The organism is Arthrobacter bambusae (genome assembly GCF_022606295.1).
Taxonomy (GTDB): domain Bacteria; phylum Actinomycetota; class Actinomycetes; order Actinomycetales; family Micrococcaceae; genus Arthrobacter; species Arthrobacter bambusae_A.
In genome coordinates, this window is record NZ_JAHHZS010000009.1 from 56504 (window position 1) to 114021 (window position 57518).

Here is a 57518-nt window from a genome sequence, read left to right on the forward strand (position 1 = left end):
AGGCGCAGAACTTCCACCAATGGTGTTTGAGGACGTCCGGGTTGGCCCGCTGGGGACGCACTTCGGTCTCGCCGATAGCCACCGCGAGGAGAACCGGGTTTTCACCGTATTTCCACGGCTCCCACTCCCCTGCCACTGGATCCACAAGGCTCTCCTCGGCTTTCATTCCCGCGACAAGCTGCATCACCACCTTGTCATCGAGGGGTTTCACCGTTCCATCGCGGGTGGTGCCTTTGGTCTTGTAGTCGATCAGGCAGACCCTGCCATTGATTTTGGCCACGAGGTCCAGGGTTCCGGCGTAGCCCACGCTGGCGTTCCACACGGTGATCTCGGGCGCGATGGGTTCCACCCGGTACAACTCCCACCATTCATCGAAGCGGGCCGCGAACGCTTCCTCTCCTTGTGAAACGAGCTCATCGAGTGTTTCCTTCACGCGGTGCGGGCGTCCGAGGGCGCGGAGCGCCACTTGCTCGCAGTAGTTGTGCACGCGGTCTCCGCGGCGCGCAGCGTCGTCCCGGTACACCTCCGCTGCCTTGGCGGCTTTGTTGACCGCCTGCCTCAACTTGGCAGGACTGGAAAGGTGCTGCGGGAGTTCGGGGTCTTTCGCCAAGCTGCTGGCACCCATGTAGCCGAACCAGCCGTCCAGGGAATGGGCCTGCTGGCCGATCACCGTGGTGATGGAAGGAACCGAGAAGGCCTCGGACGTGGACCGGGCATACATCCGGCCGTATTCGGTGGCATGGGCAAGCAGTGGATCTGTCATGGGAAAACTCTTTCACACACCGCTGACAAGAAGACGCGGAGCCTTTGTGGCCGAGCACGGGACGTCCCGGGCGCGCTATTTAGCGCGCTAGTTAACAAGACCGTACGCATGGTGCACTTGGTTCTGTGACTCACGGTGCCATAATTGGTCACGTCCTCGGCTACGGGAGCAAATCTTGGTCCTCGATATAACAACCCTGCGAGTCGCCCTTGGCGTTGTCGCCCTGACGCTGCTCCTTTTGTTCTATGCATCCTTCAGGCGCACGCGATCGTCCTACAACGGGTGGTGGTGCATCGCACTCCTGTGCTTCCTGGCTGGAAACCTGGCCTTCCTCCTCAACGGGACGCCACATCAAGTCTGGGCGAATCCCTCGGGGAACGTCCTGTTGGTGGCCGGCGCGCTGAGCGTGTGGACCGGCGCCCGGTCCTTGAGGATGCTGCCGCCCCCCAAATGGCAGTTTGCTACTGCGTGTGGAGTCACGGCCCTTGCCTCCGTGTTGGAGAGCCCCGGTTACAACACCTGGTCCGGAGGCTTGGTATATCTGGGGTTCATGACGCTGGGCATCGCTTTGGCGTCCCGCGATCTGTGGCGCCTGGATTCCAGCTACTCCCATGTGCACAAGTCGATGGCCCTGGCCGCCGGTTTCCTTGCCGCCTACTATTTTTGCCGCCTTGCCGTTTACCTCGTCGAAGGTCCCACCGGCCCGACCTTCCGGATGTATTTTGGCCCGTCGATTGCCAGCCTCGTCACGCTGGTACTCCTGGTTGCCGTGTCCTTCAGCATGACCGCCCTCAGCAACGATCAGCTGATCAACCGGCTCAGTGAGCGCGCTGCCCGCGACAACCTGACCGGACTTCTCAACCGTGGCACTTTCATGGACCTGGCCACCCAGGAACTCGAGCGCCTCCACGCTTCAAGCTCGGTCGCTTCCTTGATCCTGGCCGACCTGGACCACTTCAAGGCGATCAACGATGAGTACGGCCATGCCGCCGGCGACGCCGCACTGCAGGCATTCGCGGCTGCGTGCAACGAGTCGGTACGATCCACCGACCTGGTCGGACGATACGGGGGCGAAGAGTTCATCCTGCTTTTGCCGGGAGCCAGCCAGGAACGGGCCGAAAGCATCGCGGCCGACATCAATCGTGCCTTGGCGGCACGCAAAGACTTCGAGGACATCCACATTCCTACCGTGAGTTACGGAGTCACCTCCACCGGGTTCGACGCCGTCGACCTCACCGCGATGATTGCCGCTGCAGACGCGGCCCTCTACGAAGCCAAGTCACTCGGAAGGAACAGGGTGGTCAGGGCAGCGCCCCGCGGATAACAGCGAAGCTCCCAAGTGTGACTTACATCACAAGATACTGTGATTTGAACCACACGGGGTTTCGATTGTGACTTGCATACTCAGGTGTAACCTGATATGCGACACCAGTGATGGTGCTGGTGCTGACCAAGGAGTCGTGCCATGAGTATCGAATCAAGTTCTGCCGCGGGAACCACCCCGGCCGATAGTGGTCACCGGGCTGGAAACCCCCTCTCAGCCCAGAGTGTTGCGGCATCCCCGCAGGCGAGCGCCAGTCCCCCGTTTGCCGATCCTGCAGCCTTGGGTTTGGGCGCATTCGCGTTGACCACTTTTGTCTTGAGCGTCGTCAATGCCGGCCTGATCGCCAAGGGCGACGAACCCGTGGTCCTTGGGTTGGCTCTCTTCTACGGCGGCCTCGCGCAGTTCGGCGCCGGGATCTGGGAATTTGCCAACCGCAACGTCTTCGGCGCGACGGCCTTCTGCTCGTACGGGGCGTTCTGGCTGTCCTTCTGGTTCCTGGCCCAGTTCAGCGCGGCCGGCCTTCCACCGGCGGACGCCGGCAAGGGCGTCGGTCTCTACCTGCTGGCGTGGGCCATCTTCACCGCCTACATGACCATTGCCGCGTGGCGTGTCAGCATGGGCGTCTTCGCGGTTTTCGTTGCCCTGACGCTGACCTTCATCGCCCTGTTCATCGGCGCCTTCGCCGCGTCCGCCACCATGACGATGCTCGGCGGCTGGCTGGGCATTGTGACTGCGCTCATCGCCTGGTACTGCTCCCTCGCGGTGGTCGCGAACTTTACGTTCAAACGAGTCCTGCTTCCCGTGGGACCACGGTGACCGGTGATGGCCGACTACCCGACAGAACCGGATGAAACCCTCGCAAACCTGCTGCACGAACAACGGCGATTCCCCCCGGAAGCCGGCTTTACCGCCAAAGCCAACGCCACGGCGTCGGACTATGAAGAGGCCGACGCCGACAGGCTGGCTTTCTGGGCGAGGCAGGCGGAGCGGCTGGACTGGTCGCAAAAATGGTCAGAGGTCCTGGACTGGTCCAAGCCGCCATTCGCCAAATGGTTCGTCGGGGGCAAGCTGAACGCAGCCTACAACTGCCTGGACCGGCATGTCGTCGCCGGCCGCGGAGACAAAATCGCCTACTACTTCGAAGGGGAAGGCGGAGATACCCGCACCATCACCTATGCCCAGCTCACGGACATGGTCTGCCAGGCAGCGAATACGTTGACTGATTTGGGCGTCACGGCAGGAGACCGGGTGGCCATCTACATGCCGATGATCCCGGAGACCATCGTGGCGATGCTGGCTTGCGCCCGGATCGGGGCTCCGCACACCGTCGTCTTCGGCGGGTTCTCCGCGGACGCCCTGCGGACGCGGATCCACGACTGCGACGCCCGGATCGTCATCACCTCCGACGGCGCCTACCGCCGCGGCAAGGCAACCGGGCTGAAGCCCGCCGTCGACGAGGCCCTGCTGGACTGCCCGGACGTCCGCAACGTCCTCGTGGTCCGACGCACAGGCCAGGAGATCGACTGGATCCAGGGGAGGGATATCTGGTGGCATGAGTCGGTTGAGTTGGCGTCCACTGACCACCAGGCCGAAGCTTTCGATGCCGAGCATCCGTTGTACGTGATGTACACCTCGGGGACAACCGGCAAGCCCAAGGGCATTCTGCACACCACCGGCGGCTACCTCACGACATGCGCCTACACGCATTGGGCTGTGTTCGACCTGAAAGCTGCCTCCGACATTTTCTGGACAGCAGCGGACATCGGATGGGTCACCGGGCACAGCTACATCGTGTACGGTCCCCTGGCCAATGGCGCCACCTCGGTGCTGTACGAAGGGACTCCCGATACCCCGCACCAAGGCCGCTGGTGGGAAATCATCGACAAGTACAAAGTTTCGATTCTCTATTGCGCCCCCACCGCGATCCGCACGTTCATGAAGTGGGGCGCCCAGATACCGGCAAAGTACAGCCTCGGGAGCCTGCGTGTGATCGGGACGGTGGGCGAGCCGATCAACCCGGCAGCGTACATCTGGTACCGGGAAAACATCGGGCACAACCGCACTCCCGTTGTGGACACCTGGTGGCAGACCGAGACCGGGTCCATCATGATCAGTCCGCTCCCTGGAGTTACGGCGGGCAAACCGGGTGCCGCCATGAAAGCGCTGCCCGGGATCGTGGCCGACGTCGTGGATGACGCGGGGGCGCCGGTTGCCAACGGTTCCGGCGGCTATCTGGTGTTGAAGGCGCCGTGGCCCTCCATGCTGCGCACCATCTGGGGCGACGACGAGCGGTACGTGGAGACCTACTGGTCACGGTTCCCGGGTCTCTACTTCACAGGAGACGGCTCGAAGAAGGACGAGGACGGAGATATCTGGCTTCTGGGCCGGGTCGACGATGTGATGAACGTGGCTGGGCACCGGCTCTCGACGACGGAAATCGAATCGGCACTGGTTTCGCATGCGAAAGTCGCGGAAGCCGCCGTCGTCGGCGCCACCGACGAAACCACGGGGCAAGCGATCGTCGCCTTCGTCATCCTCCGCAGCGAGGCGGGCGACGGCGGCCCGGAAGTGGTGCAGGAGCTGCGTGAGCATGTTGCCAGGGAAATCGGCAAAATCGCCCGGCCCCGCCAGATCATGGTGGTGGCTGAACTGCCCAAGACCCGGTCCGGGAAGATCATGAGGCGGCTGCTCAAGGACGTCGCACAGGACCGGCCGATCGGGGATGTCACGACCTTGGCGGACTCGTCGGTCATGGACCTGATCAAGGCCGGGATGCCGGGAGGAGCTGGAGGGAAGCGCTAGCCTGTGGCATCCGGACAACAAAAGGGAGCTCCTCCGACCTGCGTTTCCGCGGCCGGAGGAGCTCCCTTTCCTGGTGGGCGATACTGGGTTCGAACCAGTGACCTCTTCGGTGTGAACGAAGCGCGCTACCACTGCGCCAATCGCCCGTGCACAAGAAGACTAACCGACCCCGGCCGGAATTCAAAAATCGGGGCAACCACCGCGAAAATGCGTGTGAATCACATTGGTGTAACTCGCAAAATCCGCGCCAATCCAAGGAACTATCGCTCATTGCGTACGATTCGGGCAGATCGATTTGGAGTTTCCCGGAACCTCCTATAGAGTTTTTACTCGTCGGAAAGCGACGGAATGCCCGCTGCGGACAGGCCGTCCAAGAAGACATGCGGACGTAGCTCAGCTGGTAGAGCACCACCTTGCCAAGGTGGATGTCGCGAGTTCGAATCTCGTCGTCCGCTCGCAGGACACTGTCACGGCATTGAGTTCTTGGAACCTCAGGAATCGTGCTTACACGGTGGGTTGGCCGAGAGGCGAGGCAGCGGCCTGCAAAGCCGTATACACGGGTTCGAATCCCGTACCCACCTCGGTGAAAACCTTGGTTTCCGGTCCAGGCCGGATTGCATTTGGGCGATTGGCGCAGCGGTAGCGCGCTTCCCTGACACGGAAGAGGTCACTGGTTCGATCCCAGTATCGCCCACCAAGGCAAGGCAACTTGCTTGTTGATGAAGGTCCGGCCCGCCGGAACGCATCATGTGCGGACGTAGCTCAGCTGGTAGAGCACCACCTTGCCAAGGTGGATGTCGCGAGTTCGAATCTCGTCGTCCGCTCTCGTATTTTAAGGTCCCGGAAACGGGCCGGCCGGCTTATGCCGATCCGGGCGATTGGCGCAGCGGTAGCGCGCTTCCCTGACACGGAAGAGGTCACTGGTTCGATCCCAGTATCGCCCACCAAGGCAAGGCAACTTGCTTGTTGATGAAGGTCCGGCCCGCCGGAACGCATCATGTGCGGACGTAGCTCAGCTGGTAGAGCACCACCTTGCCAAGGTGGATGTCGCGAGTTCGAATCTCGTCGTCCGCTCCACTCCCCTATCCCGGCCCGGTTCCGCTGGCCTAAAGCAGGGACATCTATCCAAGCAGCTCCGCCGGAGCTGCTTTTTTTGTGCCCTGGACGCTCGCCTACGGGGTCCGCATGTCGGAAGGATCGGCAAAACTGATCGATACTACTCAGCAAAAATCACTTTATCCAATGTGATTCGGATCGCATACTTTTCTTCGGGCAGTCATTCGCCAACGCCGCAAGGCAGGAGCACACAGTGAATCAACAAACACTCGTCCGTTCGATCATGAGGAAGAAACCCATTGATGACATCGAGGAGGAAAGTAAGCACAGCGGACTCTTCAAAAGCCTGGGCCTCTGGCAACTGACTGCAATCGGCGTCGGCGGCATCATCGGCGTCGGGATCTTCTCCCTGGCTGGTCTCGTGGCGCACGGAAGCGCGGACACGCCGGGCGTCGGCCCCGCTGTGCTGATTTCGTTCCTCGTCGCGGGGCTTGCCTCAGCGGCCGCAGCACTTTCCTACGCCGAATTCGCCGGGATGATTCCCCGCGCGGGATCCGCCTACACCTACGGCTACGTTGCCCTCGGCGAGGTCATCGGATGGTTCATCGGCTGGGACCTCCTGCTGGAGTACATCGCAATCGTCGCCGTCGTCGCGATCGGCATTTCCGGATACTTCGACGCGTTCCTTTCCGGGATCGGCGTCCACATGCCGGCGTGGATGACCTCGACGGCGGACGAGGGGCACGGCGGCATCATCAACCTACCTGCCATCCTGGTCTGTTTGCTGGTCACCTGGATCCTGTCCCGTGGAACCAAGGCCTTCGGCCGCTTCGAGCTGGTGGCGGTGGCCATCAAGGTGGTCCTGATCCTGTTCATCATCGGCCTCGGCATCTTCTACATCAACACCAACAACTACAACCCGTTCATGCCCAGCGGTTTCGGCCCGGTGGTGGCCGGTTCGGCCACCGTGTTCTTCGCCGTGTTCGGCTACGACGCCATGAGCACCGCGGCCGAGGAAGCCAAGGACGGCAAGAAGCACATGCCCAAGGCGATCGTGCTCTCGCTTGTCATCGCAATGCTCCTTTACGTTGCGGCGACGCTGGTGCTCACCGGCATGCAGAATTACAAGGACATCAACCCGACGGCCGGTTTCGCCTCCGCCTTCAGCGGTGTTGGCCTGCCTGTCATCGCGACCATCATCTCGGTGTTCGCCGTCCTGTCCATCCTCACCGTCATGTTGACCTTCCTCCTCGGCGTTACCCGTGTTTGGTTCTCCATGAGCCGTGACGGCCTGCTCCCGGGCTGGTTTGCGAAGACGGACCGCCATGGCACCCCGCAGCGTGTCACGTGGATTGCAGGCCTTGCGTCGGCATTCTTGGCGGGAGTGTTCCCCATCAAGGCAGTTGCGGACCTGACCAACATCGGTATCCTGGCCGCGTTCGTCGTCGTTTGCCTCTCGGTCATCATCTTTCGGTACAAGAAGCCCGACGCGCCGCGTACCTTCCGGCTGCCGTTCATGCCCGTGGTTCCGGCATTCGGCATGCTTGCGTCAGCCTTCCTCATGACTCAGTTGCATTGGGAAACCTGGTTGCGCTTTGTCGTGTGGCTGGCCATCGGACTCGTGATCTATTTCAGCTACGGCCGCAAGCATTCCCTGATGAACCCGGACAGTCCCCGCCATCAGGAGCTTTCTGCCCACGAGGCCCAGCTGTGACCCCCTCCAAGAGGCATTTGACATCCCAGTCAAATTTTCCCTTGGCACCTCCAAGGTCTCGGGTTAGGATCGAAAACGGAGGAGCGAACTGGCTCCGGGATGGAAAGGAGGTGCCCGTGGGATTATTTGACGATCTGAAGGGCAAAGTTCAGGACCTCGTTGGTGGCAATGAAGAAGCCATCAAGGATGGCATCGAATAGGCCGCCGATTTTATCGACGACTAGATGCGGTTCAGAGAGCCGCTTCCAGGTTCGTGGGCAACCTCGACGGTTTGCTGTAAGGGCTTCGGCCCGGGCAGCTCCCTCCGCCAATGAGGCTCCGTAGCCGGTTCAACCGGCCAGAGCTCCCGAATACAGTTACGTCAACGGGGCACCGGTCCCGCCGCGAGGCGCCGCCGGTGCCCTTGGCGTTTAACCGCCGCGTCCTCGGCAGACGGGCAGCGGCTCCGGTAACGTGAGGGACTATGCCAGCGTCACCTCTCCACACCGGACAGACACGTCCAGCGCCCGCTTCGCGGCAGCTCTCCCGTCCGCTTGTGGCCGGAATCGTGACCGCGCTGGTCGGCTTCACTTCATCCTTCGCAGTGGTGCTCGCAGGCCTCAGGGCGATGGGGGCCACTCAGGAACAGGCCGCCAGCGGGCTGCTTGCCCTCACTCTCACCTTCGGGGTCGGAGTGCTCTGGCTGTCCTGGCGCTCGCGCCTGCCGGTTACGCTCGCGTGGTCGACGCCCGGCGCCGCTTTGCTGGCAGGAGCCGGAGTGCCCGACGGCGGGTGGCCGGCCGCCGTCGGCGCCTTCCTTGTCGCCGGGGTGCTGATCGCCCTGACGGGGCTCATTCCGGCTCTCGGCAAGCTGATGGCGAAGATTCCCACGGCCCTCGCCCAGGCGATGCTGGCCGGAGTGCTCCTGTCCCTCTGCCTTGCCCCGTTCAAGGCCTTGGGCACCGCTCCCCTGCTGGTGGCTCCCGTGATCCTCTGCTGGCTCGTCATGATGAAGCTGGCGCCCCGCTGGTCGGTCCCTGCCGCATTGTTGGTGGCGTTGGCCGTCATTGGACTCTATATCGTGGCCAACGGTGCGGGCATTCCCACGAGCCGGTTGTTGCCCGGGTTGCAGTGGACCACCCCCGCTTTCACGCTGAGCTCGGTGGCCGGCGTCGCGCTGCCCTTGTTCATTGTCACCATGGCATCCCAGAACATTCCCGGGGTGGCTGTGCTGAAGTCCTTCGGCTACACCGTCCCGTGGCGCCAGACAATGTTGGTGACCGGGGCAGGGACTGCGCTCGGGGCTCCCTTCGGTGGACATGCGATCAACCTTGCCGCACTGAGCGCCGCGTTGGCAGCCGGGGAAGAAGCGGGTGAGGACCGGGGCCGGCGCTGGATCGCGGCCTTCACGTCCGGCCTTGCCTACCTCGTGCTGGCAGCGTTCTCCGCCGCACTGGTGACCGTCGTGGCGGCGGCACCACCAGGGCTCCTGGAGGCCGTCGCAGGATTGGCCCTGCTGGGCACCTTGGCCTCCGCCATCGCTTCTGCGCTGGCTGTCGCCGAAGAACGCATCGGAGCCTCCGTGACGTTCCTGATCGCAGCCTCGGGCCTCAGTTTCGCAGGAATCGGCGCCGCGTTCTGGGCACTCGCCGCCGGAATCCTGGTTCGTTGGGTCCTGAAAGACAGGGAACCCCAAAACTAGAGTGGGGCAGCAGGGTCCCTACGAAGGCTCGTGGTTTTGGCCCTCACGCGCCAGGGCGGTCAGGCGGGACACGGCGCGGAAGTACTTCTTCATGTACCCGCCGGTCATCATTTCCTCGGTGAAGAGCTTGTCGAAGGGGACGCCGCTGGCAAGGATCGGGACGTCCTTGTCGTACAGGCGGTCGGCCAGCACCACAAAGCGCAGGGCAACGGCCTGCTCCGTAATGGTTGCAACATCGCGCCAGACGACCGCATCGATTCCTGCGATCAGCTTCCGGTAACGGCTGGGGTGGACACCCGCGAGGTGGTCGATCAGGCCACGGAAATCGTCCACGGCCACTGTCTGGCCATCGAACTCGGCGTGCATCTGCCGCTTTAGGTCTTCGGTCTTCAAGGGTGCCGGGGCTGCGGGCAAGCCGCGGTGCCTGAAGTCTTCCCCGTCGATCCTGACAACATCGAACTGGTCCGCAAGGACCTGGATCTCCCGCTGGAAGTCGACGGCGGCAAAGCGGCCGTCCCCTAGTGAACCAGGCAAAGTGTTGGAGGTGGCAGCGAGCTTCACACCGGCGTCGGACAATTCACGCATGAGGCGCGACATCAGCACCGTGTCGCCCGGATCGTCGAGCTCGAATTCGTCAATGCAGACAAGCTTGTAGCTGCTCAAAGCCTCCACGGTCTTCCGGAAGGACAGGGCGCCTACCAGGTTGGTGTACTCCACGAAGGTCCCGAAGGCTTTCGGCCCGGGAGCGGAGTGCCACAGGGAAGCCAGCAGGTGGGTCTTTCCGACGCCGAATCCGCCGTCGAGGTAGATCCCGGCCCTGGTGTTGACCTTCTTGCTGAAAAGGCGCTTGAAAAGACCGTCTCCGTCGCCGGCTCCCACCGTCGCCCCGAAAGCTTCCAGGGCCTTGACCGCCGCGGCTTGGCTGGGCTGGTTCGGATCCGGCCGGTAGCTCTTGAAGGACACCGCTCCGAACCGTGGCGAAGGGTAGAAACCCTTGAGAATCTCATCCGCTGAGGCCGCCGGCGTGCGCGCGACGAGCTGTTCGATCTGTACCAATGCGGTCCGTTCTTCGTGTCGTAAGTCCCCAGCAAGAATACCGGCAATGACACGCCCCGGGCGGACACGTGATGAAGGCCATATTTCACCATATGAACGGGGAGGAGCTTTAGTCCCTGGCCCTCGATACTGTGGGATTAATGCCCGGGCACGTCCTATCGCCCGGCGCCGCCCGGTGTCAGTGAAAGTGTCAGTGAAAGGCCATACCAATGTCCTACCCCGTTGAACAGAACGAGAAGTTCGCCGCGTACGCCCATCCGGAACGGCTGGTGTCCACCGAGTGGCTCGCCGCAGCCCTTGAAGGCGGTGCGCTCGGCGACGGCAAGCTGGTTGTTGTCGAATCCGACGAAGACGTCCTCCTGTACGAGACCGGCCACATCCCGGGGGCAGTCAAGATCGACTGGCACACCGACCTGAACGATGAAGTCACGCGGGACTACGTCGACGGTGAAGCGTTCGCAGCCTTGGCGGCCGCCAAGGGAATCTCGCGTGACACCACCGTGGTGATCTACGGCGACAAGTCCAATTGGTGGGCCGCTTACGCCCTCTGGGTATTCACCCTCTTCGGCCACGAAGACGTCCGGCTCCTGGACGGCGGCCGCGACAAGTGGATCGCCGAAGGCCGCGAAGTCACCACCGACGTCCCCCAGCCCGCCGCGGGCGAATACCCTGTGATCGAACGCAACGACGCCCCGATCCGCGCCTTCAAGGACGATGTCCTGGCTCACTTCGGCAAGCCGCTGATCGACGTCCGCTCCCCCGAGGAATACACCGGCCAGCGCACCCACATGCCGGCCTACCCCGAAGAAGGCGCCCTGCGTGGAGGCCACATTCCCACCGCAGCCTCGATCCCGTGGGCACGCGCCGCTGCCGAAGATGGCACCTACCGCAACCGGACCGAACTTGAGGACCTCTATCTCGGAGAAGCAGGCCTCACGGAAGGCGACGACGTCGTGGCCTACTGCCGCATCGGCGAGCGTTCCAGCCACACCTGGTTCGCGCTGAAGTACCTGCTTGGCTTCGAAACGGTCCGCAACTACGACGGTTCCTGGACAGAGTGGGGCAATGCAGTGCGCGTCCCGATCGTCAAGGGCGCCGAGCGGGGCTCCGTCCCCGCACTCGCCGGAAAGTAGTCCGGACCTCCGTGCCTTGCCGTCCTGGCGCGGCCATATTGACGCAACAGGGAGCCAGACCGGCCCGGACCTGCGTAAGCTGGAAGTGATGAGTACCAATACCTTGCCCGCCGCACTGGCGGAAATTGTCGATGACTTCCAGGCACTGACCGAGCCCGATCGCCTTCAGCTGTTGCTTGATTTCTCGCGCGGGCTCCCGGCCTTGCCGGAACGGCTGCTGGACCACCCCGAGCTCCTGGAGCAAGTGGTGGAGTGCCAGTCGCCCCTGTTCCTGACCATTGAGCAGGAAAAGACCCCCGACGGCGTCGCGTACCGTTTGTACTTCAAGGCACCGCCCGAGGCGCCCACCACGCGCGGCTTCGCGGGGGTTTTGCACGAGGGCCTGGACGGGCTGACTGCCGCAGAGATCCTGGCTGTTCCCGACGACATGCCCGAATTGCTGGGCCTCACCCGGGCCATCACACCGCTGCGCATGCGCGGGATGACGGCCATGCTGGGGCGGATCAAGCGCAAAGTCGCCGCGGCAGACCGCTTGCTGTCCTGATCCGGGATACTCCGGGAATGGCCAGGAAACAGGCTGCACAGGGAACGCCGGCCACAGCCGTACTGGCTGCGGCCGGCGTTCCTTTCACGCTGCACCCCTATGCGCATGATCCTTCGGCGCCCAGCTATGGCCTCGAGGCAGCCGAGGTCCTCGGCATCGATCCCGGGCGGGTCTTCAAGACCTTGATGGTGGACATTGAAGGCAAGCTGGCGGTCGGCATCGTTCCGGTCAGTGGCACGCTGGATCTCAAGGCAATTGCCGCGGCTCTCGGATCCAAGAAGGCCACCATGGCCGATCCCAAGATGGCCGAGCGACGCACCGGCTATGTCCTGGGTGGAATTTCCCCGCTGGGCCAACGCCAGGCATCGCCCACGGTGCTCGACGAATCGGCGCTGGCCTTCGGCACGATCCTCGTCTCGGGTGGACACCGTGGCCTGGACATTGAGCTGGATCCCGCAGACCTTATTCGGCTGACCGGCGCCCGGACTGCGCCGATCGGCAGCCCCTAGCAAGCGCAGGGAGCACGGGCGCCAAGGCTCTCAATCCGACGCCGGCCCGCCACGGGGCGTGAGCCGTGGAGCCAACCACGAGCTCACCAGCCGTTCCCACTTCTGCGGATCCACGTTCCACTCTTTCGTGTGGCGGGCGCCGTCGAAGGGCTCAAAGGTGACCATGTCCGGATTCTTTTCGGCGAGGCTGGCCGAGGGCTCGTAGGGAACGTATTCGTCATCCACGCTATGGATCACGAGCGTCGGAGTCCGCAGTTCGACGGCACGGGTGTCCCAGTCCATCGCCTTCAAGTCGACGGGCGCGGCGAGGCCGGTGAGGCGCCGGCCCAAAGGGTGCCCCAACATCAGCTGTCCGTAGCGGCCGACGGCGTAGGGAATCCTGTTGATCTGTGCGTGGTGTGCCAGGACGTTGACCCAGTCGATGACCGGCGCGTCCAGGACCATGGCCCTGATCACGTGGCGGTTGCGCGAAAGATCGGCCGTCTGCAGGCAGATCGCCCCGCCCATCGACCAACCGAACAGGACCACCTCGTGGGCGCCTTGGGCGAGGGCGTAGTCAATGGCGGCGTCGACGTCGTGCCATTCCGTGGACCCCAGGCCGTAACGCCCGTCGGGGGCCGACGGTGCCAGTCCGTCGTTCCGGTACGAAACCAGGAGGCTGTCGAGCCCGAGTTCGCGAGCGGTGCGCACGGCGCGCAAGCCTTCGAGCCGGGTAGCACCACGGCCATGGACCATGATCGCCCACACCTTCGCCGGCTCCCCCGCGCCCGACGGAATCAGCCACGCAGGGGCGTGGCCACCCTCGACGTCGATCTGTATGTCTTCCGAATCCAGGCCAAGCGCCGCCGGGGAGTCATAGACTGCACCGCTCCACCATGCGCGCCGGGCTGCCGCCAGATCCCCGCTGTAGACTTCCTCGACTTCGCGCTGCACCGTCCGCTCAGCGGGTGAATAGGACACGATCCGTCCGATCCGCGCGAACCCCGTCCCGCCCGCGAAGTAGAGGCTGAAGACGCCGTCGACGGTGGTGTCGGGGGTCGCTGCGAGGATGACCTGAAGCCCTTTGTCGCCGCGCACCACCGCCAACACTTCCTGGTCGGCTTCCCGCGTTGAAGGGGTGATGACCCGCCGGGCGAAATAGGCTGCGAGCGCGGAAGAACCTGCGCCGAGCAAGCCGGCGATGCCGCTTCCGGCAACGATCCCGGCAACGGCCCATTTGGCGCGCACGGACATTTTCGCGCCGTTCTCAACGGTCGGAGCAGCTCGGGTCATGGATGCCATATGACCATTCTCCCGGTTGCGGGGCAGTGTTCCGAACAGCGCCCCCTGTGGCGTTTCGTCCCGGGACACGACGCCATAGGAACAACAGAATTGCCGCACCAAACCATGCCTCCCGGCGCAGCTCAGGTCTACGCTGTAGCCATGAGTGAACCAATCGTGATCCTTACCGAAGAGCCTCTCGGCCCGGACGACCGCGTCAATATTGCCAAGCTGATCGACGGCGGAGACTCGCCCCTGGTGGTGTTGGTGCCGTCGAACACGGAACGGCACTTGTTGGTCGACTTCCTCGAGAACCTCTCACTGCTTGACGTAGCCAAGGCATTCCGGGACCTGATCGCGGAGGCACCGGATCCCCAGTCGGAGCGGGCACAGGCTGCGGAGACCTTGTCGGCTTCCCTCGTCGCCTTGGATGGGCTGGGTGGCGGCGTCACGGGTGAAATCGTCGACGGCGGTGCCGTGGCGGGCTTGGTGTCCAAGGTCAAGGCACTCAACGCGGCACAGGCCGTCGTGGTCACCCGCCCGCACGCGATTGCCGATACCTTCCACACGGACTGGGCGAACAAAGCCCAGGACCAGTTGGGGCTGCCCGTGCTTCATCTCTATGCCGGCTCGGGATTTATCGGCGACTCGTGAACGTTGGAGAGAGCATGAGCACTGCAGACAACAGGAAATATTTCCAAGCAGCGGACCCCTTGGCCGGGGTTCCCCACCAGGACGTCCCGAAGGACGGGCAATGCGTGGAGAAAACGGACGCGGAGTGGCGCGAGGAACTTACCCCTGAGGAGTTCAGGGTCCTCCGCCAGGCCGGAACGGAACGCCCTTACACCGGTGAGTACTGGGACACCCATACAGCGGGCGTGTACCAATGCAGGGCGTGCGGCGCAGAGCTATTCACCAGCAATGAGAAATTCGATTCCCATTGCGGCTGGCCGTCCTTCTGGGCCCCGCTCGCGGAAGGCACTGTCCGGTACATCCATGACCGCACTTTGGGAATGGAACGGGTGGAGGTCCGTTGCGCCACGTGCGATTCGCACCTGGGACACGTTTTCGAGGGCGAGGGCTACGGCACGCCGACTGACCAGCGGTATTGCATCAACTCCGTTTCGCTCAAGCTCGTCGAATCCCCGGCAGGGCAGTAAATCCGGACCCCGGCTCCGGACACAAACGACAAGCTACCGGCGGTCCCCCGCGGCCAGCCCTCCCCGGGCTGGATCTTCCGGGGCCGCCGGAACCACTTGCACAAGAGTTTCTTATGCTCGCGCCGCTTTTGAATTAGCTACTCTGACTGCTTGCTACGCTCACCTCAGAACAATGATTCTTGAGGAAAGGCACCGTCGACGATGACCACCACCGTTACCACCACCCGTCCGCGCATCACGTCGGACAACCGGGACTGGATCTCCCTGAAGGCCGCAGCCACCGCGCTGCAGACATTCCAAAGCCAGGACGGTTCAATCCAGGATTCCCTCCACCATGAGGCTGCCCGGGCCTACACAGCCACCATCATGGAGGCCATCACGGCCCTGGCTCCTGCGTTCCCGCACGACGCTGCCTATCTTGACCTCCTGCTGGAAGATTTCGGCCGCTGGGCCCACGCCGGCTTCGGAGTCCCGGACTTCCTCGACTCGCTCCTGGCGTTCCAGCCGCAGGAACACCGTGAAGACGGGCTCCAGCACCTCGTGGTATTCCCCATGTACACCCAGAACGGCAGCACGAGCCGGCTCGTGGAAGCCGTCCTGCTCGAAGTGATCTGGCCCGAGTTCATCGGCGCGTTGGAGGCCGGAGACTACTCCAACAAGCTGTTCGTCCCCATCCGCTTCCTGGACTTCACTCCCGGCTACGACACCAATTCGGCCGTGCTCTTTCCCGAGACCGTCGCAGTGCGCGAAACGCCCGCCTTCACGTGGGGCGCCATCTTCGCCGACCGCGAGGCCGCACGCTTCCGCCGTGTCCTCAAAGCGGCCGCCGCAACCACCTCCCTTGAGCTGCCGGCGGATGCCGCCGAGCTCCTGGATGACCAGGAACTCACGCAGCGGACGTTCGTCATGTGGGACCTGATCCACGACCGCACCCACATGCGCGGCGACCTTCCCTTCGATCCGTTCATGATCAAGCAGCGGATGCCGTTCTTCCTCTACTCGCTCGAAGAGCTCCGCTGCGACCTGACAGCCTTCCGAGAATCCGTCCGGATCGAAAAGGACGAGGACGCTTCCCCCGACGCCCGGCGCCACGCGAAGCTCGTGCAGTACGCGGTCATCTTCGACCGCATCTTCCGGTTCGCCATCACCGGCAACCGGGTCCGCAATTACGACGGCCTGGGCGGCCAGCTCCTCTTCGCCTGGATGCACCAGCACCACGTCCTGCACTGGACCGACAGCAAGCTCAGCATCGACTGGGACGAGGCGGCCGACGTCGTCGTCGAACTCGGCGCCCGGATCGAAGAACTGTACTGGCGCTCCATCGACCGCCCCAAGGCCGCCCACTGGCTCGCAGCGTATAAGCTCATTTCCGGTACGGTCACTCCCCACCCGGCTTCGGTCTGGGCGAAGGGCCCAGAGGCACTGCCGCTCGACGGGCCGCCCCGCGGCCTCACCGACCAGGTCCTCGACGACGAATTCCCCCTGTCCATGTTCTACGAAGCACTGGAGAAGAAAATGCGTCCGATCATCGAATCAACCACCGGTATCACCGGGCAGACCGCAGCCTCATGACGGGCGAACCGCTGACTGTCGTCGTCACGGGCGGCAGCAACTCCTCCGGCATCGCCGTGGCCCGCGCCTTCGCCCAGGCCGGGCACCGGGTCTTCACGATCGGCTCCAACGAGGCCCGCATCAAGGCCGCCGCGGCCGAGGCGGGCAACGACGTCACTCCCCTCGTGTGCGATCTTTCCCGGCTGGAGTCTGTGCGCGAACTCGCCGCGGAGATCCACCAGAGCACGGAAAGGGTCGACGGCGTCGTCCACCTGGTCGGTGGGTGGCGCGGCGCCAAGGGAATCGAAGACCAGCCGGACGAAGACTGGGCCGCGCTTGAGCAAAGCGCCATCACGACCCTGAGGAACGTCTCCAGGGTTTTCTACAAGGATCTCGCGTCCTCCCCCACGGGTCGTTTCGCCATGGTGAGTTCGACGGCGGTCGCCGCACCCACCGCGGGAGCCGCCACCTACGCGGCGGCCAAGGCTGCGGCGGAGACCTGGACCCTGGCCCTGGCCGACGGGTTCCGCCGCGATCAATCAGGCAACAAGGACGAACCTACGGAACAGCACAGTGCGGCCGTCGTCTTCGTGGTCAAGTCGCTCCTGGACGCGGCGATGCGGCGGGAACACCCGGAACGGAAATTCCCCGGATACACGGACGTCGACGACTTGGCGGCGGCCGCCGTCGGGCTCTTCGACAAGCCGGCAGCGGAACTGAACGGACAGCGCCTCCTCCTGGCCAAATAGACTGAAAGCGTGAACGAACAAGTGACGAGCACTACAGAAGAATTCCCGGCTGCCTTCGATACGGAAGCCGGCGGGCGCCTCCACGATCCCTCCATCCGCGGATTCGCCTCGGACAACTACTCAGGAGTCCACCCCGAAATCCTGGCGGCCCTCGCCGCAGCCAATGGCGGCCACCAGGTCTCTTACGGGGAGGACCAATACACGGAACGGCTCCAGGAAGTCATGGAGCAACACTTCGGCGAGGGCATCGAATGCTTCCCCGTCTTCAACGGGACCGGCGCGAACGTGTTGTCCCTGCAATCACTGTTGCCGCGCTGGGGTGCCGTCATCTGCGCCTCTACCGCCCACATCAATATGGACGAGAACGGCGCGCCGGAGCGGATCGGCGGCATCAAGCTGCTCCAGGTCCCCACTGTGGATGGCAAGCTGACCCCCGGGTTGATCGACCGCGAAGCCTGGGGCTGGGGCGACGAGCACCGTGCGCAGCCGCTGGCGGTCTCCATCACGCAGACCACGGAGCTCGGCACGTGCTACACGCCGGAAGAGATCCGGGCGATCGCCGACCACATCCATGCCAAGGGCATGAAGCTGCACATGGACGGCGCCCGGCTCGCCAATGCCGCCGCACACCTTGGGGTGCCCTTGCGGGCCTTCACCCGCGACGCCGGAGTGGACATTTTGTCTTTCGGCGGTACCAAGAACGGGCTGCTGTTCGGCGAGGTTGTCGTTGCCCTGAATCCGGAGGCCGCCCACGGACTGAAGTTCCTGCGCAAGATGAACATGCAGCTTGCCTCCAAGATGCGCTTCATTTCGGTCCAGTTCATCGCGCTTCTTGAGTCCGGGCTGTGGCTTCGCTCTGCCGAACACGCCAATGCCATGGCCTCGCGGCTGCGTACGGCCGTCGACTCCATCGAGGGTGTGGAGCCGACCCAGGCCACAGAGTCCAACGGCGTCTTCGCGGTCCTGCCCGCCGGCGTCGCTGATCGCCTCCGATCCTCCTTCAAGTTCTACGACTGGAACGAAGCGAACCGCGAGGTGCGCTGGATGTGCTCCTTCGACACCACGGAAGAGGACATCGATTCCTTCGTTGCCGCGATCAAGCGCGAACTGGCGTCCGCATAGGGCATGGGACGGGGCGGCGTGGCTTCAAGGTTTCGCCGCCCCTGACACATAATCTGCGAAGGTGAACGCACTCGCACAGGTTCCCGCGGATTTCTTGCATGCGTTGGGAACGCTACGAAAAGCAAAGTGCCGGAGCGAGCTGCGCCTCGCGGAAATCCCGGCGCCGTCCCGCCTGGCGCCCTTTGCCGTGGCCTTGGGCGCCGAGGTCTTCAGCCGGTCGGCGCGTCCCGGCCAGACTCCTGTCCATGGCCCCGCGGCCATGGCATTTTCCCGTGAGAACAACGCGGGATCCCCCGGCGCGGCCGATGACGAAGACGATGAGCTCGCAACAGGCAGGTTCATCCTGCTCCACGATCCCGACGGCTCGGCTGTGTGGGACGGGGAATTCAGGATCGTCACCTATATCCGGGCCCAGCTCGAAGCCGACATGGGCAACGATGCCATGCTCGGTTCCGTGGCCTGGACGTGGCTCGTGGACGCCCTGGAGAACCACTCAGCCCGGTACCGGGCCGCGGGAGGAACGGCCACGCGCATCCTGTCCGAGAGTTTCGGCACTTTGGCCGAAAGACCGGAAACCATCGACATCGAACTCCGTGCCTCATGGACACCTGCGTCTTCCGATGTCCAGGCCCATCTGGAGGCCTGGTGTGACATGGTCTGCACGTTCGCAGGGCTTCCTCCCCTGCCTCCCGGCGTCACGCCCCTGCCGAACCGGAGGCTCACATGAAGCCTGTGACAGTCTCTGGAAGCTGCGGCCGGACCGGCCAGGCACAGAGTCGGTAAACTGAAGGCACCATGACCCCTGAAAACCTGGAACCCACCACGGCCGGCGCTCCGGCTGCTGATCCCACACCACACATCACGGTAGACGGCTTTGAAGGCCGGATACCCGAGATCATCGATCTGGATGCCCCGCGCGAGGGCGTGCCCCTTGTCATCGACACCCTCGCCGGCCTGGAGCGGTGCGCGGCCGCCATCGCCGCAGGATCCGGCCCCGCCGGGGTCGACGCCGAGCGGGCCTCCGGCTTCCGATACGGGCAGCGCGCCTTCCTGGTGCAGATCAGGCGCGACGGCGCAGGAACCTGGCTGATCGACCCCGAACCCTTCGATGACTTGAAAATCATCAACGAGGCGCTGCGCGGCGTCGAGTGGATCCTGCACGCCGCCACGCAGGATCTTCCGTGCCTGGCCGAGCTTGGCATGTGGCCCGACAAGCTCTTCGACACGGAACTCGCCGCGCGCCTCGCCGGACTGCCCCGCGTGGGCCTCGCAGCCGTCATCGAGCAGCTCCTCGGCTTCGGCCTCGCGAAGGAGCACTCGGCCGCCGACTGGTCCACCCGGCCCCTCCCCGAACCGTGGCTGCGGTACGCGGCCCTCGACGTCGAGGTGCTCGCCGAACTGCGTGAAGAACTCATCGAACTCCTGGAAACAGACGGCAAGCTCGAATTCGCCGAACAGGAATTCGCGGGCATCCTTGGAGCAGGCCTTCCGGTCCCGCGGGTGGACCCGTGGCGCAAGACTTCCGGGTTGCACCAGATCCGCGACCGCCGTCAATTGGCTGCCGTGCGTGAGCTTTGGTACGAACGGGATCAGCTCGCGCGCAAACGGGATGTTGCACCCAGCCGCCTCATTCCCGATTCCGCCCTGGTCGCCGCGGCCAAGGCCCTGCCGGCAACCGTTCCGCAACTCCTGGCCACCAAAGGCTTCCACGGGCGGGCCGCACAGCGCGAAGCACCACGCTGGCTGCGCTGCATCGCCGGCGCACGGAACACCGAGGACCTTCCGCCGCTGCACCTTCCAACCAACGCTCCCCCGCCGCCGCGTGTCTGGACAGACCGCGATCCCGACGCCGCGGCGCGCCTGGGCACTGCACGGCCCCGGCTTCAGGAAGCGGCCGATGGGCTCAAGCTCCCCGTGGAGAACCTGCTCACCCCGGATTACATGAGGCGCGTGCTGTGGCGGCCGCCGTCGGACATCACCGCGGAGTCCGTGTCGGAAGAGCTGCGCGCCCTCGGCGCCCGCGAGTGGCAAATCGCCATCACGGCGCCGATCCTCACCGAGGCGTCATTGAATCCGCAACCGTTGCCGCCCAAGGAACCCAAAGAGCCGCGGAACCCGGCTTCCAAGGAACGAACCCCGGCCCCTTAGCGGAAGGTTCCGGCACCCCCCGGCGTCGCCCGCTCACAAACAAACCCTTCCGGCGCTCCCCCCGCTCACATACAAGCCTGTTTCCACGTCCATTCATGAGTGATGTGAGCGAGGGTCCGTCGGAAACCCTTCATACGTGAGCGGGCGTCCGGCGGAAAGCCCCCATATGTGAGCGGGGGTCTCCTTGCGCGCTAAGTTACCGGCGAGTAACATGGCCGTGAATGAGACCGGCTTCCCCTCTGCGGGGTGTCCGGCATCCATGTCTCAACGAGGAGCCACAATGAGCCAAACCGGAAACAGCGCCACGCCGCGTACAGTCCGCGACGTCGTCTTCGTGGACGGTGTCCGGACGCCGTTCGGCAAGGCCGGCGACAAGGGAATCTATGCGGGCACCCGTGCCGACGACCTCGTGGTCAAGTGCATCCGCGAACTGATGCGCCGCAACCCGAGCCTGCCCGCCGAGCGCGTCGACGAAGTGGCCATCGCCGCCACGACGCAGACCGGCGACCAGGGCTTGACCATCGGCCGCACCGCCGCCCTCCTGGCGGGCCTTCCCCGCAGCGTGCCCGGCTTTGCCATCGACCGCATGTGCGCAGGTGCAATGACCGCGGTCACGACGACGGCGAGCGGCATCGGTTTCGGCGCGTACGACGTCGTGATTGCGGGCGGTGTGGAGCACATGGGCAACCACCCGATGGGCGCCGGCGCGGATCCCAACCCCAGGTTCATGTCCGAGCGGATCGTGGACCCGGCCGCCCTGAACATGGGCAACACCGCCGAGAACCTGCACGACCGTTTCCCGTCGATCACCAAAGAGCGGACGGACACGTACGCAGCGGCGTCGCAGGCAAAGCTTGCCACGGCTTACGGCAAGGGCCGGATCCAGCCCGATTTGGTCCCGGTCGCCACGATGAAGCCCGGACAGGGGTGGACAGTGAACACTGTCGACGAGCCGCCGCGCCCCGGCACCACGGTGGACGACCTCTCGGAGCTGCGCACCCCGTTCAGGGCCCACGGCCGGGTCACCGCAGGCAACGCCGCCGGCTTGAACGACGGCGCGACGGCGGCAGTCCTGGCCTCCGCAGAGGCCGCTGAGGAGCTTGGCCTGTCCGTGAAGATGCGCCTGGTCTCCTATGCCTTCGCCGGCGTCGAACCCGAAGTCATGGGCATCGGACCGGTCCCGGCCACCGAGAAGGCCCTCAAGAATGCCGGACTCGGGATCGAAGACATCGGCCTCTTCGAGATCAACGAGGCCTTCGCCGTTCAGGTCCTGAGCTTCCTGGACCACTTCGGAATCGCCGACGACGACCCGCGCGTCAACCGCTATGGCGGGGCGATCGCCGTCGGGCATCCCCTCGCGTCCTCCGGAGTGCGGCTCATGAACCAACTTGCCCGCCAGTTCGAGGAAGACCCGTCCGTCCGGTACGGCATCACCACCATGTGCATCGGCCTGGGAATGGGCGCCACAGTAATCTGGGAGAACCCTCACCACCCGAGCTACAACAGCCACACCATCGACCACAGCGAGACCCGGAGCGCCGTCGACACCGAGAGCAAGGGAGCCGCAGCATGAGCGCCGCAGAATTCCAGAAACTGGCCGGACTGTTCCCGGATGAGACAGTGACCCACTCCTACGTCGAGGACATCGAACTCCCCGGCAACGCAGGAACGTTCGCCCTGATCACCCTGGACAACGGCCTGGACCACACCAAGCCCACCACCCTCGGACCCAACACCCTCGTCGAGCTCGGGACGGTCCTTGAAGGACTCAAGGACCGGGCTGCACGCGGCGAGATCGTCGGCGTCGGCGTCACGGGCAAGCCGTACTTCCTGGTGGCCGGAGCGGACCTTTCGGCGGTCAAGCAGCTCGAAGAGCGCGAACACGGCCTGTGGATGGCCCAGCTGGGCCACGACGTCTACGCGACGCTCGCCGATCTGGGTGTTCCCAGCTTCGCCTTCATCAACGGCCTCGCGCTCGGTGGCGGCCTCGAAATCGCCCTCCAGTCCACCTACCGCACGGTCTCGACGGGCGCGGGCGCCCTCGCTTTGCCCGAAGCGTTCATCGGGCTTGTCCCCGGTTGGGGCGGCGTTTACATCCTGCCGCGGCTCATCGGCCCGGAAAACGCCGTCAAGGTCATGATCGAGAACCCGCTGAGCAACAACCGCACCCTCACCGGCCCCCAGGCTTTCCAGCTGGGCATTGCCGACGCCATCTTCGAACCCGCGGATTTCGTGGAGCAGTCCATCGCCTGGGCCGCGAAAGTGATCGCGGGTGAAGCCGTCCCGGGGCGGAGCAACTCCGTGGACCCGGAGGATCCCGCCGTTGCCGAACGCTGGGCCGGCGCCGTGGCTGCGGGCCGGGCCTTCGTGGAGGCCAAGACCTCAAACGCATCACCGGCTCCAGCCAAGGTGCTGGACATCCTCGAAGCCAACAGGACCATGGGCAAGGCGGAATCCGCGGCCCTGGAATGCGAGACGCTCGCCGACTTGATGCAGACGGACGAGTTCCGTTCCACCGTCTACGCCTTCCTCGACCTCGTGCAGAAACGGTCCAAGCGTCCCGCCGGCGCACCCGACCGCAAGCTCGCGCGTCCAGTGACGAAGATCGGCGTCGTCGGTGCCGGCCTGATGGCGAGCCAGCTCGCGTTGCTGTTCGCACGCCAGCTCAAAGTACCCGTGGTCCTGACGGACATCGACCAGGAACGCGTGGACAAGGGAGTTGCCTACGTCCATGCGGAGGTGGACAAGCTGCTCGGCAAGAAGCGGATCAGCTCCGACGCCGCCAACAGGACCAAGGCCCTGGTCAGCGGCTCCGTCTCCAAAGAGTCTTTCGCCGATGCGGACTTTGTCATTGAAGCCGTCTTCGAAGAACTCAATGTCAAGAAGCAGGTCTTCGCGGAAGTGGAGGCCATTGTCTCCGCCGAATGCATCCTCGCGACCAACACCTCCTCGCTCTCAGTGACCGCGATGGCCGAAGATCTGCAGTACCCGGAGCGCCTGGTCGGTTTCCACTTCTTCAACCCCGTTGCGGTCATGCCGCTCCTGGAGATCGTGCGTGCTCCGAAGACCGACGACGCCGTGCTGGCCACCGCGTTCGAGCTCGCCAAGGGCCTGAAGAAGACAGCGGTGCTGGTCAAGGACGCCGCCGCTTTCGTCGTCAACCGGATCCTGCTGCGGCTCATGGGCGAAGTCATTGCCGCATTCGACGAAGGCACGCCGGCGGAAGTGGCCGATTCGGCGCTGCGACCCATGGGCCTGCCAATGAGTCCGTTCACCCTCAGCGCGATGGTGGGCCTTCCGGTCGCCCAGCACGTCCAGGAATCGCTGCACGCTGCCTTCGGCGAACGTTTTGCGGTGTCCCAGAACCTGCAGAAGCTGGTTGACAATGGCGTGAAGTCGCTCTGGGTCCAGGGTCCTGACGGAAAGCCGGCGATCCCGGCGGAGACGTTGGCCCTCATGTCCTTCGGCAGCACCGCGTCCACGGCCGAGGAAGTCTTGCGTCGCACCCAGGACGCCCTGGCCGAGGAAATCGGACTCATGCTCTCCGAAGGCGTGGTGGCCGGTCCCGAAGACATCGACCTCTGTGTGATCCTCGGAGCTGGCTGGCCGATGTTCCTGGGCGGGATCACGCCGTATTTGGACCGGGTGGGCGCCTCCGAGCGGGTCAACGGCAAACGCTTCCTGGCACCCGGGATCGCTTCGAAGCCCGTAGCCGGGTAGCTCCCGGCTCCTCGTGACGTCGGCTATGCCGCCTGCCGCGTACCGCGCCAGGCGGCATAGCCGATGACCAGCGAAATGAGGCAGCCAATGGTCGTGTCGACCAGACGCTCGCCGAGGAGTGAAGGGGACAGCTGGTGCCCCAGGCCGCTGAGCACCGCGACAAGCGGGGTCATGACCAACGCATAGGCCGTGTAGTTGGCGGCCTTGAGGTATTGCCGGGCCGCCCCGACGACGCAGATGATGCCGACGGTTGCCCAGATCGGAAGGGCACCGAGGAGCAGTCCGCCCACGAGGACACCCAGCGCCGTACCCAGGCCTCGCTGGACAGTGCGCGCAAGACCGGCCCGGTGGTCGCGTTGCACCACGAGCACGACCGTCAGCAGGATCCACTGGGAGTGCGGGCCTCTCACGAGAATGGCCACCACCTGGGCGGCGATCATGCAACTCGCCAAACGCAGCGTGTATTGCCAACCGGACAGGGTTGCCATCCGGCGTCGCCATGCCCCGAGGTCCTTGTGCCAGGAACGCCGCGCTGGGGCCACCTCCGCGGCGGTTTTACCCAGGAGGTGGTATTCGACGCCGAACACCAGCAGCGTCAACAAGCTTCCCCCGAGCGCTCCGGCAGCGAAGAACCACAGCAGGGTTTCGATCGGGACCGCACTTGAGGCGAGGGAGGCACCGATGATCATGAAGACGATGGCCTGGGTGCTCGCCTTGGCTGCGCTCGGCCGAAGACCGCCAAAGATGGTAGCGATGGCAGCGAGCGTGACAATGAGGATGCCGCCCCACGGCTGAAACACGGTGCTGAGCATGCCGGCCGCCGCCCCGCAGGCACCGGCCAGCGAGGTATTGAGCAGCTCCAGGGATCTGTATTTCAGGCCGCCCACGTGGCCGCTTCCGGAGACGAGCAACGCGCCGAGCGCAGCAACCATTCCCGCCCCGATGTCGCCAAGGACGAGCCCCAGGACGATCGGGACCCCGAGTGAGAGTCCCGCGTTCACGACGTGGACCACGTTGAGCTCTACCCGTTTCCAGCGCGTGGCGTCGACAATCACGTCGCGTCCTGCGCTGGAAGCGCGTTTGAGGTGGTGACGCCAGCGCGGTGGTGCCGCCAACGGATCCGTCATGCTCCACCTCGTTTCAGGGACGCTCCCATCCGGCCGTCTCTCACAGCCTCCGGGCGAGGGCGCCCAATGAGCTCACGAGTTCGGTGAAGGCTTCGCTCGGGTGGTTTTCCGAGACGATGCGCGCGTTGGGCGGCTCGCCCCACAGTCCGCGGAAGTCCGCCACAGTGGTTCCGAAGAGCCTGGGGGCTGCTGTCTCGACGTGCACTGTCGCCGCGCGGGTGCTGTACCTGGCGGTTCCGGCGGCGGCTGATGCTGCGAAGTAGTCGTGGATGTGCGCCACGTAGCCTTGGCCGTAGTGGCGGTGGAATTCGAAGTAGAAGCGCAGCATATCGCTGACGTGCCGCACGAGTTCGTTGGACGCGGTGCTGCGCCGCCCTTCCGGCTGCTCCGGAAGGACAAGTTCCGGCTCCGTGCAGCCTGCCTCGGAAGCCAAGGCGGCTACGTGTTCGGGCGTCAGTTCGATCCGTTCCGTGGTCTCCAGGGCGCACACCACCGGCAGCCGCTCCTCGGGAATCCCGGAGTAGGCCTCGAACACCTCCGCGGCTGCGTGCGGATCAACGTGGGTGTTCCACTCGGCGGTGGGCGTCGTGTTGCCCTGGTAGTAGTAGCTGCCACCCATGATCACGACGCCGCGCAGCAGGTCGGGCAGCCGCGGCTCGGCCCGCAGGACGAGGGCGAAGTTGGTGAGGGGCGCCGTCAGCAGGGCGGTCAGCTCCCCCGGCCGTGACCGGGCCGCTTCGACCCAGAGTTCGACGGCGTCGACGTCGTTTACTTTTCCGCGCGGTGCCGGCAACTCGGCGTAGCCGACGCCTTGGGGCCCGTGGGTTTCCGGCGTGGTGGTCAGCGGGATCCGCAGCGGCGCCCGGGCGCCAATGGCAACGGGCACGTCGGGGCGGCCGCACAGCTCGAGCAGGGACAGGTTGTTGAGTGCCACTTGCTCCGCCGCGACGTTGCCCGGGGTGCTGCTCACGGCAACGAGCTCCACCTGCGGCTGGCTGCACAGATAGGCCAGGGCGAGGGCGTCGTCGATTCCCGTGTCGCAGTCCACCAGCAAGCTCACGGGCTCGCGTTGGCCTCCAGCTGTCGCCTGCTCCCCGCTCATGGAACGCTCCTTAGAAGAGGGCAACCTTGGGGGTACGCGGGAAGATGTCATCCAGTTCGGCGCGTTCCTCGGCCGTGGGTACCCAGCGCACCGCCTTCGCGTTTTCGGCGATTTGCGCCGGGCGGGTGGCTCCTGCAATAACGCTGCTGACCGCGGGTTGGGCGGCCAGCCAGGAGAAGGCCAGCTGCAGTTCGTTCAGGTCACGCTCCTTGGCGAACTGGCTGAACCTGCCCAGCTGGACCCAGTCGGCGTCCTCGACCATGTTGGTCCGCGTGTGGCTGAGGCGGGATCCTTCCGGGGCATTGCCCGGGGCGTACTTGCCCGTCAGGAGGCCGTTTGCCAAGGGGAAATAGGGCAGGACGCCGAGTCCGAAGGCCTGGGCGGCCGGCAGCACTTCGAGTTCCGCGCGGCGGTCCAGCAGGTTGTAGTGGTTCTGCGTCGAAATGAACCGCGCACCGCCCTGCATCCGGGCGACGTACTCGGCTTCCGCGATCTGCCAGCCCGCACGGTTGGAGTGGCCGATGTACCGGACCTTGCCGCTTGTCACGAGGTCGTCGAGGGCTGCGAGGGTCTCGTCAACCGGGGTGAGGAGGTCCGGGGTGTGGTACTGGTAGAGATCAATCCAGTCGGTGCCGAGGCGGCGCAGCGACGCCTCCGCGGCCTGGACGATGTAGCGGCGCGATCCCCGCGCACCGAAATCGTTGCCGTTGGCGCCATGCATGTCCATGCCGAATTTCGTGGCCACGATCGCGTCGTCCCGGCGACCCTTCAGGGCGGCGCCCAGCATGGTCTCGCTGAGGCCGGGCTCCCGGCCATAGACGTCTGCAACATCGAAAAGGGTCACACCTGCGTCCAAGGCGGCATGCACAACCGCGTTGGTACCCTCCTGCGATTCCGTGGCGGTATTGGCCCGGCCGAGATTGTTGCACCCCAAACCGACTACTGAGACGGTTAATCCGGAATTTCCAAGACGGCGATATTCAGTCATGGTTTCACCCTACAACGCCCGCGAGGGGCCGGTCCGCCGCTCAGGATCCGAAGGCGATTCCTGCCTCTTCCATCGCGTCGTGCAACTGGGCCATGACCTTGGGGCCCATGCCGTGCAGGGCCGCCACCCGCCCCTCACCGAACTCGGCGAGTTGTTCAAGGGTTTCCAGACCCTCGTGGGCGAGTGCCCTCCGCGCCGGAGCGGACAAGCCCTTGGGCAGCGGAGTGTGTCCGGGCCAGTTGCTCTTGGGCGCCATGTTTGTCCCTTCGAAGCGGTGAAGTAGTCCTTAGAGGGTAAAGCCCGCACCGGTTTTCGGCGAGTGTTTTACTTTGAATGCGGTGGGTTCGGCATGGGGTGCTGCCGCGATGCTCAGCTTCGTGAAGTCCAGGTCTTCTCCCCGGATGCACACCTTGATGGCGTTGACGGCTTTGTTGACGTCCGGGCACAGGCAGAAAATGTTCAGCTTCGAGTCGCTGATATCGGAACGGTCCACGGTACCCAGGCCTCGCCAGGCCAGTTCGCTCGTCAACGCGGCCTTGGCCTTGCGTTCGAGGTAGCGGTCGCGGTCGGTGCCGTCCTTCGTCTTCAGCGCAATCTGCGCGACCACCCAGAACTGCTCGGTCTCGGGAATCTCCGCATAGCCGTCTTCTTCGCATTGCGCGGCAAAAGCCGTCATGAGTCCTTCGACGGCGGATTCGTCCTCGACGTCCGTTTCGTCAGTGCTGCTCTGGTGTCCTACGACCCCGTGGTTGATGACGAACTGCTTGAATTCGTCGTCATACCAAGCCTCCCGGAAATGCAGGACCGCTTCGTCGTCGCGCTTATACGTGCGGATGATGCCGCTCATGCTTGTCCTTACTAGACCACTCCGGGCAGGTGCCGTGTGGACCTGCACCGCCGAAGAGGTGCTTGATTGTTGAATACCGCCCGGAACAGCCACTTACAGCGTGGGGAGGCTGCCCGTCGTGGGATGTTCTTGTCCCGGCAGGGGCCGCGCGAAAGGCACCTTTGTCCCCAGAACCTGCGCGACGACGTCGTGCGTTATCTGTTGGGCGGTGAGCCCCACCCGCTCGAGAACCTGGCTCCTGGTTCCATGGTCGAGGAACTCGACCGGAAGCCCCACTTCGTTGAGGGCCGTGTCCACGCCAGCGGCGCGCATCTCCTGCCGGATCCTGGATCCGACGCCGCCCGCGCGGACGCCGTCTTCGATGCAGATCACCAAACGGTGCCGCGCCGCGAGGGCAATGATGGACTTGCGCACGGGCAGGACCCACCGCGGATCCACCACGGTGGAACTGATGCCTTGGGATCCGAGCCGGGACGCGACGTCGAGGGCAAGTTCGGACATCGCGCCGACGCTGACAATCAGGACGTCGTTCTCCGTGGAACCTTCGGGGCGGCGCGCCAGCACGTCGACGCCGTCGGAAAGCCGTTCGATCGCCTCGATCTCGCTTCCCACACTGCCCTTGGAGAAACGCACCACGCTGGGTGCGTCGTCGATCGCTACCGCTTCGCGGAGTTCTTCGCGCAGGCGGCTGGCATCCCTGGGAGCCGCGAGATGCAGCCCTGGAACGATCTGGACCATCGCCATGTCCCACATGCCGTGGTGGCTGGCCCCGTCCGGGCCTGTCACGCCGGCGCGGTCCAACACGACCGTCACCCCCGCTTTGTGCAGGGCGACGTCCATGAGGAGCTGGTCGAAGGCACGGTTCAGGAAGGTCGCATAAACGGCGACGACGGGGTGCAGTCCGCCAAAGGCCATGCCTGCGGCCGACGTGAGGGCGTGCTGTTCGGCGATGCCGACGTCGATCACCCTTTCCGGGTGGCGTTCGGCGAACTTGTGCAGCCCGACGGGAATCAGCATGGCCCCGGTGATGCCGACGATGTCTGCGCGCTCGTCGGCGATGTCCGCGATTTCCTCGGCGAACACCGATGTCCACGAGCGTGCGCCGCCGGCTTCGGTGGGTTCGCCGGTTTCGGGATCGATGATCCCGACGGCGTGGAACTGGTCCGCCTCATTGGCGAGGGCAGGTGCGTAACCGTGCCCCTTTTCGGTCATCGCATGGACGATCACCGGGCCACCGTAATTCCGGGCAGTCGTGAGCGCGTGTTCAAGGGCCCGCATGTTGTGGCCGTCAACCGGGCCGATGTACTTCATGCCGAGGTCTTCGAACATGCCTTGCGGAGCCCACCAGTCCTTGATGCCCTTCTTCATGGCATGCAGGCTCTTATAAGTGAACTGGCCGATCGGTCCGCCGCTCTGAAGTTTCTTCTTCCACCAGTCCAGCACCACTTCGTAGGTGGGGGCTGCCCGGAGGGAGTCGATCGTGGGGCGTAGTGAAGCGAGGTAGTCTGCCACGCCGCCGACGGTCGGCGCATAGGAGCGTCCGTTGTCGTTGACGACGATCACCACGCGGCGTCGCTTGTCCGCAGCAATGTTGTTGATCGCCTCCCACGCCATGCCGCCCGTCAGGGCGCCGTCACCGACGACGGCGACAACGCAGCGATCGCCCTCGCCGGTCAGCTGGCGGGCCCGGGAGATGCCGTCCGCCCAGGACAAGGACGAGGACGCGTGGGAGCTTTCCACGATGTCGTGCTCGGACTCGGCACGATCGGGGTATCCGGACATGCCGCCCTGCTGCCGGAGGGTGCTGAAATCCCGCCTGCCGGTCAGCAATTTGTGGACGTAGGACTGGTGGCCGGTGTCGAAAACGATACTGTCGCGCGGGGAATCGAAGACTTTGTGGATGGCCATGGTGAGTTCCACCACGCCGAGGTTCGGTCCGAGGTGACCACCTGTTTGGGCGACGTTGGTGATGAGGAAAGTCCTGATCTCGCCTGCAAGCTGCTCCAACTGCTGGCTGGTGAGCTTACTCAGGTCCTGCGGATTCCGGATTGTCTCCAAAAGTCCCAACGGCCCCTCCTTAGGGTGATTGACGTGCTATACAACTCTAACGCCTTTGGCCGGAGCCAAGGCCGCAGGAAAGGCTACAGCCCCGGCCGGTCGATGACCAGCCGGGGCTGTAGCTGTTGCCTTTCAGCGCTGGCGGGGCCCGCGCTGGATTCGGCTAGTGTGCCGAGATTTGGCGCAGGACGTACTGCAGGATGCCGCCGTTGCGGTAGTAGTCCGCTTCGCCCGGGGTGTCGATGCGCAGCACTGCGTCGAAGGACGTGGTGCTGCCGTCCTCGGCCGTTGCGGTGACCTTGAGCGTCCTCGGCGTCGTGCCGTTGTTCAGCTCGGTGACGCCCTCGACGGCGAACGTTTCCGTGCCGACCAGGCCGAGCGACGCAGCGGTCTCGCCGGCCGGGTACTGCAACGGGAGGACGCCCATGCCGATGAGGTTGGAGCGGTGGATACGCTCGTAGCTTTCGGCGATGACGGCCTTCACGCCCAGCAGCGCGGTTCCCTTGGCAGCCCAGTCGCGGGAAGAGCCGGAGCCGTATTCCTTGCCGGCCAGGACCACCAGCGGGGTGCCGGCTGCCTGGTAGTTCTGGGCAGCGTCGTAGACGTAGGCCTGCGGGCCGCCGGCCTGGGTGAAGTCGCGGGTGAAGCCGCCCTCGACGCCGTCGAGCAGCTGGTTCTTGATGCGGATGTTCGCGAAGGTACCGCGGATCATGACCTCGTGGTTGCCACGGCGTGAACCGTAGGAGTTGAAGTCCTTGCGCTCCACGCCGTTGGCCAGAAGGTACTGGCCCGCCGGGGTGTCCGACTTGAAGGAACCTGCCGGGGAGATGTGGTCCGTGGTGACGGAGTCGCCGAGCTTCAGCAGCACACGGGCTCCGGCGATGTCCGTTACCGGTTCCGGCTGCGCCTTCATGCCTTCGAAGTACGGGGGCTTCCGCACGTACGTGGACTTGGCGTCCCAGGCGAAGGTGTCGCCTGCCGGGGTGTCGAGTGCCTTCCAGCGGTCGTCGCCGTCAAAGACGCCTTCGTAGCCGCGGGCGAACATTTCCTTGTCGATCGAGGAATCGATCACCTTCTGGACCTCGACGGGGTTCGGCCAGATGTCCTTCAAGAAGACATCGTTTCCGTCCTGGTCCTGGCCCAGTGGATCGGCGTCGAAGTCGAAGTCCATGGTTCCGGCCAGGGCGTAGGCGATGACCAACGGCGGCGACGCCAGGTAGTTCATCTTGACGTCCGGGTTGATGCGGCCTTCGAAGTTGCGGTTGCCGGAGAGGACAGCGGTGACGGAAAGGTCGTTGGCCTGGATGGCCTCGGAGATCTCTGCGTCGAGCGGACCGGAGTTGCCGATGCAGGTCGCGCAGCCGTAGCCCACGATGTAGAAGCCGAGCTTCTCCAGGTAGGGAGTCAGGCCGGACTTCTCGTAGTAGTCGGTGACGACCTTGGAGCCGGGAGCGACGGACGTCTTGACCCAAGGCTTGGACGCGAGGCCCTTGTCAACGGCGTTGCGGGCAAGCAGCGCGGCTGCCAGCATCACCGAGGGGTTGGACGTGTTGGTGCAGGACGTGATCGAAGCGATCGAAACTGCACCGTGGTCCAGTTCGAATTCGCGGCCGTCAGCTGTTGTGACGCTCACCTTGTTCGACGGACGACCGTTGGACTTCGGACCGTGCGAGTGCGGAGCTACGTCGGCCAGGTGCGTCGCAGTGGCGGTGAACGACGGCGAATCGGAGGCCGGGAAGCTCTCGTCGATCGCTTCGTCCAGGCTTCCGTCGGCCAGGTCTTCCTTCACGTAGTTGCGCAGGTCCTCGCGGAACTGGGCCTTGGACTCGGTGAGGATGATGCGGTCCTGGGGACGCTTCGGACCCGAGATCGAGGGAACAACCGTGGACAGGTCGAGCTCGAGGTACTCGGAGAACTTGATCTCGTGCGACGGATCGTGCCAGAGGCCCTGTTCCTTCGCGTAGGCCTCGACCAGGGCAACGTTCTGCTCGGAGCGGCCGGTGAGGCGCAAGTACTCGAGCGTGACGTCGTCGATCGGGAACATCGCTGCCGTGGAACCGAATTCCGGGCTCATGTTGCCGATGGTGGCGCGGTTGGCCAGCGGCACGGCCGCGACGCCTTCGCCGTAGAACTCCACGAATTTGCCGACCACACCGTGGTTGCGCAGCTGCTCGGTGATCGTCAGGACGACGTCGGTGGCGGTGGCGCCGGCGGGGATGGAGCCCGTGAGCTTGAAGCCGACAACGCGCGGGATCAGCATGGAGACGGGCTGGCCGAGCATCGCGGCTTCGGCTTCGATGCCGCCTACGCCCCAGCCCAGCACGCCCAGGCCGTTGACCATGGTGGTGTGCGAGTCGGTGCCGACGCAGGTGTCGGGGTAGGCGCGGAGGACGCCGTCGACTTCGCGGGTCATGACGGTGCGTGCCAGGTATTCGATGTTGACCTGGTGGACGATGCCGGTTCCCGGGGGAACAACCTTGAAGTCGTCGAAAGCCGTCTGGCCCCAGCGCAGGAACTGGTAACGCTCGCCGTTGCGCTGGTATTCGATCTCCATGTTGCGCTCGAGGGCGCCGGAGTTGCCGAAGGCGTCGATCTGCACGGAGTGGTCGATGACCATCTCGGCCGGAGCCAGCGGGTTGACGCGCTTGGGGTCGCCGCCGAGGTCCTTGATGGCTTCACGCATCGTGGCAAGGTCAACGACACAGGGAACCCCGGTGAAGTCCTGCATGATGACTCGGGCCGGGGTGAACTGGATCTCGGTGTCTGGCTGGGCATTCGGATCCCAGCCGGCCAAGGCGCGGACGTGGTCGGCCGTGATATTGGCGCCATCTTCCGTCCGCAGCAGGTTTTCAAGCAATACTTTAAGGCTGAACGGAAGGCTGTCTGCGCCCTCAACGGAGTTCAACCGGAAAATTTCATAATCGGTGCCGGCTACATTCAGTACGCCTTTGGAACCGAAGCTGTCCACAGTGCTCATGGCAGGACTCCTCTCGCAACAGCTTTCATCTTTGTCGCGTGGTTGACCGCTAGCTAGTTAGGCAAACCTAAGCTAAGCAACTGCCGGCCGGTGGAGAAGTGAAGCGCGACGTAGGACTTCTCCACCATCGTAGTGGTGGCTATGCCGCGGGCACCAGCAATGCAACGGTCTCCAGATGATGTGTGTGCGGATACAGGTCAAAGGCACGGAGGGATTCGAGGCGCCATCCGCCGTTCCGGAAGTACCCCAGATCACGCGCGAAGGAGGCCGGATCACACGACACATAGGCGATGGCGCGCGGCCCGGACTCGATGAGCTGGCTGACCACAGCCTTGCCGGCACCGGCGCGGGGCGGGTCGATCACCAAGGCGTCGAAGCTCCGGGGGCGCTGCCGGAGGACACGTTCCACCCGGCCCTGGACGATTTCCACCTGGGTCTCTCCATGCAGATTCTTGCGGGCGTCCCGGCTGGTCCCGGGCGATCCCTCGACGGAGAGCACCGAACCGGTGATCCCCACGGCATCGGCCAATGGTGCAGTAAACAAACCGGCTCCGGCGTAAAGATCGGCGACGGCCGATCCCGGAAGGAGGTACCCGCCGTCGTGCAGGAATCCCGTCACCGCTCCCACCAGGGTGGCGGGCGCATCCTTGTGGATCTGCCAGAACCCTTCTCCCGTGACGCGGTATTCATGACCGGCAGCCGATTCCTGGACCCACGTCCTGCCGCGCAACTGCAGGACGTCGCCGCCCATGGGGTCGAAGCTGGCCACGGACACGTCATGCGGGATCTGGCCCAGGATCCGGTTCAGGCGCCGGGCATCGGTGCCTTCTTCCGGGGCGAGCAGCACGAGCGGACGCGATCCGTTCGCAGGCGCCGCCACTTCCACCCGCGAGATCCCCCGCAGGTCGATGTCCCAAAGCCGCAACTCGTTGATGCCCGGCAGTGCCAGGGGCATCTCGTGGACCGGAATCACGACGTCGGAGCGGTGGGCATGCATCCCCAGCCGGCCGGCCGGGGTCACAGCGAAGCTGGCCCGGGTCCGCCAGCCGAGTCCGGTTCCGCCGTCGGTCCCGGTAACGCCGCCGGAGCCCGGGTCACCGGCGGCTGCGGGCTCCACGTCGACAGTGAGTTCGACGCCGGCGAGCCGTTTCAGCTGCTCGGCGAGGACTTCGGACTTGAGGAGGCGCTGCCGTTCCAGTGTTACGTGCCCGAGTTCCGCGCCGCCCACGGGCGGACCGCCTTTGCCCCATGCGGCGAGTGGGTCGGCGAGCGGCCAGAAATGGCGGATCCGGTCGTCCGACGCTTCCAGGACGTCGACGGCGTCGGCACGCCAGAAACGGGACGACTCCCCCGCGTCGGTCAGCCGGACCCGGACCTTTTCGCCCGGGATGCCGTGCCGGACAAAGATGACGCGGCCTTCGTGCCGCGCGACGAAGTGGCCGCCGTGGGCGACCGGGCCGACGTCCACCACCAGCTCCGTGGCAGCTCCGTCCTGGGCCGTGGGCGAGCTGGATTCGGTGTTGCTGGGGTGGGTCATCAGGTATCCTGCAATGCCTTTGCTTCTTCGGAGGACTTCAATTGCCATGGGACGCTGGCCACCATGACGCCGGGTTCAAAGTGGAGCCGGGCCTTGATGCGCAAGGCGGTCTGGTTGTGGACGAGCTGTTCCCACCACTTGCCGACGACATACTCCGGGATGTAAACCACGATCAGGTCCCGCGGAGAATCGCGGCGCATGTTCTTGACGTAGTCCAGGATGGGGGTGACGGTCTCGCGGTACGGGCTCGCCAAAACGGTCAACGGGACCGGGATGTCCAGCTTGTCCCACGCCTCGACCGTGTGCGCGGTTTCCTCGTGGTCGATGTCGACGATGATGGCGTCCAGCCGGGACGGCCTCGATGCCCTCGCGTAGGCGAGGGCACGCAGCACCGGTTTGCGCACATGGGACACCAGGAGCACGGCATGGACCCTGGTGGGCAACGCGCGGGGCGACGAGTCCTCGTCAACGGCCAGCTCCTTGGCCACATTGTCGTAGTGGGCGCGGATGCTCCACATGATGAGGAACAGCACGAACATCGCCAGGAGCGCGATCCAGGCTCCCTGCTCGAACTTGGTGATGAGCACGATGGTCAGAACCAGAGCCGTCATGGCGAAGCCGAGCCCGTTGATGGTGCGGGACTTCACGATCCTGCGGCGGACGGCTTTGTCCTGCGCAAGCTTGAGTTCCCTGCCCCAGTGCCGCACCATGCCCAGCTGGCTCATCGTGAACGAAATGAAGACGCCGACGATGTACAGCTGGATCAGCTTGGTGACATCGGCGTTGAAGGAAATGATGAGGACCAAGGCTCCGGCTGCAAGCGCCAGGACGCCGTTGCTGAAAGCCAGGCGGTCTCCGCGGGTCCGAAGCTGGCGCGGAAGGTAGCCGTCCTGGGCGAGGATGGACCCCAGCACCGGGAACCCGTTGAATGCGGTGTTGGAGGCGAAGACGAGGATGACGCCGGTGGCGGCGACCACAATGTAGAACGGGAGGGACCCGGCACCGAAAATGGTCTGCGCTATCTGGCTGATGGCAGGGTTCTGGATGTAGTCGCCCGGCAGCGGTTGCCCATTCAGCAGGAATTCCTTGGCCGGATCCAGCACGATGTGGACCTTGGTGGCGTTGGCGAGGTAGATGATGCCTGCGAGCATCGCCGAGGCGATGACTCCGAGCAGCAACAGCGTGGCGGCCGCGTTCTTGCTCTTGGGCTTCTTGAAGTTCGGCACACCGTTGCTGATGGCCTCCACGCCGGTCAGCGCTGCGGCGCCGGAGGAGAAGGCCCTCAGGAGCAGGAACGCCCCCGCCAGGCCAACGAGCCCCTGGTCGAATCCCTCTTGCGGGACGATCGTGAAGGCCGCCGACGGGGCCTGGCCGAGTTGGCCTGTGGCCGCCTGGAAGATACCGACCGCCGTCATGCCCAGGATGGAGAACATGAAGATGTAGGTGGGAACCGCGAAGACACTGCCGGCTTCCTTGATGCCGCGCAGGTTCACGAGTGCCAGCACCACAACGCCGACAGTGGCGATGAGCGCCTGCTGCCCGTGCATCGAGGGGATCGCTGTGGTCAGGTACGCCGCTGCGGAGGACATCGACACAGCGACCGTGAGGACGTAGTCCACCAACAACGCGGCGGCGACGGTCAGTCCGGCGAACTTCCCCAGGTTGACGTTGGCGATTTCGTAGTCTCCGCCACCGGAGGGGTAGGCATGGACGTTCTGCCGGTAGGAGGCAACGACCGTGAGCAAGACCACCATGACTGCGAGGCCCACCAGCGGCGAAATGGCCACGGCGCTCACGCCCGCGAGGGCCAGCGTCAGCAGGATTTCGTCGGGGGCGTACGCCACGGAGGACAGGGCGTCCGAAGCGAAAATCGGCAGCGCGATGCGCTTGGGAAGCAGTGTGTGGGCCAGGCGGTCGTTCCGGAAAGGCCGCCCCACCAACACCCGCTTCGCGGCGTTGAGAATTGTCAGCACTCCGCAAAGCTACTCTGAATCGAACGCGATGTCATGACGGCGGACTGGCTTCCGCGACTTGCCCCGGTAGAGTCTTACCGAGCGGCATGCATAAGAGTGAAGGAGAAACCGTGGCTCACTTTGTGATCATGGGTTGCGGACGAGTTGGCGCAACGTTGGCGCACACTTTGGAAGACGCCGGCCATTCGGTGGCAATCATCGACCAGGACGATCGTGCCTTCCGCCGTTTGCGCAGCGGATTCACCGGCAGGAAAGTCACGGGGGTCGGCTTCGACCGGGACACCCTCAAGCAGGCGGGCTGCGAGGAGGCGTACGCTTTCGCCGCTGTCTCCAGCGGTGACAATTCCAACATCCTGGCCACCCGCGTAGCCCGCGAAACATTCCATGTTTCGCATGTTGTTGCGCGCATCTACGATCCAGGCCGCGCCGAGATCTATCAGCGCCTCGGCATCCCCACGGTTGCCGCCGTGCGCTGGAGCGCGGACCAGGTCCTGCGCCGGATCCTGCCCGAACAACATTTGGCCGGGGACTACCGCGAGCCATCGGGCCGGCTGGTTTTGTCCGAAGTGGACCTCAACGAAGGCTGGATCGGGCACCCATTGACTGCCATCGAAGCAGCGTCCGGAATCCGCATCGCCTTCCTTACCCGCTTTGGCGAGGGTGTCCTGCCCCAGTCCGGAACGGCGTACCAGGAGGGTGACACCGTGCACGCCATGTTGAATCTGGACCGCAGCGCCGAGGTAGCGCGCATCCTTTCCAGCGCACCCGCCAAGGAGTCTGAGTGAAAGTCGTTATTGTCGGCGCGGGCAGCGTCGGTTCGTCGATCGCGCGCGAATTGCTCGCCCACAAGCACGAGATCATGCTGATCGACCTCAAGCCGGAGGTCATCGGACGCAGCGGACTCCGCGGTGCCCGCTGGTTGGTGGGCGACGCGTGCGAACTGAGCACGCTGCAGGAAGCGAAGCTGGAAGGGGCCGACGTCGTCGTGTCCGCGACCGGCGACGACAAAGTCAACCTTGTGGTGTCGTTGCTGGCCAAGACCGAATTCGGTGTGGGCCGCACGGTGGGCCGGGTCAACAACCCCAAGAACGACTGGATGTTCAACGATTCCTGGGGCGTCGACGTCGCCGTCAACACCCCGCAGCTCATGACGGCGCTCGTTGAAGAGGCCGTGGAAATCGGCGACCTCGTCCGCTTGCTGACCTTGCAGACCGGAGTGTCCTCGCTCGTGGAATTCACGGTTCCCCACGACTCGCACATCATCGGCAGCACCGTGGGCGGCATCGAATGGCCCGAAGACGCCACCTTGGTGGCGATCCTCCGGGATCATGCCCCCATCACACCCAGCCGCGACGACGTGATCGACGGCGGCGACGAACTGTTCTTCGTCACGACCATTGCGGCCGAGGACGGCCTGAGGGCTTTGCTCTCCCCGTCCGCCGCGGACCACGGTTCAGCCGACGTCGAGGAAGAGTTCTCGGATCAGTCCGACGACGACGGTTTCGACGGCTGAGCATCGCGGTTCGGCTTCTGGCCCGGCACCGGCCGGGTCAGGAGCCAGGCAATCCACAGGCCCAGGATGTACAGCGGGGCACCCATGATCAGCCGCATCGTGGCGAGTGCGGCAAGGCCGGGATCACCCATGAAATACAGGGGCACCTGGACCACAAGCCGTAGCGCCAGCACGGCAATGACCACCCACGTACCGATGGAATAGGCCCGCAGGCGTTCCGGGTTCTTCCGCCATTCGAAGCCTTCGTTGCGGACGAAACCGAACAGCAGGCCGGCGATCGGCCACTTGACCAGGATCGACAGCACCATTCCCACGATGTAGGCGATATTCGTGTAGAAACCCAGGACGTAGAAATCCTCTGCCTTGCCGGTGGTGTTCGCGAGCCAGGCGGAGATCGCGACGCCGGCGATCCCGGCAAGCGCCTGGGTCAACGGGCGCCGTTGGACCAGCCGGACTACGGTGAAGACTGCTGCCGCCGCGAGGGAGGCAATCAGGGAGGCAGGAAGGTCTCGGGTGACCATGAAGGCGATCAGGAAGACGAGGCCGGGCACGATGCTCTCGGCGATTCCCTGAACGCCCCCGGCCGATTTGAGGATGTCCACGTGCCCGTGGCTGTTGCGTTGCAGCCCGGCTTTTTCGGCGTAGCCAGCGGCGATGTCCGCAATGCTCGGCCCCTGGGCACCCTGCCGGGACTCCCCTGCCGGGCCGGTCTTTTCGTGCGCTGGCTTTTCCTGTGCTGGCTTTTCCTGGGGATCGCGTCCGTTGGCGACGGTCATTGGTGCTCCTGCCGGGAGAGGATTTCATAGCGCGGATTGAACATCGTGGGCATCCCGTCCCGCGGAGTGACCATGCCTTCGAGCCGCAGGACAGTCCCGGGTTCGATGCCGGGCACCTTCCGGCGCCCGAGCCAGATGACGCGCAAGCGGGTCAACGGGCCCGTGTCGCCCCTGTGCGCAATCCGGTCGACCAGGATCGCCGAGAAGTGACTTTGCTCGTTGGCGGGCTGGTAGGTCACCGACTCGATGAAACCCGTGCAGTCGACCCGGCCCCGTGCGGGGATTTCAGTGAGGGGCACTGACGCCGGGGTGCCATGCGCGGCAGCGGCGCGGGCCGCTTTGTCAGCCAATCTGGGTGATCTCCGGGCCGCGTTCTGGCCGCTGAAGCTCCGGCGTTTCGTCAGTCACACCATGCTGCCCGGACCCGGAGGCCACGGCATCCTTGGGCAGCTTCAGCTGAAGCAGCTCGCGGGGCGGCATGGGGTTGTCTCCGCGAATGACCACAACCTTGCGGAAGAGGTTCTCGAGTCCTTCGGCCGCGTCCCTGTCCAGGGCCGCGTGCCCGCCGATGACGCCACGAAGGAACCAGCGGGGCCCGTCCACGCCCATGAAACGGGCCGCCCGGAAGCCGCGTCCGCCGTCGGCGGATTCGGTGGGAAGTTTGGCGACGAGTTCAGTGCCGAACGTGCCGGCAATTTCCTCGACTTCGCCTCCCTGGCTGGCCACCGACTGGCCGATTTGTTCGCGGATCTCGTCCCACAGCCCTTCGGAGCGGGGAGCGGCGAACGCCTGGAGCTGGAGGCTCGATCCATCGAGGTCCATGGTGACCGCGACGACCCGCTGGGTTGCCTCCTCCACCTCGAGGCGCAATTGAAGACCCTCGGAAGGTTCGATCAGCAGGGCGCCAAGATCCACGTAGCCATCCTGGCTATCAATTTCACTGGCATCCAATGGCCCCTTGGACAGACGGAAGTCGCCCTTGGCGGCCCCACTGGCTTCCGTGCCGGCCTCCTGCCGCGACGTCGCGGCATCGGCCTGCTCAGTACCGTTGTCTTTCGGCTGCTCAGCCTTGGACTTCTTTCCGCGCCCAAAAAGCATCGGGTTGTCTCCTTAGTAGTGGTCTACCCCCAGTAAACCGCAGACTGCCCGTCAACTCGCGGGCAGCATGGCAATCAGCTCCGAACGGCGCCGATTGTCGAGGTTGTTGCTAGCTCACGGCCGGCGCGAAGCCTCCGGTGGATCCAAAGCCGCCGGTGCCGCGCGAGGTGTCGGACAACTCCTCCACGGAAACGAACTGCGCATACTCGACGCGCTGGATCACCATTTGAGCAATTCTATCGCCGCGCTTGAGTTCGATTGCCTGGTTTTTGTCCGTATTCAAAAGCGTCACGGAAATTTCACCTCGGTAGCCGGCATCAACCGTCCCGGGAGCATTCACTACGGTGAGCCCGTGCTTGGTTGCCAGCCCTGACCTGGGGTGGATGAGGGCGACATAGCCGTTTGGAAGTGCGATGGAGACGCCTGTTGCTACGAGCTTCCGCTCTCCCGGAGCGAGCGACACGTCCGCGCGGGCGCGCAAGTCCGCGCCTGCGTCACCGGGGTGCGCGTAGGACGGCGCTTCCAAATCGGCGTCGAGCATTTTCAGTTCGACCTGAAGGGTCGGCGCACCGTATTCGGCGGAGGTGTCTGCTGGGTTGGCTACTGCTGTCTCGTGGCTCACAGTCACACATTCTATCGTCCGCGGGATACTGCCACGATTGCGGTCGGAGGGCAGCGCGCGGCAAAGGCGCGTTATTTCCCGGGGGCACAGTCCCGATAAGCTGGTGGCATGCCTGAATCGACTGCTTCCGTACCCGTGCCGCACCATTCCTCAAGCGAATCGGGCGTCCTGTATACGGAAAAGCTCCGGCCCTCCCCCTGGATTTGGATTGTCGTGGTGGGCTTCTCCGCCGCCGGCATCCTCATGTTCGCGCCGATCAGCATCACCGCGGGCATTATCGCCGCGCTGGTTCTCTTCGCCATCACCACCGTCTTGCTGGTGACGTCCACTCCCTCGATCGTGGTGGACCGGGACACCGTCCAAGTGGGACGGGCCAGCATCCAGCGCGAGTTTGTCGGCGCCGTCACCGCGTTCCGCAAGGACGAAGCCACCGCGGAGCGGGGCGTCCGGCTCCATGGACTGGCGTTCCTGTGCCTCCGCGGCTGGATTGATCCCGTGGTGCGCATTGAAATCACCGACCCCGCGGACCGCACTCCGTATTGGCTGACCTCCACCCGCCACCCCGACGAACTGGTGGCAGCATTGTCGAAGCAGGGCTCCCGAAGCTAGCTTTCGCATTCCTTGCAGTACAGGTGCCCGTCCTTCTCCCGCGCAATCTGGGAGCGGTGCTTGACCAGGAAGCAGTTGAAGCACGTAAATTCGTCCGCCTGCGGCGGGAGCACACGGACCAGCAGCTCTTCGCCGGACAAGTCCGCCCCGGGGAGCTCGTAGGCATCAGCCAGATCAGTCTCATCGATGTCAACAGCCGATGACGACTGCTTCTCCGTGCGGTGCGACTTGAGTTCCTCGATCGAGTCCTCGGTGTCTTCTTCCGTCTTCCGAGGGGCGTCGTAGTCCGTTGCCATGGTCCCTTCTTCGTTCTCCCTTGTGCTTCACGCAGGGCTTGCGGTCCGGTCGGCCGGAACCTGCTCCGGTCTAAGGATGTAACGCGGCAGGCTGCATTTTTGTGCCCGATACCGGGCAGATTGTCCTCCCGGCAGACCAGGATGTCCATACCCTCCTGGCGGCCGCCTGAACGGGAGAATGCCGGAAAATCGCGGAATATCGCGGCGCGCCCTTTGTCCTAGTAGGAAAAGGCCTTACCGGGTGGCAGAGTTTCGAATGTCAGATAGGCCATGGTGGAGGATTTTATGCGGGATCTACGGCTGGTTGGCGTCCACGACGACGGCGGACATCTTCTGTTGAGCGGTACCGGCGGCGAGATGTTCCAGCTTCCGATTGATGAGGCGTTGCGGGTTGCAGCGAGCCGGACACCTGCCCAGGTGGCCGCACGTGCCTCCATCACGCCCGTCGCCATGTCCCCGCGTGATATTCAGTCACGCATCCGCAGCGGTGCTACGGCCGCGGAGGTGGCGGAGCTGTCAGGGCTCCCGCTCGCCAATGTGCAGCGGTACGAAGGTCCTGTCCTTGCCGAGCGCGAATACATCGCCCAACAAGCCCGCAAAGTCGAAGTCGCCGCCCCTGCCCCCGGCCAGGAAACCTACCGCGCGGCGTTCGGCGACGAACCTGCAAGCCTCGGCGAAATGGTTGCCCACCGGCTCACTGCCCACGGGATCGACTCTTCGGCGGTGGAATGGGACTCCTGGCGCCGGACCGACGGCACGTGGACCGTCGTCGCGCGCTTCGAGACCAAGCCGGGCAGCCTGGAGAGCATCGGCGAAGAGCCGCCCGCGATGTGGACGTTCCATCCCGCCCGCAAATCCATCCAGAACGCCAACCGCTGGGCCCAGCAGCTCAGCGAACTGGAACCCCTCGATGGACCAGTACCGGCTCGACGGCTCGCGGCCGTTTCGGACCGGCCTTTCGACTTTGAGGCCGACGCCGGAACCGCCGCCCGTGTGGCCGCCGCGGCTGCCACCAAGGAAGCCGACGGGCTCCTGGACATGCTGCGCTCCCGTCGCGGACAGCGGCTGGGACTGGACGAAGACAGCGACGACGCGTTGGCGCTGCTGCTCAGCAGTGGCGTTCCCGCTGCGCATCCGCGGCCCGGCGACGTCGAAGACGGATCCGCTGACAGCGAATCAACTGACACGGAGTCAGACGACACGGACGAGCAGGCAAAAGCCGAACCCGCTCCCAGCCGCCGTGACGCTCGCGCATCCATGCTGTCCCGGCTGAGCCTGGCCCCGAAGCATGATGACGACGAAAACGACTCCCTCCATCTTCACGATGGGGTCAGCACGAATACCAGGGAAATCACGGTGGTTCCGGGTCCGCTGCGCCCTGTGACCCTGCTGCGCGGCAGGAACGACGACGACGACCGGGCCGGCAATGATGCCCGGACCGGCCGCGACGAATCCCAAACCCAGGAAGCGCCCGCACCGCGGGCGGGTCTGGACGAACTGCTCGGCGGAGCTCCCCGACGGGAACGCGAAGAGCCGAAGCCCACCCCCTCCGGCCAGAAGGATGAAGAGCCTTCAGATGCCGCAGTGGCCGAGCGCCAACCGTCACGGCCCAAGCGCTCCAGCATTCCGAGCTGGGATGACATCCTCTTCGGAACCCGCGGAGACTAGGAAGCTTTCACTTCGCGGCAGCTTCAGCTGGCGCCGCGCCAAAGGCAAGCGTCGACGTCGAACGGCAGCAACTGATCGCGGCTCGCCATGAGGTTGGCCCCGTGTGCCGTGACCCGGCGCATGTAGTGCCTGCGGCATAGGGTCTCGTATCCGACCACCGGGTGTGACGCTTCGGCTTGCGCCGGGGCAGCCTCGGCCCGGCCGGCCTCCATGGCAACGTCGCCCACCACGACCTGCTCGCCTTCGACCACCATGATGCCGTCCACGGTCCGCGCGTTGTGGGTTGCCCGGCGGCCGCACCAGCAAAGCGCCTCGACCTGCAGTACCTGGACCCTGTCGGCGAGCTCCACGAAACGCTGGGATCCGGGGAAAAGACGGGTGCGGAAGTCGGACGTGATTCCGAAAGCGAACACGTCTACCCCCATCTCATCGACGACGCGCGCGAGTTGTTCCACTTGCTCCGGTGAGTAGAACTGGGCTTCGTCGCAGATGAGGTAGTCCACCGTGAGGCCTGTGGTCCGGCGTCGGACAACCTCGTCCCAGAAATCCGTCGTATCGATGACTTCCACCGCGTCGGTCCGGAGTCCGAGCCGGCTGGAGATGACGGAACCGCCGGCACGGTCGTTGCAGCTGAAGCGGACCCCGCCCCGGCCGCGGGCACGGTGGTTGTAGTCCATCTGCAAGGCAAGGGTGGACTTGCCGCAGTCCATGGTTCCGGAGAAGAAAATGAGCTCAGCCACGGCGGCCCTTGGGACCTCCGGCTTGGAAGCATAGCAGCGGAACTTCGCGTTCCGCCTTGGTCAGCGAACCGTGCTGCCCCACCACTTCCAAGGCGGTTGGACGGACGCGGCGGACGTCGTAGAGCGCCAAGGCATCCTTGGCGGCGATCATGACATCCCCGATCCGGCGGGAAACTTCCGGCCGAAGGACCCCGAAGAGTCCTGCTTCAAGGGCCTGCCCACGGGTGAAGGCCCAGATCCGATCGCCGAAGCGGGCGCGCCAGGCATCCAACACGGCTTCCCGCTGGAGCTCCCCGGCGTCGGGTTCGAAGTACAGGTGAACCATGCGTGGCTCGCCTGCGGTGTGCCGGACCCCGGCAATCAGGGCTGGATCGGCCGAGTAGTCGATGCGCTGCGACTCCGGGACGTCCACCATCCCGTGATCGCCGGTGAGCAGGATGGTAGTCCCCGCGGGCAATGCGGCAGAGAGCCTCTTGACCGTTGCATCCAATTCCTCGAGCTGGTGCTCCCAGCGAGCGGAGTGGCAGCCGTAGCGGTGCCCGGCTTTGTCCAGTTCGTTGACGTAAAAGTACATGAGCGAACGGGTTCCAGCCGCCATTTCCTCCCCCGCCGCTGCCGTCCGGGCATGGGGCGAGCTGCCGCCCACGAACCTGCTTCCCCGGAGCGCCGCGCGGGTCATCGGTGACGCGCCGAATTGCGGCAGGCTCACGGTGACGACGTCGGCGTCGGCCGCCACGCGTTCGAAAATTGTGGGGAACGGCTGCCAGCGCAGGGGGTCGACACCGGCGTCCCAGTTGCCGAGCAGGTTGACTACCTTGTCCTGGTCGGGATCCAGGACGTCATAGCCCACCATGCCGTGTTCGCCCGGCGTACGGCCGGTTCCAAGGCTTGCCAAGGACGATGCCGTGGTGGAAGGAAAAGCCGCGTCAAGCCACGCAGGGACGGCTCCCTGTCCCGCGTTCGCTATTGACCTCAGGAACGGAGTGTGGGCGGCCTTCTGCTTCAGGAGGTTGCGCCCCAGTCCGTCTGCGAGGACCACGCACACGCGTTGCGACGAAGGCAATTGCAGCTTGTTTTCGAAGCCGGGCAGGCCCATGCTCGCTGCGGCGCTGGTGAAGACCTCGGCGATCGATTTGATGCCGTACAGCGGCGCAGCGGGAAGCTCGGTGACGGCGCTGGAAACGGAGACGGTGTCTTGGGCGATGGGTTCCGACGTCGCCATCAGCGCTGGTGCCCGCGGCTGAGCCTGTTGCCGAAGACGCCCGAGCGGAGCCGCGGAGCGGACATCATGCCGGGGTGGACCGAGGGCCCGGGAGCGCCTGTGTTCACAGCCCGCAGGGCCCGGGCAAAGACCTTCGCGTCCTGGACAGCCCTGGGTCCGTCGGCCTCGGAGCTGATCCGCAGCACGATGTCCTCCTGGGAGATGGTGCCCGTGTACCCATGGTCGGCTTCGCACTGGGGATCGCCGCAGCTGGCGGGGCCCACGTCCAGGCGTTGGCCACCTGACCAGGCAATGGACAGGGTGAGCTCCCTGACGGGGTCGCTCGGAGTGTAGTTCTGTGGCTGCGCATACATGTAGCTGAGGACCACAGAGCGGATTTGTGCCACGGGCACGGACTCCGTGGAAATCTGGGCGACGATCTGCTCTCCGGCTTCGTCGAGCTGCTGGTCGTCGACGTGGGTGATCACCAGCATGTCTTCGGTGAGGACCAGGACCGTGATGTGCCGCCGGACCTCGGCCCGGTCGAAATGCGTTTCCAAATGCACCAGGTGCGCGAGGCAGTCACGCCCGTCCAAGGCATCGGCTACAACATCGGCAACAAGGACAGGGTAGAAACCTGCCCGTTGAAGTGCCTGGTCCAGGCTCTGCCCCTGCGAGCTGTGGTTGTGTGCTGCATGGTGCCCGGTGGTAGCCGGACCGGACGGAGGCGTCGGGGACTTCGAGCTCATTCCCCCATTTTCACAGATCGGCTGGGGACTTCATAACTGTCCGGCCTCCGGCGGTCAACTGCCAGGTCAGCTGAGCATCGCACGGCGGGCACTGTCTGTGCGCTGTGCGGCGTTCCCGATCCACACCTCGGCGGCAAGGATTTTCGCGCCCTGCGTCCCGGCCAGGACGGGATTGAACTCCACGAGCGCGATTTCGGGGTGTTCATCCTTGAGCCGGACCAGCCGTGCTCCCAGGTCTTCGAGGGCGGCCACGTCCACTGCCGGCAGCCCTTGGTATCCGAACAGTTTCAGGGAAGCCCGGGGCGCCCTGATGAAGTCGTGCAAATCAGTAGTAGACAAGGGCGGCACCCGGTGCGCCCAATCGTCCAGGAGGTTCACGGCGTCACCCGCCAGACCGAAAGAGACCACGGGCCCGAGGAGCGGATCCTCGATGGCCCGGAACGTGCACGCCTGTCCCACGGGAACCATGGCCTGCACCTCTATGGCCGATGAACCGTAGGGTTCGAGTGCACGGCGCATCTGCGCGATATTGCGCCGAAGCGAGTCCGCATCCTCGATGTCCAGACGCACACCTCCCAGGTCCAGGCGGTGTCGAAGGGCGGGATCCGTGGTCTTGAGCACCACGGGCCAGCCAAGCCGTTCGGCGGCGGCTACCGCTTCGTCGTCGCTCTCGAACACGGCCGACGGCACCACGTTGATGCCGTAGCGGGACAGCAGCGCGGCCGCTTCGCCGTCGTCGAGCCGGATCAATTGCTCCCCCGGGACGGAGGACAAGAGCCGTGCGATGTGTTCGCGGGTACCCTCGCGGTCGCAACCCGTGGGCTCCACGAAGATGCCTTGGTCCCGGTCCAGCCATTTTGCGTACCGGACCACGGCCGCCAGGGCCGCCACTGCGCTGCCCGCACTGGAATAGCAAGGCAGTGCCGGGCCGGACTCTCCGCCGGGAGCGATCACTCGGTCCAATTGCACGGACGTGTCGAGGATCCCGGTGAATGCTGCCACGACGGGTTTGCCGGCCTCTGCCGCACATTCGGAGAGCACTCCCGCGATCGCGTCCATCGTGAGGCTGCGGGACGGGACCATCGCCGCCACCACGGCATGCACGGCATCGTCCGCAAGTGTCTTCCGGAGGCTGCGCCGCAGCCCTTCCCGCGCTGCGGACATCCCCGCGTCCAGGTCCACGTCGGTGACGATCCGGTCGACGACGAGTCCCTGCGGCGCCGCGTTGTCCGCCACGACCTTCCCGAAGGCCGCTGAATTGCTGTAGACGGCGAGCGCCGGGCCCTTGGGCAAGGGCTGGCTGGAAACGATCTGCGCCACGTCCATGAGCTGTTCGATGGTTTCGACGGCAATGACCCCGGCTTGCCGCATCATCGCGTCCAGGGCTGCCACGGGGGCGAGCGTCGTCCTGACCACGTGCCCCGGGGGAAGGCGAAGACCGGTGACGTCCGATTTGGCCACGATGACAGGCTTGCTGCGCGACAAGCGCCGGGCCAGCCGGGAGAACTTGCGGGGATTGCCGATCGACTCCAGGTAGAGTCCGACGGCGGAGGTATCGGGATCGTCTTCCCAGAACTGCATGACATCGTTGCCGGAGACATCGGCGCGGTTGCCGGTGGAGAGGAACGAGGAAAGACCCAGGCCGCGGCGACTTGCGGCGGCGTAGACGGAAACGCCGATGGCCGCTGACTGCGTGAACAGCCCCAGTCCCCCGCGCCCGGGCAGTTTCGGAGCCATGGACGCGTTCAGCGAAACCTCCGGGTTGGTGTTCACGATCCCCAACGATTCAGGGCCGATCACGCGCATCCCAGAGGACCTGGCCCGGCGCACGAGTTCCCGCTGCTTCCGCAGCCCCCGTTCGCCGTCGTCCGCGTACCCGGCTGTGGCGACCACAAGGCCTTTGACCCCGGCTGCACCGCACTCGTCCACTACTTTCGGAACTTCTTCGTACGGTACTGCGATGACTGCGAGCTGCACCGGCCCGGGGACCTCGGCGATCCGGGCGAAGGACTTCATGCCGGCAAGTTCGAACGCCTCCGGGTTGACGGCGTAGACCGCGCCTTTGAAGCCGCCTTCCACGATGTGCTCAAGCAACTGGTGGCCGATCGTCCCCCACTTGCGGCTGGCACCCACCACGGCGATCGACGACGGCGCCAGCAAGTCGCGCACGCTGCGGGCCTCGGCGCGGTGTTCCCGGGATTCCATGACGGCCAGGGATTTTTCGGTGGGGTCGATGTTGAAATCAACGCTCACCACGCCGTCGTCGAATTTGCGCACCAGCTCGTACCCGGCGTCCGCGAACACGCGGAGCATTTTGCGGTTCTCCGGCAGGACCTCGGCCATGAAGCGGCGGATGCCGTTCTCCCGGGCGGCCGCAGCCAAGTGTTCGAGCAGGATGGAGCCGATGCCCCGGCCCTGCTGGACATCGGAAATATTGAAGGCGACTTCGGCCTCGGTCGGGTCATCCAGCCGGTCGTAGCGGCCGACGCCGACGATCTCTCCACCGATGGTGATGACGAACGCCACCCGGTCTTTATGGTCCACTTCGGTGAAGCGGTGCAGTTCCTTGGTGGAGAGTCTCGGTTTGAACGAGAAGAACCGCATATAGATGGAGGTCTCGGACTGCGCCGCGTGGAAAGCCTGGAGCGCGTCGGCATCCCCAGGTGAAATTGGTCTCAAGTGGGCCGTTCCGCCGTCGCGAAGCACGACATCGGCCTCCCAATATTCCGGATATACGCCGGCGCCGGGCTGATCCACCATAGGCTTAGCCTAGCTAAGTCTTCCGCAGTACACGTTTAAGGATCCACCGACTCCATGGCACGCAGCCAAAGTCCCTCCCGCGCGAACGCGGCCTCGGCCGCCCTCGACGGGGACTTCACCGAGAACATCATCGATATCGACGTCACTTCCGAAATGGAAGGCTCCTTCCTGGAGTACGCGTATTCGGTGATCTATTCCCGCGCGCTCCCCGATGCGCGCGACGGCCTCAAGCCCGTTCAGCGACGCATCCTGTACATGATGAGCGACATGGGCCTGCGCCCGGACCGCGGGCATGTGAAGAGCGCCCGCGTGGTGGGCGAAGTCATGGGAAAGCTGCACCCCCACGGTGATGCAGCCATCTATGACGCCATGGTGCGCATGGCACAGGACTTCTCGCTGCGATTGCCCCTGATCGACGGCCACGGCAACTTCGGTTCGCTCGACGACGGCCCGGCAGCACCGCGTTACACGGAAGCACGGCTCGCCGCGGCAGCGATGACGATGACCGAGCACCTCGACGAAGACGTGGTGGACTTCGTCCCCAACTACGACAACCAGCTCACCCAGCCGGATGTCCTGCCCGCGGCCTTCCCCAATTTGCTGGTCAACGGCACTACTGGCATCGCCGTCGGCATGGCCACCAACATGGCTCCCCACAACCTCGTGGAAGTCATCGCGGCTGCCCGGCACCTCATTGCCACTCCGGACGCGACGCTGGAAGACGTCATGCGGTTCGTGCCCGGCCCGGACCTGCCCACCGGCGGCCGGATCGTGGGACTCGACGGAATCCGCGATGCCTATGCCACCGGACGTGGTTCGTTCAAGACCCGCGCCAAGGTGGAGATCGAGCAGCTGACCGCGCGCCGCACCGGCCTGGTGGTGACCGAGCTCCCCTACATGGTGGGTCCCGAGAAGGTCATCGAGAAGATCAAGGATGCCGTCAACGCCAAAAAGCTGACCGGCATCAGCGATGTCATGGACCTCACCGACCGCAAGCACGGGCTGCGGCTCGTGATCGAGATCAAGAACGGCTTCAACCCCAACGCCGTGCTGCAGCAGCTCTACCGGTTCACCCCGATGGAAGACTCCTTTGGCATCAACAACGTGACTTTGGTGGACGGGCAGCCTCAGACTTTGGGCCTGCTCCAGCTCCTGCAGGTCTATGTCGGCCACCGCCTGTCCGTGGTGCGTCGCCGCACTGCTTTCCGCCTGGGCAAGAAAAAGGACCGCCTCCACTTGGTGGAGGGCTTGTTGATCGCGATCGTCGACATCGACGAGGTCATCCAGATCATCCGTTCCTCCGACGAGGCATCGGCGGCCCGCGAACGGCTGATGTCGATCTACGACCTGTCAGAGATCCAGGCCAACTACATCCTGGAACTCCGCCTGCGCCAACTGACCAAGTACTCGCGGATCGAACTCGAGAAAGAACAGGAAGAACTGCGCCGGGAGATCGCCGAGCTCGAGGCGATCCTGGCGTCCGACGTGCTCCTTCGCGAGCTGGTGTCCGGAGAATTGGCCGAAGTGGCCGAGAAATACGGCACCCCGCGGCGCACGGTCCTCCTCGAATCAGAGGCCGTATCTCCCACCGTCGCAGCGGCGCTAGCAGCAGCCGTCCCGGCCGGCAAGGGCAAGGCCGCCGCGCTCCCGCTCGAAATCCCCGACGACCCTTGCTGGGCAATCCTCAGCGCCTCCGGCCAGATCGCGCGCACCTCCAACCAGGAGCCGCTGGCCGAATCCGGCCCGCGGAGCAAGCACGATGTCTACCGCTCGGTGGTCAAGACAACCGCGCGCGGCGAGATCGGCGCGGTCACCTCGCAGGGCCGGATGCTCCGGGTACAGGTCATGGACATGCCGGCACTCCCGCCCATGTCCGGCCTGCCCAATCTTGCCGGGGGCGTCGCAGCTAAGGACTTCATCACCCTGCTCAAGGGCGAATCGCTTGTGGCGTTCGTGCCGCTGGATGCCGTATTGGCCATCGGAACGGTCCAGGGCGTGGTGAAGCGCGTCCAGCCCGACTACCCGTTGAACCGCGAAGACTGGGAAATCATTGCCCTCAAGGACAAGGACGCTGTGGTGGGCGTGGAGCCTGCCCAGGACGACGACGTCGACCTCGTCTTCGTGACCCGGCTTGCGCAGCTCCTGCGGTTCAGCGCCTCCGCGGTCCGGCCGCAGGGCCGCACCGCGGGCGGCATGGCGGGAATCAAGCTTGGCGACGGCGACGACGTCATCCACTTCGGGACGGTGCGCGCCACCGACCCTGCCGCCGTCGTCGTAACGATTGCCGGCAGCAACGGTGCGCTGCCGGGAACCGCTCCGGGTACGGCGAAGATCACCCCGTTCGAGGAGTACCCGGCAAAGGGCCGGGCCACGGGAGGCGTGCGGGCCCACCGCTTCCTCAAGGGTGAAGACACTCTGCTGCTCGGATGGGCGGGTCACGGTCCGGCGAAGGCGTCATCAAGCGCCGGCGTTGCCCGGTCCCTCCCGCAAGAGCACGGCCGCCGCGACGGCTCCGGTGTTCCCCTCTCCCAGCCCGTGGATGCCATCGGTGCGAGCATGGCGTGGGAAGAAGGAAACGCCGGGGAGAATTGACCGGAAGCCGCCGTTGACTGCTACGTCCCGGCTGGCCACGTCCTGGCTCCGCTGGCCTACATCGTCGCGATACTGATGATGTTTCCTTCCGAGTCGAGGAACCAGGCTCCCCTTTCGCCGTCCGGCAAAGTGGCTACGCCGTTTTCGGTCTTCAGGCCAGGGAAATCGTATTCTTCGAAAACGACTCCGCGCGTCCTGAGATCGGCCATGTCCTGGTCCAGGTCCGTGCTCTGGAATCCCAGTTGGGTGTTCTTGGCGGTCCCGGCGTTGGGCGTCTCGTAGAGCAGGAAGGCTGTGCCGTTGGCGCACTTGTACATCAGGTTGTCTTTGGCCTCCGGATTATCCGGTTCAAGACCGAGCTTGTCACGGTAGAAGTCGCGGGCGCGGGCGATATCGCTGGCAGGGAGCACACCGGCGACGTTTAGATCCTTAAGCATGGCAATTTCACTTTCCAGGCTTCCCCAGCACCTAACTTTACTCCTGATCGGGCTGATCAGACCGGGGACGTACTTCCCTCCGGGCAGTGTGACCGGATCAGGAATCCGGGCCCTAGACTACTGCCATGCCGATCATTCCTGATGACAAGGACTGGACCTGGGTCCTGTCCACGCCGTGTCCCGAATGCGGCTTCGACGCCGCCACCGTCACCCCGTCCACCGTCCCGGGGACAGTCCTCAACATGCTGCCGCGGTGGCGGGCCGTTCTGCGCCGGGAAGACGCGTCCACCCGCCCGGACGAGCACACATGGTCGCCATTGGAGTATGCCTGCCACGTGCGGGACGTCTTCAGCCTGTTCGACCAGCGACTGAACCTGATGCTGCGGGAGGACGACGCCCACTTCGCCAATTGGGACCAGGACAAGGCCGCGATCGACGGCGACTACGCCAACGCGGACCCGGCGGAAGTGGCTGCGCAGCTGGCCACCGAGGGCACCCAAATTGCCAACTCCTTCGCCGCTGTCCACGAGGATGAGTGGCCCCGCACCGGGGTCCGCAGCAACGGCTCCACCTTCACCGTGCTGACATTCGCCCAGTACTTCCTGCACGACGTCGTCCATCACCTCCACGACGTGGACGGCTAGGCGCTGCGATGTCGTGGAAAGACACGCGGGCAACCCGCCTCTTCAACATTGGGTTGCCCATCGTCCTCGGTCCGTTCGGTGGCCTGTCCTCGGTGGAGCTCGCGGCCACGGTCAGCGAGGCTGGCGGGCTGGGTTCGTACGGCCTCTACGGCTACGACGCGGAACGGATTGTCGCCACGGCCCGCGAACTCCGGGAGGCCACCGGGAAACCGTTCGCGCTGAACCTTTGGCTCCCCGTCGAGGGTGAAGAGCCACCAACCGCGGACGCCCGGCAGTTCGCCGCCTACGTGGACATCCTCCGACCGTATTTCGAGCTGGTTGGCGTGGAACCACCCGCGCAACCGGATGCCTACCAGGCCGATCTGCGGGAGCAGATCCAGGCGGCCATCGATGCCCGGCCCGCCGTGCTGAGCTTCGTCTTCGGCGTTCCGTCCGCGGCTGTCATCGAGGAGGCCCACCGGAACGGCATCGTGGTGGCCGGTACTGCCACCACCGTCGACGAAGCGGTGGCGTTGGATACCGGCGGCGTTGACGCGATCGTCGCCACGGGCATGGAGGCCGGCGGGCACCGGGTTTCCTTCCTCCACGCCCCGGAGGACTCCCTCGTCGGGGCCATGGCCCTCGTGCCCCAGGTGGTGGACGCCGTCTCGGTTCCGGTCATCGCCGCAGGTGGTATCTCCGATGGCCGCGGAGTCGCTGCCGCCTTGGCCCTTGGCGCGGACGCGGTCCAGATCGGTTCGGCCTTCCTGGCCACGCGGCAATCAGCCATCAGTCCCGCGCACCTGGCCGCGATGCGCGGACCCGACGCCGCCCATACTGTCCTGACCCGCGCACTCAGCGGCCGCTTGGCACGCGGCATCCCCAACCGGATCACCGCGGAGCTCGCCGATCCTTCCGCCCATGCCCCGTTCCCGATCCAAAACTGGCTGACCGGCAAATTCCGGCCCGCTGCCGCGGCTCAGGGAGTCCCTGACCTGATGTCGCTGTGGGCGGGACAATCGACGCCGCTCATCAGGGAGGACGACGCACGGAAGTTGGTGGCGAACATCGTCGAGTCCGTGGACGCCACCTTCGGACGCCTCCTCGGCTAGTTTCCGTCTGCTAACTTCCCGTTGACGTCGCGAGCGGCGAGAAGCCGCGGTCATACTTGAACTCGATTCGCCGCTTATGCCGGGCTCCTGGACATGCCCCTCGCCAGCGCTAGCGGATGGACATATTCCCGTTATGTCCGGTCGCGGGCACGAGGAACGCGCATGTCCCCCAGGGACCAGGTCCAGGCGGCGGACCGCCCGGGCTCACGGACATGCTCTGCGCCCGGGCCAGCGGATGGACATATTCCCGTTATGTCCGGTCGCGGGCACGAGGAACGGGCATGTCCCCCAGGGACCAGGTCCAGGCGGCGGACCGCCCGGGCTCCTGGACATGCCCCTCGCCAGCGCTAGCGGATGGACATATTCCCGTTATGTCCGGTCGCGGGCACGAGGAACGCGCATGTCCTCCCGACGCGAAGAGGACTTGGCCCCTAAACCCCCGACGAATAACCAGAAAGAACGAGAATCAACGAAAATGACCACTAGTTTCCGCGCACCAGCTCCGGGAGCGCCGACGGGAGTGCCGACGGGAGCGCCGACGGCGAGCCGAGATCCAGGCGGGCGTCTCCCCCGACGATGTCGGCCAGGTTGTGCGTCACCAGCACCACGGTGACATCCTTCAGTCCGGCGCGCAGCTCCGCCATCATGAGCCGCCCGGCCTCGGCGTCGAGATGGGCGGTTGGCTCGTCCAGGAGCAGGACTTTTGCGCCGGTGAGGAGCGTGCGGGCCATGGCGAGCCGCTGGCGTTCGCCGCCGCTCAGGGACGAACCGGAGGGGCCGATGCGGGTATCCAGGCCCTTCGGAAGTCCGGGTGCCAATCGTGAGAGCCCGACGGCGCCGAGCGCCTTGTGCATGTCCGCTTCGGAAGGCTTGTGGCCGGCCGGGCGGGCGAGCAGCAGGTTGCCGCGGATGGTGGAGTCGAAGAGGTGGGCCTCCTGGGGACACCAGGCGGCATTCCCGGTGACGCATGCCCTGCCGGAAGACACGGGCAGGAAGCCAAGCAGCACGGAGAGCAACGTGGATTTCCCGGAACCGGAGGGTCCCGTGACTGCGAGCCACTGCCCGGGGGCCGCTTCGGCGCTGAGCCCGCTGAACACGGGGGTTCCACCCGGCCATGACGCTTCGAGGCCATCCAGCAACAACCCCGCGGCACCGTCTGGCCGCTCAGGCAGCTTCAGCACGCCGCCGCCGGCATCCGAGGCGTCGAAGGCTCCGGACTGCGCGATCCGCCGCAGCACCGCGGCCAAAGCCGGCCCCTGCCGCACGGCGGACACAACTGCTCCGTAGGGCTCAGCGAGGGCCAGCTGAACCAGGACGACGACGGCCAGCACAGCCGGCGCGACAGTTCCGGTTTGCACCGAGGGGGCGCCGAGGATTCCGGCCGCCAGCGCTCCCAGGGTGCACGCCAGCACGGTCAGTCCCTGGCCGATGCCATCCGCCCACGCGGAACGCTGCGCCGCCGCAGTGGCCGCGCTGTCCCTCCGGGCCAAGGACGACAAAACCATTCCCGCCACGCCGTTGGCGCTGAGCTCGGCACGGGCGTCGAGGGCTGCGGCAACATCGCGAAGCACCAATGAGCGCAGTTGCTGCTCTGAGCGGGCCGCGTTGCGGTCGGCCGCCAGGGCAAGAAGAGGAGCTACGACAAGGCCGAGCACGGCGGTGGCGACCACCGCCGGCACAGCGGCGGGAACCAGCAGGGCCGAGGCGACCACCGCCGCCACCCCGACCGCAACCGCGGAGAGGGGCGGCAGGACGACGCGCGGCAGCACGTCCCGCAGCGTGTCGACGTCGTCCACCACCGCTCCGAGGACATTGCCGCCCAGCAGGAGCCGCCGCAAGGACAGGGCCCGCGCGCTGAGGCTCGCCCAGAGCGCGCCGCGGAGCCTTGTCATCGCCGCAAAAACCGTGTCATGGACGACGAGCCGCTCGGAGTAGCGCAGCACGGCCCGGCCTATGCCGAAGAACCGCACGCCGACGATTGCTCCCAGCAAGTACAGGATGGGCGGTTGCTCGCTGGCGCGGATAATGAGCCAGCCGGACAGCCCGGACAACGCCACGGCAAACAGGGCGGCGAGCGCCGCGAGCAGCACGGCACCGGCGAACTTGTAACGGACGGGCGCCAGGATGCTGGCCAGGGCCTTGAGCGTGGGGATGGCGGTGGGGGGTTCCATTCCCCCGTCCGGTGTGGTTCCGGGAGTCGCGTCCCCCTGGAGCGGAGCAGGCACGGACACAGCGGATTCCGGGGCCACGTGGCCGGCATGATCCTGCGCCGTCACGCCGTCGACGCTCACGACGTAATCCGCCAGTTTCCGGGTCGCGGCGTCGTGGGCCACGAGGATGACAGCCGCGGCCCCCCGCAGCCCCGCGATCGCCGCACGAATGGCGTCCGCGGACGCGACGTCGAGGTGGGCGGTGGGTTCGTCGAGCAGCAGGACCGTGGCACCGGCGTCGAGGCGCGCCAAGCCGCGGGCCACGGCCACCCGCCGCACTTCGCCAGGGCTCAACTCGGCAGGATGTTTGAACGCGAGGTGCTCCGCGGCGGCTTGCTCCAGGCAACGCATGGCCCTCGCGATGTCAGCGTCCGGCGTGGATCCAGTGACGGACGGCGCGAAGTCCGCGTCGCCGCCGTTCAGGTAAAGGACAACCTCGTCCAGGACAGTACCGGCGACCATGACGGGATGCTGCGGTACCCACGCCACCGAGCGCGCATCCAGTCCGGTGACGGAACCTTCGATGGTTGCCTCCGGACCGTCGCCGATCGTGCCGGCGAGAACGCCAAGGATGGTGCTTTTGCCTGAACCGCTGCGGCCATCCAGGGCGGTAATCCGCCCGGCCGGAGCCTCGAAGTCAATGGGCCCGACGGCGGCACCTGCCCTTCCCCTGTACGTCACCGTCAGCCCGGTGACCACGACGCCGGCGGAAGCTCCGGCGTCGTGCGCTTCAGCACCGGAATCATCATTCAGCGAACGGCCCGCCGGCGACTCCAGCACGGCGTTGGTTGCGGCCAAGGCCTCGCGCCCGTCGTCGCTGGCGTGGTGGGCCGTGCCCAGCTCGCGCAAGGGAAGATAGCAATCGGGGGCGAGGATGAGGGCCAGCAGGCCGGCTTCCAGACCCATGTCGCCCGCAACGAGCCGCACCCCGATGAAGACGGCCACGACAGCGACGGAGATGGTGGCTATCAGTTCCAGGGCGAGCGCGGAGAGGAACGCGGTCCGCAGGGTTCCCATGGTCCGCGAGCGGTATTCCTCGGAGAGGTCCTCGAGGGCCGCACGCTGTTCGCCCGCGCGGCCCAGTCCCACCAGCACGGGAAGGCCCTTGGCCAACTCCAGGATGTGCCCGGAGAGCCTCCGCAGCGTGGATTGGGCTTCGTGGACCCGGTCCTCGGTGTGGCGGCCGATCAGCACCATGAACAGCGGGACCAGCGGCACGGTCAGCACCACAACCACGGCACTGACCCAATCCGCGAAGAGTATCCGCGCGCCAAGGAGCAAGGGCAGCGCAGCGCAATTGACCAAGGCGGGCAGGAACTGGGTGTAGTAGTTGTCCAGCGCATCAAGTCCGCGGGTCGCGAGCACGGCGAGCCCGCCGTCGTTCATGTCTCCGACCCGTCCCGCAGCCCCGGGGCCGAGGGCGCGCCCCAGCAGCCGGAGCCTCAGCTCTTCCTTGACCCCGAGGGCCGCCCGGCGCGCCGCGACTCCTTGGCCCCAGACCGTCAGCGAGCGCAGGACAGCGCCGGCGGCTCCCCAGGCGAGTCCTTCGCGCCACCCCATGCCGCCGGCAGCAAGGCCGGACAACATCCCCGCGATGGCTTGCGCTATCAG

At 65.2% G+C, this 57518-nt stretch carries 47 protein-coding genes and 7 tRNA genes (2 of these 54 running past the window's edge); 30 read left to right on the forward strand and 24 right to left on the reverse strand.

The features are described from left to right. A protein-coding gene (locus KNN17_RS08265) for a cytochrome (protein WP_241708282.1) crosses the window boundary here: on the reverse strand, nt 1-763 show its 5' portion. Its footprint begins 119 nt before the window's first position; the window shows 763 of its 882 coding nt (coding positions 1-763); the start codon lies at nt 761-763; its stop codon lies beyond the left edge, outside the window. A 175-nt stretch (nt 764-938) separates the two neighbouring features. On the opposite strand from KNN17_RS08265, the gene KNN17_RS08270 reads away from it, so the two are divergent. The 3 genes from KNN17_RS08270 to acs all read left to right on the forward strand — a co-directional run bounded on the left by KNN17_RS08270 (nt 939) and on the right by acs (nt 4889). Continuing rightward, complete coding sequence (locus tag KNN17_RS08270; protein ID WP_241708283.1) at nt 939-2087, forward strand: GGDEF domain-containing protein; 1149 nt, start codon at nt 939-941, stop codon at nt 2085-2087. Nucleotides 2088-2228: 141 nt separating this feature from the next. Further along, a complete protein-coding gene (locus tag KNN17_RS08275; protein ID WP_241708284.1) occupies nt 2229-2903 on the forward strand; it encodes an acetate uptake transporter in 675 nt (224 codons plus the stop codon). Nucleotides 2904-2909: 6 nt separating this feature from the next. Beyond that, the gene (acs, locus tag KNN17_RS08280; protein WP_241708285.1) at nt 2910-4889 is read left to right on the forward strand and encodes an acetate--CoA ligase; all 1980 of its coding nucleotides are present in this window, start codon (nt 2910-2912) and stop codon (nt 4887-4889) included. A gap of 71 nt (nt 4890-4960) precedes the next feature. On the opposite strand, the gene KNN17_RS08285 is transcribed toward acs, so the two are convergent. Then, nucleotides 4961-5035 (reverse strand) — tRNA-Val (locus KNN17_RS08285). A 236-nt stretch (nt 5036-5271) separates the two neighbouring features. On the opposite strand from KNN17_RS08285, the gene KNN17_RS08290 reads away from it, so the two are divergent. From KNN17_RS08290 to KNN17_RS08330, 8 genes are all read left to right on the forward strand, one after another. Continuing rightward, nucleotides 5272-5344 (forward strand) — tRNA-Gly (locus KNN17_RS08290). A 55-nt stretch (nt 5345-5399) separates the two neighbouring features. Then, nucleotides 5400-5470 (forward strand) — tRNA-Cys (locus tag KNN17_RS08295). 41 nt (nt 5471-5511) lie between these two features. Then, nucleotides 5512-5586, forward strand: a tRNA-Val gene (locus KNN17_RS08300). Nucleotides 5587-5640: 54 nt separating this feature from the next. Then, nucleotides 5641-5713: transfer RNA gene (locus KNN17_RS08305), tRNA-Gly, on the forward strand. 48 nt (nt 5714-5761) lie between these two features. Beyond that, a tRNA-Val gene (locus KNN17_RS08310) sits at nt 5762-5836 on the forward strand. A 54-nt stretch (nt 5837-5890) separates the two neighbouring features. Continuing rightward, nucleotides 5891-5966 (forward strand) — tRNA-Gly (locus KNN17_RS08315). Nucleotides 5967-6228: 262 nt separating this feature from the next. Beyond that, on the forward strand, nt 6229-7659 hold the full coding sequence (locus KNN17_RS08320; protein ID WP_242598664.1) for an amino acid permease: 1431 nt from the start codon (nt 6229-6231) through the stop codon (nt 7657-7659). A 463-nt stretch (nt 7660-8122) separates the two neighbouring features. Further along, entirely contained in the window at nt 8123-9340 is a 1218-nt protein-coding gene (locus KNN17_RS08330; protein ID WP_241708287.1) for a benzoate/H(+) symporter BenE family transporter, read from the forward strand. Nucleotides 9341-9358: 18 nt separating this feature from the next. On the opposite strand, the gene zapE is transcribed toward KNN17_RS08330, so the two are convergent. After that, nucleotides 9359-10396: a cell division protein ZapE gene (zapE, locus tag KNN17_RS08335; RefSeq protein WP_078105483.1), complete on the reverse strand. Its 1038-nt coding sequence runs from the start codon at nt 10394-10396 to the stop codon at nt 9359-9361. A 209-nt stretch (nt 10397-10605) separates the two neighbouring features. Between zapE and KNN17_RS08340 the strand changes: the two genes are divergently transcribed. The 3 genes from KNN17_RS08340 to ybaK all read left to right on the forward strand — a co-directional run bounded on the left by KNN17_RS08340 (nt 10606) and on the right by ybaK (nt 12582). Continuing rightward, nucleotides 10606-11529 carry a sulfurtransferase gene (locus KNN17_RS08340; RefSeq protein WP_078105484.1) on the forward strand — a complete coding sequence of 308 codons (924 nt, stop codon included), beginning with the start codon at nt 10606-10608 and terminating at the stop codon, nt 11527-11529. A gap of 88 nt (nt 11530-11617) precedes the next feature. Beyond that, the gene (locus KNN17_RS08345) at nt 11618-12073 is read left to right on the forward strand and encodes a SufE family protein (RefSeq protein ID WP_171983380.1); all 456 of its coding nucleotides are present in this window, start codon (nt 11618-11620) and stop codon (nt 12071-12073) included. Nucleotides 12074-12090: 17 nt separating this feature from the next. Beyond that, a complete protein-coding gene (gene ybaK / locus KNN17_RS08350) occupies nt 12091-12582 on the forward strand; it encodes a Cys-tRNA(Pro) deacylase (protein WP_241708288.1) in 492 nt (163 codons plus the stop codon). A 30-nt stretch (nt 12583-12612) separates the two neighbouring features. Here ybaK and KNN17_RS08355 read toward each other — a convergent pair whose 3' ends face one another. Continuing rightward, a complete protein-coding gene (locus KNN17_RS08355; protein WP_241708289.1) occupies nt 12613-13863 on the reverse strand; it encodes an alpha/beta hydrolase family protein in 1251 nt (416 codons plus the stop codon). A gap of 141 nt (nt 13864-14004) precedes the next feature. Between KNN17_RS08355 and KNN17_RS08360 the strand changes: the two genes are divergently transcribed. The 9 genes from KNN17_RS08360 to KNN17_RS08400 all read left to right on the forward strand — a co-directional run bounded on the left by KNN17_RS08360 (nt 14005) and on the right by KNN17_RS08400 (nt 24292). Continuing rightward, nucleotides 14005-14496: a hypothetical protein gene (locus tag KNN17_RS08360; protein WP_241708290.1), complete on the forward strand. Its 492-nt coding sequence runs from the start codon at nt 14005-14007 to the stop codon at nt 14494-14496. A 14-nt stretch (nt 14497-14510) separates the two neighbouring features. After that, nucleotides 14511-15002, forward strand: coding sequence for a peptide-methionine (R)-S-oxide reductase MsrB (gene msrB, locus KNN17_RS08365; protein ID WP_241708291.1), 492 nt, complete (start codon nt 14511-14513; stop codon nt 15000-15002). 201 nt (nt 15003-15203) lie between these two features. Then, on the forward strand, nt 15204-16574 hold the full coding sequence (locus KNN17_RS08370; RefSeq protein WP_241708292.1) for a DUF6421 family protein: 1371 nt from the start codon (nt 15204-15206) through the stop codon (nt 16572-16574). Then, on the forward strand, nt 16571-17302 hold the full coding sequence (locus KNN17_RS08375) for an SDR family oxidoreductase (protein WP_241708293.1): 732 nt from the start codon (nt 16571-16573) through the stop codon (nt 17300-17302). Before KNN17_RS08370 ends, KNN17_RS08375 begins: the two co-directional genes overlap by 4 nt. A gap of 9 nt (nt 17303-17311) precedes the next feature. Continuing rightward, nucleotides 17312-18424, forward strand: a complete 1113-nt coding sequence (locus KNN17_RS08380) for a threonine aldolase family protein (protein WP_078105488.1) — start codon at nt 17312-17314, stop codon at nt 18422-18424. 61 nt (nt 18425-18485) lie between these two features. After that, entirely contained in the window at nt 18486-19151 is a 666-nt protein-coding gene (locus KNN17_RS08385; protein ID WP_078105489.1) for a DUF3000 domain-containing protein, read from the forward strand. Nucleotides 19152-19219: 68 nt separating this feature from the next. Next, the gene (locus tag KNN17_RS08390) at nt 19220-20572 is read left to right on the forward strand and encodes an HRDC domain-containing protein (protein ID WP_241708294.1); all 1353 of its coding nucleotides are present in this window, start codon (nt 19220-19222) and stop codon (nt 20570-20572) included. A 280-nt stretch (nt 20573-20852) separates the two neighbouring features. Next, nucleotides 20853-22145 (forward strand): thiolase family protein, encoded by a 1293-nt coding sequence (locus KNN17_RS08395; protein ID WP_241708295.1) that lies wholly within the window; start codon nt 20853-20855, stop codon nt 22143-22145. Further along, the gene (locus tag KNN17_RS08400; protein ID WP_241708296.1) at nt 22142-24292 is read left to right on the forward strand and encodes a 3-hydroxyacyl-CoA dehydrogenase NAD-binding domain-containing protein; all 2151 of its coding nucleotides are present in this window, start codon (nt 22142-22144) and stop codon (nt 24290-24292) included. The genes KNN17_RS08395 and KNN17_RS08400 overlap by 4 nt, the downstream gene beginning before the upstream one ends. 23 nt (nt 24293-24315) lie before the next feature. Here KNN17_RS08400 and KNN17_RS08405 read toward each other — a convergent pair whose 3' ends face one another. From KNN17_RS08405 to KNN17_RS08445, 9 genes are all read right to left on the reverse strand, one after another. Then, complete coding sequence (locus KNN17_RS08405; RefSeq protein WP_241708297.1) at nt 24316-25419, reverse strand: FUSC family protein; 1104 nt, start codon at nt 25417-25419, stop codon at nt 24316-24318. 40 nt (nt 25420-25459) lie between these two features. Beyond that, nucleotides 25460-26521, reverse strand: a complete 1062-nt coding sequence (locus KNN17_RS08410; protein ID WP_241708298.1) for a nucleoside hydrolase — start codon at nt 26519-26521, stop codon at nt 25460-25462. 10 nt (nt 26522-26531) lie between these two features. After that, complete coding sequence (locus KNN17_RS08415; protein WP_241708299.1) at nt 26532-27509, reverse strand: aldo/keto reductase; 978 nt, start codon at nt 27507-27509, stop codon at nt 26532-26534. Between the two features lie 40 nt (nt 27510-27549). Beyond that, complete coding sequence (locus KNN17_RS08420) at nt 27550-27765, reverse strand: hypothetical protein (protein WP_028266791.1); 216 nt, start codon at nt 27763-27765, stop codon at nt 27550-27552. Nucleotides 27766-27795: 30 nt separating this feature from the next. Next, entirely contained in the window at nt 27796-28356 is a 561-nt protein-coding gene (locus tag KNN17_RS08425) for a hypothetical protein (RefSeq protein WP_078105496.1), read from the reverse strand. 93 nt (nt 28357-28449) lie between these two features. Then, nucleotides 28450-30423 (reverse strand): 1-deoxy-D-xylulose-5-phosphate synthase, encoded by a 1974-nt coding sequence (gene dxs, locus KNN17_RS08430; protein WP_241708300.1) that lies wholly within the window; start codon nt 30421-30423, stop codon nt 28450-28452. Nucleotides 30424-30577: 154 nt separating this feature from the next. Further along, entirely contained in the window at nt 30578-33391 is a 2814-nt protein-coding gene (locus tag KNN17_RS08435; RefSeq protein WP_241708301.1) for an aconitate hydratase, read from the reverse strand. A 139-nt stretch (nt 33392-33530) separates the two neighbouring features. Further along, nucleotides 33531-34928 (reverse strand): class I SAM-dependent RNA methyltransferase, encoded by a 1398-nt coding sequence (locus KNN17_RS08440; RefSeq protein ID WP_241708302.1) that lies wholly within the window; start codon nt 34926-34928, stop codon nt 33531-33533. After that, entirely contained in the window at nt 34928-36901 is a 1974-nt protein-coding gene (locus KNN17_RS08445) for an APC family permease (RefSeq protein WP_078105500.1), read from the reverse strand. Before KNN17_RS08445 ends, KNN17_RS08440 begins: the two co-directional genes overlap by 1 nt. A gap of 110 nt (nt 36902-37011) precedes the next feature. On the opposite strand from KNN17_RS08445, the gene KNN17_RS08450 reads away from it, so the two are divergent. Beyond that, the gene (locus KNN17_RS08450) at nt 37012-37686 is read left to right on the forward strand and encodes a potassium channel family protein (RefSeq protein WP_241708303.1); all 675 of its coding nucleotides are present in this window, start codon (nt 37012-37014) and stop codon (nt 37684-37686) included. Beyond that, nucleotides 37683-38414 (forward strand): potassium channel family protein, encoded by a 732-nt coding sequence (locus KNN17_RS08455; protein WP_078105502.1) that lies wholly within the window; start codon nt 37683-37685, stop codon nt 38412-38414. The genes KNN17_RS08450 and KNN17_RS08455 overlap by 4 nt, the downstream gene beginning before the upstream one ends. On the opposite strand, the gene KNN17_RS08460 is transcribed toward KNN17_RS08455, so the two are convergent. The 4 genes from KNN17_RS08460 to dut all read right to left on the reverse strand — a co-directional run bounded on the left by KNN17_RS08460 (nt 38384) and on the right by dut (nt 40910). After that, complete coding sequence (locus tag KNN17_RS08460; RefSeq protein ID WP_241708304.1) at nt 38384-39190, reverse strand: DUF3159 domain-containing protein; 807 nt, start codon at nt 39188-39190, stop codon at nt 38384-38386. The genes KNN17_RS08455 and KNN17_RS08460 overlap by 31 nt on opposite strands. Then, nucleotides 39187-39540, reverse strand: a complete 354-nt coding sequence (locus KNN17_RS08465; RefSeq protein ID WP_241708305.1) for a hypothetical protein — start codon at nt 39538-39540, stop codon at nt 39187-39189. Before KNN17_RS08465 ends, KNN17_RS08460 begins: the two co-directional genes overlap by 4 nt. Beyond that, nucleotides 39533-40288, reverse strand: coding sequence for a DUF3710 domain-containing protein (locus KNN17_RS08470; RefSeq protein ID WP_241708306.1), 756 nt, complete (start codon nt 40286-40288; stop codon nt 39533-39535). Before KNN17_RS08470 ends, KNN17_RS08465 begins: the two co-directional genes overlap by 8 nt. 109 nt (nt 40289-40397) lie before the next feature. Beyond that, nucleotides 40398-40910, reverse strand: coding sequence for a dUTP diphosphatase (gene dut, locus KNN17_RS08475; protein ID WP_241708307.1), 513 nt, complete (start codon nt 40908-40910; stop codon nt 40398-40400). A gap of 108 nt (nt 40911-41018) precedes the next feature. On the opposite strand from dut, the gene KNN17_RS08480 reads away from it, so the two are divergent. Next, the gene (locus tag KNN17_RS08480) at nt 41019-41519 is read left to right on the forward strand and encodes a DUF3093 domain-containing protein (RefSeq protein ID WP_241708308.1); all 501 of its coding nucleotides are present in this window, start codon (nt 41019-41021) and stop codon (nt 41517-41519) included. On the opposite strand, the gene KNN17_RS08485 is transcribed toward KNN17_RS08480, so the two are convergent. Continuing rightward, the gene (locus KNN17_RS08485; protein ID WP_078105507.1) at nt 41516-41815 is read right to left on the reverse strand and encodes a DUF4193 domain-containing protein; all 300 of its coding nucleotides are present in this window, start codon (nt 41813-41815) and stop codon (nt 41516-41518) included. The genes KNN17_RS08480 and KNN17_RS08485 overlap by 4 nt on opposite strands. Before the next feature lie 285 nt (nt 41816-42100). Between KNN17_RS08485 and sepH the strand changes: the two genes are divergently transcribed. Beyond that, nucleotides 42101-43483 (forward strand): septation protein SepH, encoded by a 1383-nt coding sequence (gene sepH, locus KNN17_RS08490; RefSeq protein ID WP_241708309.1) that lies wholly within the window; start codon nt 42101-42103, stop codon nt 43481-43483. A gap of 23 nt (nt 43484-43506) precedes the next feature. On the opposite strand, the gene KNN17_RS08495 is transcribed toward sepH, so the two are convergent. From KNN17_RS08495 to KNN17_RS08510, 4 genes are all read right to left on the reverse strand, one after another. Beyond that, complete coding sequence (locus KNN17_RS08495; protein WP_241708310.1) at nt 43507-44223, reverse strand: thymidine kinase; 717 nt, start codon at nt 44221-44223, stop codon at nt 43507-43509. Then, the gene (locus KNN17_RS08500) at nt 44216-45445 is read right to left on the reverse strand and encodes an alkaline phosphatase family protein (RefSeq protein WP_241708311.1); all 1230 of its coding nucleotides are present in this window, start codon (nt 45443-45445) and stop codon (nt 44216-44218) included. The genes KNN17_RS08495 and KNN17_RS08500 overlap by 8 nt, the downstream gene beginning before the upstream one ends. Next, entirely contained in the window at nt 45445-46173 is a 729-nt protein-coding gene (locus KNN17_RS08505; protein ID WP_078105511.1) for a DUF5998 family protein, read from the reverse strand. Before KNN17_RS08505 ends, KNN17_RS08500 begins: the two co-directional genes overlap by 1 nt. A 66-nt stretch (nt 46174-46239) precedes the next feature. Beyond that, on the reverse strand, nt 46240-48933 hold the full coding sequence (locus KNN17_RS08510) for a bifunctional acetate--CoA ligase family protein/GNAT family N-acetyltransferase (RefSeq protein WP_241708312.1): 2694 nt from the start codon (nt 48931-48933) through the stop codon (nt 46240-46242). Nucleotides 48934-48987: 54 nt separating this feature from the next. Here KNN17_RS08510 and KNN17_RS08515 point away from each other — a divergent pair, with 54 nt between their 5' ends. Next, nucleotides 48988-51525 (forward strand): DNA gyrase/topoisomerase IV subunit A, encoded by a 2538-nt coding sequence (locus KNN17_RS08515; protein ID WP_241708313.1) that lies wholly within the window; start codon nt 48988-48990, stop codon nt 51523-51525. 56 nt (nt 51526-51581) lie between these two features. Here KNN17_RS08515 and KNN17_RS08520 read toward each other — a convergent pair whose 3' ends face one another. After that, nucleotides 51582-51962, reverse strand: a complete 381-nt coding sequence (locus KNN17_RS08520) for a VOC family protein (RefSeq protein ID WP_241708314.1) — start codon at nt 51960-51962, stop codon at nt 51582-51584. Between the two features lie 125 nt (nt 51963-52087). Between KNN17_RS08520 and KNN17_RS08525 the strand changes: the two genes are divergently transcribed. Together KNN17_RS08525 and KNN17_RS08530 are read left to right on the forward strand one after the other, a co-directional pair. Next, on the forward strand, nt 52088-52606 hold the full coding sequence (locus tag KNN17_RS08525) for a DinB family protein (protein ID WP_241708315.1): 519 nt from the start codon (nt 52088-52090) through the stop codon (nt 52604-52606). A gap of 8 nt (nt 52607-52614) precedes the next feature. After that, nucleotides 52615-53697, forward strand: a complete 1083-nt coding sequence (locus KNN17_RS08530) for an NAD(P)H-dependent flavin oxidoreductase (protein ID WP_241708316.1) — start codon at nt 52615-52617, stop codon at nt 53695-53697. Between the two features lie 482 nt (nt 53698-54179). On the opposite strand, the gene cydD is transcribed toward KNN17_RS08530, so the two are convergent. Further along, nucleotides 54180-57518 carry the 3' portion of a thiol reductant ABC exporter subunit CydD gene (gene cydD / locus KNN17_RS08535; RefSeq protein ID WP_241708317.1) on the reverse strand. It continues 90 nt past the right edge of the window, so only the last 3339 of its 3429 coding nucleotides appear in the window; its start codon lies off the right edge, out of view — the gene reads right to left on this strand; it ends in the stop codon at nt 54180-54182.

What these genes read in the sequence shown, in the direction of transcription:
- KNN17_RS08425 (WP_078105496.1), bottom strand. Translation starts at nt 28,356, where the DNA reads ATGAGCGGCATCATCCGCACGTATAAGCGCGACGACGAAGCGGTCCTG.
- KNN17_RS08515 (WP_241708313.1), top strand. Translation starts at nt 48,988, where the DNA reads ATGGCACGCAGCCAAAGTCCCTCCCGCGCGAACGCGGCCTCGGCCGCC.
- KNN17_RS08530 (WP_241708316.1), top strand. Translation starts at nt 52,615, where the DNA reads ATGTCGTGGAAAGACACGCGGGCAACCCGCCTCTTCAACATTGGGTTG.
- KNN17_RS08525 (WP_241708315.1), top strand. Translation starts at nt 52,088, where the DNA reads ATGCCGATCATTCCTGATGACAAGGACTGGACCTGGGTCCTGTCCACG.
- KNN17_RS08435 (WP_241708301.1), bottom strand. Translation starts at nt 33,391, where the DNA reads ATGAGCACTGTGGACAGCTTCGGTTCCAAAGGCGTACTGAATGTAGCC.
- KNN17_RS08345 (WP_171983380.1), top strand. Translation starts at nt 11,618, where the DNA reads ATGAGTACCAATACCTTGCCCGCCGCACTGGCGGAAATTGTCGATGAC.
- acs (WP_241708285.1), top strand. Translation starts at nt 2,910, where the DNA reads ATGGCCGACTACCCGACAGAACCGGATGAAACCCTCGCAAACCTGCTG.
- KNN17_RS08320 (WP_242598664.1), top strand. Translation starts at nt 6,229, where the DNA reads ATGAGGAAGAAACCCATTGATGACATCGAGGAGGAAAGTAAGCACAGC.
- KNN17_RS08330 (WP_241708287.1), top strand. Translation starts at nt 8,123, where the DNA reads ATGCCAGCGTCACCTCTCCACACCGGACAGACACGTCCAGCGCCCGCT.
- KNN17_RS08505 (WP_078105511.1), bottom strand. Translation starts at nt 46,173, where the DNA reads ATGAGCTCGAAGTCCCCGACGCCTCCGTCCGGTCCGGCTACCACCGGG.
- KNN17_RS08520 (WP_241708314.1), bottom strand. Translation starts at nt 51,962, where the DNA reads ATGCTTAAGGATCTAAACGTCGCCGGTGTGCTCCCTGCCAGCGATATC.
- KNN17_RS08460 (WP_241708304.1), bottom strand. Translation starts at nt 39,190, where the DNA reads ATGACCGTCGCCAACGGACGCGATCCCCAGGAAAAGCCAGCACAGGAA.
- KNN17_RS08480 (WP_241708308.1), top strand. Translation starts at nt 41,019, where the DNA reads ATGCCTGAATCGACTGCTTCCGTACCCGTGCCGCACCATTCCTCAAGC.
- ybaK (WP_241708288.1), top strand. Translation starts at nt 12,091, where the DNA reads ATGGCCAGGAAACAGGCTGCACAGGGAACGCCGGCCACAGCCGTACTG.
- KNN17_RS08500 (WP_241708311.1), bottom strand. Translation starts at nt 45,445, where the DNA reads ATGGCGACGTCGGAACCCATCGCCCAAGACACCGTCTCCGTTTCCAGC.
- KNN17_RS08400 (WP_241708296.1), top strand. Translation starts at nt 22,142, where the DNA reads ATGAGCGCCGCAGAATTCCAGAAACTGGCCGGACTGTTCCCGGATGAG.
- KNN17_RS08420 (WP_028266791.1), bottom strand. Translation starts at nt 27,765, where the DNA reads ATGGCGCCCAAGAGCAACTGGCCCGGACACACTCCGCTGCCCAAGGGC.
- KNN17_RS08395 (WP_241708295.1), top strand. Translation starts at nt 20,853, where the DNA reads ATGAGCCAAACCGGAAACAGCGCCACGCCGCGTACAGTCCGCGACGTC.
- msrB (WP_241708291.1), top strand. Translation starts at nt 14,511, where the DNA reads ATGAGCACTGCAGACAACAGGAAATATTTCCAAGCAGCGGACCCCTTG.
- KNN17_RS08485 (WP_078105507.1), bottom strand. Translation starts at nt 41,815, where the DNA reads ATGGCAACGGACTACGACGCCCCTCGGAAGACGGAAGAAGACACCGAG.
- KNN17_RS08410 (WP_241708298.1), bottom strand. Translation starts at nt 26,521, where the DNA reads ATGAGCGGGGAGCAGGCGACAGCTGGAGGCCAACGCGAGCCCGTGAGC.
- KNN17_RS08375 (WP_241708293.1), top strand. Translation starts at nt 16,571, where the DNA reads ATGACGGGCGAACCGCTGACTGTCGTCGTCACGGGCGGCAGCAACTCC.
- KNN17_RS08510 (WP_241708312.1), bottom strand. Translation starts at nt 48,933, where the DNA reads ATGGTGGATCAGCCCGGCGCCGGCGTATATCCGGAATATTGGGAGGCC.
- sepH (WP_241708309.1), top strand. Translation starts at nt 42,101, where the DNA reads ATGCGGGATCTACGGCTGGTTGGCGTCCACGACGACGGCGGACATCTT.
- KNN17_RS08355 (WP_241708289.1), bottom strand. Translation starts at nt 13,863, where the DNA reads ATGGCATCCATGACCCGAGCTGCTCCGACCGTTGAGAACGGCGCGAAA.
- KNN17_RS08470 (WP_241708306.1), bottom strand. Translation starts at nt 40,288, where the DNA reads ATGCTTTTTGGGCGCGGAAAGAAGTCCAAGGCTGAGCAGCCGAAAGAC.
- KNN17_RS08275 (WP_241708284.1), top strand. Translation starts at nt 2,229, where the DNA reads ATGAGTATCGAATCAAGTTCTGCCGCGGGAACCACCCCGGCCGATAGT.
- KNN17_RS08390 (WP_241708294.1), top strand. Translation starts at nt 19,220, where the DNA reads ATGACCCCTGAAAACCTGGAACCCACCACGGCCGGCGCTCCGGCTGCT.
- KNN17_RS08370 (WP_241708292.1), top strand. Translation starts at nt 15,204, where the DNA reads ATGACCACCACCGTTACCACCACCCGTCCGCGCATCACGTCGGACAAC.
- KNN17_RS08360 (WP_241708290.1), top strand. Translation starts at nt 14,005, where the DNA reads ATGAGTGAACCAATCGTGATCCTTACCGAAGAGCCTCTCGGCCCGGAC.
- KNN17_RS08415 (WP_241708299.1), bottom strand. Translation starts at nt 27,509, where the DNA reads ATGACTGAATATCGCCGTCTTGGAAATTCCGGATTAACCGTCTCAGTA.
- KNN17_RS08440 (WP_241708302.1), bottom strand. Translation starts at nt 34,928, where the DNA reads ATGACCCACCCCAGCAACACCGAATCCAGCTCGCCCACGGCCCAGGAC.
- KNN17_RS08405 (WP_241708297.1), bottom strand. Translation starts at nt 25,419, where the DNA reads ATGACGGATCCGTTGGCGGCACCACCGCGCTGGCGTCACCACCTCAAA.
- KNN17_RS08340 (WP_078105484.1), top strand. Translation starts at nt 10,606, where the DNA reads ATGTCCTACCCCGTTGAACAGAACGAGAAGTTCGCCGCGTACGCCCAT.